Consider the following 57671-nt stretch of genomic DNA (forward strand, 5'->3'; position numbering starts at 1 on the left):
GAACGGCTCGTCGAGGAGCAGCACCGGCCGCTCCAGAACCACCGTGCGCAGCAGCGCGGCCCGCTGCCGCATGCCGCCGCTGAGCTGCGAGGGATACGCCTGCTGGAAGCCGTCGAGGCCGAAGTCGGCGAAGAGCGCACCGGCCCGCGCCCGCGCCTCCTTCTTCCGCACGCCCTGCGCCTCCAGGCCCAGCGCGGTGTTGTCGAGGACCGTCCGCCAGGGGAACAACAGGTCCTTCTGCGGCATGTAGGCGACCTTGCCGGATTCCACCCCGGCCGGCTCGCCCTCCACCAGCACCCGTCCGGAGGTCGGCCGGTCGAGCCCCGACACCAGGTTGAACAGGGTGCTCTTGCCGCTGCCGCTGGGCCCGATGACGGCGGCGAACTCGCCGGGCTGCACGGTGAGTTCGAGATCGCGCAGGACGTCGAGGTCCCCGAACGACTTGCTCACCCGCTCGACACGGAGACCGCTCATGGCCGCCGCTCCTTCCGTTCCCAGGGCAGCACCAGCCGCTGCAGCAGATACGTGGCCCCGAACAGGGCGATGCTCAGCGCGGCCGTCACCGCCACCGCCGCGAAGACGAGGTCGGTCCGGAACGCGCTCTTCTGGGCCTGCATGTAGATGCCGAGCCCCGACTCGGCGCCCGCGTACTCGGCGAACACCGCGCCGACCACGGCGTAGGTGATGCTCACCCGCAGCCCCGCGAAGAAGTACGGCATCGCGCTCGGCACCCGCACCAGCCGGAACGACCGCCACCGCCCGGCGCCGAGCGAGCGCAGCAGCCGCATCGCCTCCCGGTCGGTCGCCGCGAAGCCCGCGGCCAGGTTGGCGGCCAGTGGGAAGAACGTCGTCAGCGTCACCACCAGCATCTTCGGCAGCAGCCCGAAGCCGAACCAGATGATCAGCAGGGGCGCCACGGCGACGATCGGGATCGTCTGCGAGGCGACCAGCAGCGGGTACAGGCCCCGGCGGGCGGCGGCGGAGAAGTCGAGCAGCACGGCCACCAGCCAGGCCGCCGCGAACGACAGCGCGAACCCGAGCAGCGTCTCCTGGAGCGTGGGCAGCGTCTGGTCCCACAGGTCCTGGCGGTTCGCCCAGCCCTGCTCGGCCACCCGGGCGGGGGAGGGCAGCGTGGTCGGGTCGACGCCGGCCGCCGTCACGTACAGCTGCCAGCCGCCCACGACCACGGCGAGCACCAGCAGGGGCGGCCACAACGACCGCAGCACGGACCTCACTTGGCGGCCGGGAGGTAGGCGTCGGTGAAGAACGTCGAGGTGTCCGGCGCCTTCGTGAGCTCCTTGCCGTTCGCGTCGACGAGCAGTCCGGCGCCGTACTCGAAGTCGGCGAAGGCCTTCCAGCGCGCGGCGCTCTGGGTGCCGGTGGTGCCGTCGGCGCCCCTGTAGTACTCCTTGGCCAGCAGCTGCGAACTCTCCTTCACCAGCTCGCTGTTGGTGAGCACGCTCTTGTTGGCGGCGATGAGCAGGTCGGCGGCCCGGTCGGGGTTGTCCGCCGCGTAGCGGTAGCCCTTGTCGACGGCGGCCAGGAACTTCTTCGCCACCGCCGGGTTCTTCTTCAGGAACTGGTCGGAGGACGCGATCAGCGTCGAGTAGATCGCCGGGAAACCGTAGTCGGAGAGCTGGAAGTCCTTCAGCGGCTTCCCGCTGAGCTTCGCCTCCAGCCCCTCCCAGGTCGGCATCGGCATCGCGAAGTCCGCCCTGCCCGCGTACAGCGCGGCGTACGCCGAGGTGTTGAGGGTGACCTGCTTGAAGTCGCCCCTGCCGCCCGCGTTCTTGATCACCTTCTGGAGGAGCGGCTTCTCGTAGGGGGCGCCGAACCCCGCGTACGTCTTGCCGTCCAGGTCCTTGGGCGAGGTGATGTCGGTGCGGTCGGCGCGCACCGAGACGGTCACGTCCGTCTTCTGTGTGACGGCGTAGACGGAGGTGATGTCCTGGCCGGCGGCGCGGGCCGTGGTGACGCCCTCCTGGTAGGAGATGCCGAAGTCGGCCTTGTGGCCGGCGATCAGGGTCTCCGGCGCGGTCGAGCCGTAGGGGATGATCTTCAGGTCGATCCCCGCGTCCTTGAACCAGCCCTTGGCCTGGGCGACGTAGATGCCCGTGTGGTTGGTGTTGGGGGTCCAGTCCAGGGCCAGGGTGACGGTGGTGGTGCCGTCCTTGGCAGCCGCCGTGGAGTCGGCATCGGCCGAGCAGGCGGTGGTGACGGCGAACAGTGTCGTGGCGGCCAGGGCCGACAGCGCGGTGCGGCGGAGCATGCTGGAGGGGTCCTTCGTACGGGGGAGAGGAGTCGGGCGGCGGGGCGGGGCGGTCAGGCCCGACACAGCGCGCTGTCCACCCGCTTGAAGTCGACGGCGAGCCGCCGGGTGAGCAGGGTCATGCGGTCACGTCCAGCAGGCTGTTGGTGAAGGACCGGTGCCAGTCGTGGTCGTGCGCGATGGCACCGTTCTCGGCGAGCCAGTGCGCGTACGGGCCCATCCGGTCCTCGTCGATCACACCCCAGCGCCCCTGCGGGTCGGTCCACGTGGGTGCGATCAGGGCGAGGGAGCGGGCGATGAGCGGGCGGGGGAAGTACGGGATGACCCGCTCCAGCATCTCCAGGGTGGCGTCGGGCTCCCCGGCCGCGGTGGCGTATCCGCGGGCCGTCACGGTCAGGAAGTCCCGTACCAGGGACGGCTGCTCGTCACACAGCCGCTCGCTCGTGCCGAGCAGGTAGCTGTGATAGCGGGGCGCGCCGATCTCGTCGACCGGCCAGGTCAGGCGCCGCCGCTCGGGCAGGTCGCCGCGCAGGGCGTCCCAGGACCAGTAGTTGCCGAAGGTCGCGTCCGCCTCGCCCGCCTCGATGTCGTCCACGGTCAGCTCACGGGCGCCCGCGTCGACCGTGATCACCGTGTCCGGGTCGCCGCCGTCCGCCGCCACCAGATGGCGGACCATGGCCCGCCCGCGCGGGGTCGGGTTGAAGGCGAGCCGGCGGCCGGCCAGGTCGCGGGGGCGGCTGATGCCGGTCGAGGTCGTGGTCTGGATCGCCTCCAGGCCACGGTGGTTGACGGCGGCGACCGCGACCAGCGGCTGCCCGAGCGCCGCCCGGCGGGCGAGCAGCCGGTTCGGCGGGAAGATCCCGAAGTCCACCTCACCCCGGGCCAGGTACTCCAGGGTGTCCCCGCGCCCCGGATCCTGCACCACGAGTTCGACGTCCAGCCCCGCGGCCGCGTACCAGCGACGGGCACGGGCGACGTAGAGACCGGCTGAATTAGGCCATGGATGGAAATAGTCGAGCATGACCCGTATGTGCGGCATGGGGGTACTCCGAAGGCGGTGCGCGCAGGCGCGAGGGGGTGAGCGGGATGCGGGGAAGGCGGCGGTCAGCGGGACCGACGACACCAGGCGCGAGAACAGCGGACGCGACGACAACAGGAGCGGGCAGCGCGGTGGGGCACCGGGGACTGCGGCTCTACTGCTGTGGACACGTGTACTCCTACGCGGGGCGCAAAGCGCTTCTGGTGCGGTCGGCGTCCCCATGGGGACCGTGCCCGCCATCGCGGCACACGGATCCCAGACGCCCTCTCAGCCCGGTCGGGGAGGGGCTCCCGCGTAGATGGCCGAAACCATAACCGCAGCTCCCGTGTGCCGCGCAAGCCGCGTCCGAGATGTGGGACGCCACTGACCATTCAGTGAGACGTCCAGGTCACGGGCGTACGATCGGCCGCCATGACCACCCTGCTCCCCGGCCCCCTGGTCGACGACACCTGGCTCGCGACCCACCTGGACGACCCGCGGCTGGTCGTCCTCGACGCCACCGCGCTGCTGCCCTCCCCGCGCCACGACGGCGACCACCGCTCCGCCTCCGGCCACCCCGGCTGGGCCGAGCGCCATGTCCCCGGATCCCGCCACGCCGACCTCACCGGGGACCTCTCCGACCCCGGCGCGCCCTACCACTTCGCCGTTCCGGCCCCGGACGCGCTGGCCGCGGCGCTGGCCCGGCTGGGCGTGGGGGAGGGGGCCGAGGTCGTCGCCTACGACACCGGCGGTGGTATCTGGGCCGCCCGGCTGTGGTGGATGCTGCGCGCCATCTCGGTACCGGCCGCGGTGCTGGACGGCGGCCTGGCCGCGTGGGAGACGGCGGGGCGGCCGGTGGCCACGGGCGACGCCGTCCCCGAGCCTGCCGCCGTGCCGGTGACGCCGGTGCCGCGGGCCGAACTCTGGTCGGACATCGAGGAGGTGGCGGCGATCAGCAGGGGGGAGCGGCCGGGGGTGCTGGTGTGCGCGCTGCCCTCCGGGGGGTACGCCGGGTCCGTGCCCAGCCGGTACAGCCGACGGGGTCATATTCCGGGGAGCTTCAGCATTCCCGGTCGAGGGCTGCCGCCCGCCGAACTCGACGCGAAGGTACGGGAGTTGGGTGACGCCTCGCCGGTGGTGCTCTACTGCGGTGGGGGGATCTCGGCGGCGGGGGCGGCGCTTGCGCTCACGCTGCTGGGCCGTGAGGACGTGTCCGTGTACGACGGCTCGCTCGAGGAATGGGCCAAGGACCCCTCTCGGCCGCTGGAGTTGGGCGGCTAGCGGGAGGGGTGGCCCCGTGCGCTGCCGGGTGCGGGTGCGGGTGCGGGTGCGGGTGCGGGTGCGGGTGCGGGTGTGCCGTGGCCGGTCGCGCCCACGCGGCGGAGCCGCACATCAGATACAGCCCCGCGCCCCCGGGTGAGTCCACTCACCGGCGCTGCCGCGCGGACGTCTCCCTCCCCCGAAGGTGGCGTCCGCGCGGCTGCTTCCCCCGGCGCCGGACAGTGGTCGTCCGACCTCCGCGTCACGGCCCTGTGCCGGTGTCACCAGCACATGACCGCTGTCTCCCCCGACCCCCACGTGGAATGGAGACGGACGCGGACGAAGTAGCGTCGGCCCTTGACGAGCCGGACCCTGATCCCGGTGTTGTGCGGGGTGCCCCCGTCGTCGTGGCCGGTGAGGTAGCGCGGTTCCCCGTCGCGCTCCTCGAAGACCACCACCACGGAGTCGCTCTCTCCGAAGGTGCCCACGCGGTACACGCGGGTCTCCGGCGGCTCCACGGCGAAGTCCGCCTGCTCGCCCGGGCCGAGGCCGAGCGGCGCCGAGCGGAACGGCAGCAGCGCGGCCGGGCCGTCGGCGGGCGGGTACCAGTGGAGCACGAACTCCTTGTCGGCCGGGGACAGCGAACCCGGCGGGTACAGACCGTTGTGGTACTGCTCCGGCTCCAGGACCAGCCCCGGGCCGAAGGGGAACTGCATCACGGACTGCGGGTCCCACACCGGGCCGTTGGCCTCGGCCGGGTCCAGCTTCCGCAGGATGTTGAAGTCCGTCCGGTCCCGGCTCCAGTGGTTCGGCGGGCCGGCGAGGTCGGTGTAGACCGCCTCGTCGTCCCAGTGGACCCCGGCGAACGGGCTCTGGTGTTCGTGCCGCATCCCGAGCGCGTGCCCGATCTCGTGCAGGGCCGTCCAGCGGCCGCCGGCCTCGGTCAGGTCCCAGCCCAGGTTCATGGTGCGCTCGCCCGCGCCCACCGAGAGCGCGTCCCGGCCGACCGCCGACCAGGAGCCGTCGCCCAGCTGGAAGCCGATCCGCAACTCGGCCTCGCGCCGGTCCGAGACCTCGGCGAACGTCACCCCGATGCCGAGGTCCTGCCACTCCCGGAAGGACTCGCGCACCACGTCCCGCTGTTCCTCGGCACCGGCCCACGGCACCCGGCGGGTCTCCCCGGTCCCCGGGACCGGGATCACCGAGGCGTCGTTGTCGGCGTCGAAGAAGTAGTAGTGCAGGACGGTGCCGTTGACCCACATCCGCCGCCCGCCGATCAGCGCGCCGAGCCGCTCGGTGGCCAGCCCCGGGGCGAACGCCGGGACCGACTGCCGCGGAAGCGAGCAGTAGCGTCGGGTCATGCGCCCAGACTGCCCTTCCCCCCGGCCGGCCGCCTGAGTCGGGAGCTACTCAAGTCCCCCTGTATCAGGGCTGAGTAACGCGACTCATACTCACGTGACGAGTTACGAACAGGATGCGCGGACCCTCGAACCGCCCTGGCCGTTCACCGGCCGGGAGGACGAGCTGGAGCTGGTCAGGCGGTCGCTGGGGATCGGCCGGCAGGGTGTCGTGGTGACCGGGCCGGCCGGCGGCGGCAAGACCCGGCTGATCACGGAGGCCGTGCGGGGCACCGACTGCGTCCGCGTGACCGGCACCCCACAGACCTCCGCCCTCCCCTTCGCGGCGTTCGCGCACCTGCTCCCCGGCCGGCTCTCACTGCCCGCGGCGATCCGGCATCTCCTGGGGGTACGGCTCCTCGTCGTCGACGACGCCCACCTCCTCGACGAGGCCTCGGCCGCCCTCGTCCACCAGCTCGCCGTGCACGGCCGCACCCGGCTCGTGGTGGCCGCCGCCGACCCGGCGCCCGTTCCCGGCGCGGTCTCCCGGCTGTGGACCGGCGAACTCCTCACCCGTCTCGCCCTGGAGCCGCTGCCGTACGACGAGACCGCCCAACTGCTCGCCGGCGGCACTCTGGAGCCGCTCACCGTGCGCCGGCTGCACCGGGTGTGCCGGGGCGATCTGCGGCTGCTGCGGGACCTGCTCGGCGCGCTGCGCGAGTCCGGTGCGCTGACCCGGGTGCCGGACACCGCCGAGTGGGCGTGGCGCGGCCCGCTGCCGCTCACCGTGACCGTGCGGGACCGGATCAGGCTCCTCCTGGACCGGCCGGACCCCGGTGAGCGCGACACCCTCGAACGCCTCGCCTTCGCCGAGCCCTTGCCGCCGCATCTCGACGAAGGCCTCGACCTAGGCATCCTCGAACGGCTGGAGAGCGAGGGCCTGATCCATGTCGACGACCGGGGCGCGGTCCGCCTCGCCCACCCGCTGCACGGCCCCGCGCTGCGCGCCCTCGCGGGCCGGCTCCGGGCCCGCCGCCTGGCCCGCACCCCGAGCCAGTGCGAACCCGCCCTGAAGGACGAGCAGGAACAACTCGCGGAACGTGTCGACCACTTGGACGTACGGGAGGTGGCGGCCCCGGTGGGGGAGTGGCTGGCCGCGGGAGGCCTGCCCGTACCGGCCGGGTACGCGGCCGTGCGTGCCCGGTACTCGCGGCTTCGGGGGGAGCTGCGAGAGGCGGCGGCGTGGGCGAGGGAGGGACTGCGGACGGCGCCGGGGGACGCCTCCTGCCGTACCGAACTCGCCCGTGCCGCCGCCGAGTCGGGAGAAGCTGCCGTAGTGCGCGGGGACGGGGGTCTCGCGCACTACGGCGCAGTACGGCGGGGGGAGCCGACGGCGGTCGCCGGGCGGCTGGACGGCGTCCTCGCCCGGCACGCGGAGGCCCTCGCGCGGGGCGACGGGACCGCCCTGGACCGGGCCGGCGAGGCGCTGGCCGAACGCGGTCTGCTGCTGTTCGCGGCGGAGGCGCACGCCCAGGCGGTCCGCGTGCACCGCGACCCGCGGGCCGCCCGGATGTCCCGCACCCGTGCCGTCGCCCTCGCCCGCCGCTGCCAGGGCGCCCGTACCCCGGCCCTGTCCGGTCTGGTCCTCGGTGAACTCACCGCCCGGCAGCGGCAGATCGTCACGCTCGCCGCGGCCGGTCTCAGCAACCGCCAGATCGCCGAGCGGCTGACCCTGTCCGTACGGACGGTGGGCAACCACCTCTACAGCGCGTACACGCGCCTCGGCGCGAGCGACCGGGCGGCACTGCCGTGGCTGGTGGAGCAGCCCGAGCAGAAGTCGGCGTGATGCTGCAGCGCCCCGCAGGGGCGCGGGGAACTGCGCGACCAGCCACGACGGCGCCGCACCCCGACGCCGGTCCGTCGCGGCGCCCCCGCCGAGCCGCAGCCGACGTGGCTCGGTCCGCTCAGGCCGCCCCGAAGGCCGCGAACGCCCACCCGGTCGCCTGGTGGACCGCGTCGCCCGGCAGGGCGGCCCGGGCGTCGCGGAGTGCTTCCGCCAGCGACAGGCCGGCGCCCAGGCCCTTGTGCAGGGCCAGCATCAGCGGGACCACGGCCGCGTCGTTGACCGGCGCGCTGCTGGCCACCACGCCGGCCGTGCCCAGTGGCAGCAACGCCGTGACCAGGCCGAGGAGTTCGTCGGCGCCGACCGAGGCGAGGCGGGCGGTGTCGCAGCTGGAGAGGATGATCCGGTAGGGGCTGCGGGCCAGGCGCTCGAAGTCGTGGACGATCAGCGGGCCGTCGGCCATGCGCAGCGAGGAGAAGAGCGGGCTGTCGGCGCGGAAGGTGCCGTGCGCCGCGATGTGCGCCAGCGCCGCCCCGTCCAACTCGCGCAGAACCAGCGGAACCTGGGCCTCCGTGTGTTCGAGGATCCGTGCCGTCGCGTACCGGCCCGCCACCTCGGGCACCTCCGCGCCGCCGGTCGCCAGCCCCGGCCCGCGGACCAGCACATGGCGGCCGCCCGGCGGCGGCTCGGTCTCCCGGGCCCGCAGCCAGCTCCCCGCCGACGGTGACACGCTGAGCACCCGCTCCCGCAGCGAGGGCAGCAGGGCCCACGGCACCCGGTGCAGCGCCCCCGGCGGGACGATCACCACCGGCCCCGAGCCGAGCTGGTCCGCCGCCGCGCCCAGCAACAGCTCCTCCAGCCGCCGCCCGGCCGCCTCCACCACCGCGAGCCGCCCCTCCGCCCCCGGATGCGCGAGCCGCCGCAGCCCCGCCTGGACGTGCTCCGCCTCGGCGACCGCCTCCGCCAGCAGGCCGCCCGCGAAGCGCCGCACCCGGCCCTGTCCGCACAGCAGGATGTGCACCCGCCCGTCCAGCACGGCGAGTTCGACCAGACGGGCGTCGCCGAGCCGGTCGAGCAGCCGGGCCGGTTCGAAGCGGTCGCCACCGCCGGGGGCGTCACCGTGGATGTGGTGGGTGCGGGAGCGGATCTCCCTTTCCAGACGGCGCTGTTCGCGTTCCAGGGCGGGCACCGGACGGCCCTGCCTGCGGGCGTCCTCCGCTCGGGACGCGATCTCACGGAACGCGGTGAGCGAGGTGAGCAGGGCCGGGTCGGCGGGCGGCCGGGTCGGGGGAGTGGACAGGACCGTGGCCCGCCAGCGTTCGCTCCACTCCAGGAGCCGGCGCGGTCCGCCGTGCGCCAGGCTCGCCTGCTGGGCCAGCGCGGCCAGCTCCGCGCCCTGTGCGGTGGCCCGGGCCCGCAACTCCGAGGCGCCCAGGGTCATCCGGTGGTCGTCCAGGACGTCCAGGCCGCGCCGGCAGGCCTCCAGCACGCCCCGCCGCGAACCGGCCGCCCGGGCGCGCAGCGCCTGCGCGGCCCAGCCGGTCATCCGGGCCAGCGGCGGTCCGCCGTGCCGGCTGCGCGCGGCCACCGCCAGATGCCGTTCCGCGTCCGCCGTCCAGCCCAGCGCCAGCGCGATCCGCCCCGCGAGCAGCGAGGCCTCCGGCGCGGCCGGCGCCCCGAAGGACGCCAGCTGGTCGGCGACCGCCGCCGCGTCCTGCACCAGCCGTCCCGAAGCGGCCCCGCCCGCCACCCGCGCCTCGATCAGCACCAGCCGGGCGTGCGTCTCCCACCAGCTGCGCCGCTGCCCCGAGAAGAGCCGCACGGCGACGGCGGCACGGGCGATCGCGGTCCCCGCGTCCCCCGCCGAACGCGCCGCCCGGGCGGCGGCCAGCAGCAGCTCGGCCTTGCGGGTGGACTGCCCGCCGAGCCGGTCCAGCGCCGCGATGGCCGCGTCCGCCTCGGCCAGCGCCTCGGGCGCGAGCCCGGCCGCCATCAGCACCTCGCAGCGCCGGATGTACAGCATGAACGTCGGTGTGCCCAGCTCGGCGTACCGCTCCTCGGCCTCGGCGAGCAGCCGCAGCGCCGCCGGGATGTCGCCGGCCCGGAACGCGGCCAGGCCCCGGCTCTCCACCGCGTCCGCCTTGTCGTGCTCCTGGCCCGTCGTCTCCCACAGCAGCTCCGCCGCCGTGAAGTCCGCGTCCGCCCGGTCCACCGCGCCGAGCGCCAGATGCACCGTGGCCCGGAGCGTCAGCGCCCGGGCCGTCCAGATGACGTCGTCGGCCTGCCGCAGCACCGGTATCGCCCGTCGTACGTCCTCCAGGGCCTCCTTGTGCCGGCCCAGCACCCACCAGACGTACGCCCTCCGGTACAGCACCCGGGCCCGGGTGTGCCCGCTGCCCCGCGCGACCCCGCGCTCGAACGCGGCCAGTCCCTCCCGGGTGCGCCCCGCGTGCACCAGCGCGACCCCGAGCGTGGCGAGGACGTCCGCCTCCCGCTCCGCCGAGTCCGCGCGCGCCGCGAAGTCCCGGGCGCGCCGCAGATGGTCGAGGGCGACGCCGAGATCCCCGAAGTCCCGTTGCCAGATGCCGATGACCTGGTGGGCGATGGACGCGTCCAGCGGCGACGGATCGGACCGGAGGACCCGCTCCGCCCGTGCCAGGGCCTCGCCGGGGGCGGCGAACACCATCGGCAGAAGTTCCGTAACCGATTCGCTTCGCGCAGTCACCCCTCGGATGGTAGTGGCCTGGGCATACATGCCCCACTGGTTTGGCGCTGTATCAGGCGGCAGGCGCGAGACTCTGACTGAAGAACGCCGTTTCCGGGGGAGGACGACAGGCCATGGCACCTCAGCGATTCCACGAGCAGTTCGATCAGATCCAACGCTCCATGCCGGACGTTCCGCTGGCGATGGGGCCGGACGACTCCGCCGAGTTCTTCTACGAGAAGGGGGTCGTCCTCGCCCGCGACGGTGAGGAGGCGCGGGCCGTCGAGGACACCGTGCGCGCCCACTTCACCGCCACCACCGGCCTGGTCGCCGACCGGGTCGGCCGGGCGGGCCCGGAGACCAACCGCACCGGAATCACCCGTATCCAGGTCGGCGACCCGAACCACGGCGACCGGACCGGCGACCGTGCGGTCGGCCACGCGCTGCGCGCGCTGCGGGAGGCGGAGGGCCGCGCCGGACGCCGACTGGTCAGCCGCAACCACGTCGTGTCCACCACGGTCAACGCCTGCAACCCCGCCGAGCCGCTCCCCGCGCTGCTCACCCAGACGCCCAACCCGCAGCCGGTGGAAGGCGCCTACGACCCCGACACCGCCGTCGGCGTCCTGGTGATCGACACCGGTCTGGTGCACGACTACCGCGGCTACCCGCTCCTCGACCGTGTCCAGGGCGACCCGCAGCTGACGGAGACGGACGCCGACGGCATCCTCCAGCAGTACGTCGGCCACGGCACGTTCATCGCCGGACTCGTCGCGGCCCTCGCCCCCAACACCGACATCACGGTCACCAACACCCTCAACGACGCGGGCGCCATCCTGGAGTCGGAGTTCGGCGCGAAGCTCTTCGAGGCGGTGGACCGGCACGGGTGGCCGGATGTCATCAGCCTCTCCGCGGGCACCCCGAACGGCAGCACCGACGGACTGCTCGGCGTCGAGAGCTTCATGCAGGCCCTGCTCGACCAGCCCGGCACCCTGCTGGTCGCCGCCGCCGGCAACAACGGCAGCGCCACCCCGTTCTGGCCCGCCGCCTACGCCGGCCTGCCCGGCTACGAGAACGCGGTCCTCTCGGTCGGCGCGCTGCGCAGCGACGGCGAGTACGGCGCCTGCTTCACCAACCACGGCGGCTGGGTCAACGTCTACGCCCCCGGTGAGCAACTCACCAGCTCCCTGGCCGGGTTCGCCGCGCCCGTGCCGTACGTGTACCAGCACACCACCTACGAGGCCTGCCGGTTCGGCTTCACCTACGCCTGCACCTGCCAGTACCCGCGCCACACCGGCGTGTTGACCGACACCGGGACCACCGGCCCCGGCAAACCGGACCAAGTGATGTTCGAAGGGTTCGCACAGTGGAGCGGAACGTCGTTCGCCACCCCCGTCGCCGCCGGCCTGGTCGCCGCCCGGATGACCGCGCACAAGGAGTCCGACCCGCGCGCCGCGCGCACCCGGCTGCTGGAGAGCAGCACGGATTACGCCGAGGTGCGCGGGGCCCATGTGCCGGCGCTCCGCCCGGCGAGCTGGCAGCCGGTCCCGGTCGTACGGCTGGCTCCTGGGGCCTGAGTTCCGGAACACTCCCCTCCACGGCGTACCATGACTTGCCGTACACGAGGGGTGGGGCCGTGGACCGAGCAGAGGTCGGCGCGTTGGTCCAGTCCGCCGTCGACGGCGACGCGGCGGCCTGGAAGGCGCTCGTGGAAGGGCTGAGCCCACTGGTGTGGTCCGTGGTGCGCGCGCATCGGCTCTCCGACGCCGACGGGCACGAGGTGTACCAGACCGTGTGGTTCCGCTTCGCCCAGCACCTGGGCCGGATCCGGGAACCCGACAAGGCGGGCTCCTGGCTGGCCAGCACGGCACGCAACGAGTGTCTGAAGGTGATCCGAGGGCTGACCCGGCTGCTGCCCACCGACGATCCGCAGGTCCTGGACCGGGTCAGCGAGGTCCGTACGCCCGAGCAGTCCCTGATCGACGCGGAGGACCAGGCGGACGAGGCCGAACGGATCCGTCTGCTGTGGCAGGAGTTCGAGGAACTCGGCGACCGGTGCAGGCAGTTGCTGCGGGTCCTGATGACCTCGCCGCCGCCCAGCTATGTCGAGGTGTCCGTGGCGCTGGGCATCGCGGTGGGCAGCATCGGCCCGCTGCGCCAGCGCTGTCTGCGCCGGCTGCGGGCCCGGCTCGACGCGAGGGGTGCGGTATGAGCGACGACGGTTTCCCGGTGGAGGAGGACCTCGACGGCACCGAGTTCGACGCGGACCTCCTGGAGGAGGAGCTGCGTCAGGCGGCCGCCGTCCTCGACCCGCTCCCGGCCGGGCTGCTCCAACTGGCCATGGACGCCTATGCGCTGCACGACCTGGAGGCCCGGGTCGCCGAGCTGACCTTCGACTCCCTGGTCGACGCCATCCCGGTCAGAGGGACCGAGGCCCCGCCCCGGATGCTGACCTTCCAGGCGGGCGATCTGACCGTGGACATCGAGGTCACCGACGAGGGACTGCTGGGCCAGGTGCTGCCCCCGCAGTCCGCGCGGATCGAGGTGCTCGGCGGTCCGGCGGCGGCGCGCCCGCTCACGGCCGACGGCATGGGCCGGTTCGCCAGTGACACCCCGCCCGCCGGACCGTTCGCGCTCCGGCTGCGAACCGGCGGGGACGTGATCGTCACGGAGTGGCTGCGGGCCTGAGTCCGGCTCCTTCTCACCAGGTGACGGGCAGGGTCAGCGGCCCCCGGATCATCGTCCTGCGGCGCCACTCCACCTCCTCGGCCGGCACCGCGAGCCGCAGCCCCGGCAGCCGGTCGAGCAGGGTGTCGACCAGCAGTTCGGTCCCCAGCCGGGCGAGGACCGCGCCGGTGCAGTAGTGCGGGCCGTTGCCGAAGGCGAGATGCGGGTTGGGCTCGCGGTCCGGGACGATGCCGTCCGGGTCGGGGAAGACGTCCGGGTCGCGGTTGGCGGCGAGATAGGAGACGTACACCGGATCGCCGGCCGCGATCCGGGTGCCGTCGCCCAGCTCGACGTCCTCCAGGGCGATCCGGGCCAGCCCGACCGTGCTGCGGTGCGGGATCCAGCGCAGCAGCTCGTCAAGGACCGGCCCGCGCTCGACCGCCGGGTCCCGCAGCCGCGCCATCAGCTCCGGGCGAGTGAGCATCAGGTACAGCATCTGACCGCAGTTGTGGGTGACCGCCTCACCGCCGATCTGCAGCGGACCGGCCAGCCCGACGGCCTCCTCCTCACCGATCTCGCCCCGGGCCACCGCACCCCCGAGCAGCGAGTACACGTCGTCGCCGGAACCCCCGGCCCGCGCGCGAACCGTCTCGGCGATCCATCCGTACAGCCCCTGCTTGGCCGCTCCGGCGGCCTCGACCCCGCCCGAGGTGGAGATGATCTGCCGGGTCCAGGCGTGCACCCGCTCCCGGTCGGCGTCCGGCACCCCCATCACCTCGCTGACCACGGTGACCGGGAACGGCTCGAGGACCCGCCCGATCAGGTCGGCGGGCGGCCCTTCCCGCACCACCCCGTCGACCAGTTCGTCGAGGATCTCCTGTGCCCGGGGCCGCAGCCGCCTCATCGCGGCGACCGTGAAGGCACCGGCGACCGGCTTGCGCAGCCGGTTGTGGTCGGGCTGGTCGGCCCAGGCCAGCGAACCGGGACGGGGCGCGAAGTGCGGGGCGAGCCGGGTCACCTGGCGCCCGGTGACCTCGGTACGGCTGAACCTCGGGTCGTTGGTGACGGTCCGGACGTCCTCGTACCGGGTGGCGAGCCACGCCCAGCCCTCACCGAACGGCAACCGGATCCGCGTCACCGGCGCCTCCCGCATCAGCGCGGCGAGGACCGGGTCGAACTCGGTCCCCTCCAGGTCGTACGCGGGCCAGTCCCGTACCGGCGGCGCCACCGGGCAGACGGGCGGAGCCGGCTCCGCCATCGGGGGCGGGGCCGGCTCCGTCGTCGTGAGCTCGGCCGGCTCCGTGGTCGTGGGCGCGGTGATCTCCGTGGTCATGCCTCCACGGTCGTACGGCCCCCACCGCGTGTCCTGCGGGAATGCTCCAGCCGGAGGGTCAGCGGCCGACGGAGTCCACCAGCGCGGCAAGTGCGGTGGCGAGCCGCTCGGCACCCGCCCCCGCCGGACCGCCCGGCTCCGTCATGTAGAGGTCCCGCCGGATCTCGATCATCAGGGCGCCGACCCGAGCGTCGGAGCCGTAGAACTCCAGCGGCACATAGGCCCCGCCGAACGGGCTGTCCAGCCCCGTCTCCCCGCACCCCGCGAAGGCCTCGCGCGCCGCCTCCGTCAGCTCGGCGGGGGTGTGGAAGCCGTCCGTGCCCAGGCACACCGGCGGCCGCGGCCCCGTCCCGTGCAGCTCGTAGGGCAGCGCCCGGCTCGGATAGGAGTGCACGTCGATCACCACGGCCCGTCCGGTCGCCGCCAGCCGCCCGGCGACCGCTTCCGTCATCGCCCGGGCGTACGGGCGGAAGTACCGCTCGACCAACGGCCCGGGATCGAACGGCTCGTCCCGCAGCACACCCCGGTGCGTGGTCCGCGTGTACACGGCCCCCATCCCGACGGCGAGCATCTCCTCCCGCTCGTCCGGGAACCGCTCCGGATCCACCACCAGCCGGGACAGCCGGTTGACGAACCGCCAGGGAGTCACCCCGGCCAGCCCGGCCGCCGTCTCCGCGAGTTCGGCGGTGTGCGCGTCCGTGATGTGGTCCAGCTCCCGCTCCAGCGCGGCATCGTCGAGCACGATGTCCGCGCGCACCCCGGCCGGGACCGCCCGCGCGGAGTGCGGCACGTGCAGGATCACGGGCGACGCGGCGGCGCCGGGCAGCAGTTGGTACGACGGCTCGGACACGGGCGGCTCCCGGGGCGTGGTCGGTGACGGGGTGCGGGACCACGGTGTCACACCGACGACGGGCCGAGCAGCTCCCGGATCAGGCCGCCCACCTGTCCGGTCTCGATCAGGAAGCCGTCGTGCCCGTACGGCGACTCGACCAGCCGGAGCCCGTCGGCACCGGGGATCAGCGCGGCCAGCTCGGCCTGCTGGGCCGGGGGATAGAGACGGTCGGAGTCCACGCCCGCCACCAGGGTGCGGGCCGTGACCCGGCCGAGGGCGGCGCGCAGCCCGCCCCGGTCGCGGCCGGCGTCATGAGCGTTCATCGCCTCCGACAGGACGACGTAACTCCCCGCGTCGAAGCGCCGGGTCAACTTGCCGGCGTGGTGGTCGAGGTACGACTCGACCTGATAGCGCCCGCCGTCGAAGGGGTTCTCGGCGCCCTGTGGCGCGCGGCCGAAGCGGACCGCGAGTTCGGGCTCGCTGCGGTAGGTGACATGGGCGATCCGGCGGGCCAGCCCCAGGCCGGTGTGCGGGGCGCGGCCGGTGCCGTGGTAGTCGCCGCCCTGCCAGCCGGGGTCGGCGCGGATGGCGGTGAGCTGGGCGTTCGCCCAGGCGATCTGCTCCGCGCTGGCCGCCGCCGTGGTGGCGAGCAGCAGCAGCGCGCCGACCCGCTCCGGGTACGACACCGCCCACTCCAGGGCCCGCATCCCGCCCATCGAACCACCCGCCACCAGCGCCCAGCGCTCGATCCCCAGGGCGTCGGCCAGCCCGGCCTCGGCGGCGACCTGGTCCCGCTGGGTCAGGAAGGGGAACGCACCGCCCCAGGGACCGCGCCCGTCGGCGCGCGGGGAGGACGGTCCCGTACTGCCCCGGCAGCCGCCCAGGACGTTCGGGGCGACGACGAACCAGCGGTCGGTGTCCAGCGCCAGGCCCGGCCCGACCACGCCCTCCCACCAGCCCGGGGTCGGGTGCCCCGGCCCGGCGGGCCCGGTGACATGACTGTCACCGGTGAGCGCGTGCAGCACGAGCACCGCGTTGCCGGCGTCGGGTGCCAGCCGGCCCCAGGTCTCGAACGCCAGCCGTACCCCCGGCAGTTCGCCGCCCGCCTCCAGGAGCAGCGGCTTCTCCGCCGCGTACCACTGCCGGCGGCCCGGCGGGTCACCCTCCCGCCAGGCCACCGCGGCCGGCGGGAGGGGCGCCCCTGGAGGCGGTGCGGCGTTCAGGACGCGGCGCCCTTCGCGGCGCGGAAACCGGCCTCCAGGTCGGCCTTGAGATCGGCGAGGTTCTCGATGCCGACGGACAGCCGCACCAGGCCCGGCGTGGTCCCGGTCGCCGCCAGCTGCTCCTCGTCCAGCTGGCTGTGGGTGGTGGACGCCGGATGGATGATCAGGCTGCGGACGTCACCGATGTTGGCGAGGTGGCTGAACAGCTCGACGGCGTCCACGAACCGCTTGCCCGCCTCGATCCCGTCCCGGAGCTCGAAGGAGACGATCGCGCCCGCGCCGCGGGGCAGATACCGCTGCCCCGCCTCGTACCAGCGGCTGGAGGGCAGGCCCGGATAGTGCACGGCGGCGACCTCGTCGCGCTGCTCCAGCCACTCGGCAAGGGCCAGGGCGTTGGCCGAGTGCCGCTCCAGCCGCAGGCTCAGCGTCTCCACGCCCTGCAGCAGCAGGAACGCCGAGTGCGGGGAGAGCGCCGGGCCGAGGTCGCGCAGCAGCTGCACCCGCAGCTTGATCGCGTACGCGCCCGGGCCGAGCGCCGGCCAGTACCGCAGGCCGTGGTAGCTGGGGTCGGGCGCGGTGAAGTCGGGGAAGCGGTCGGAATGCGCACCGAAGTCGAAGCTGCCGCCGTCGACGACGACGCCCGCGATGGCCGTGCCGTGGCCGCCGAGGAACTTGGTCGCCGAGTGCACCACGATGTCCGCGCCGTGTTCGAGGGGCCGCAGCAGATAGGGAGTCGGAACCGTGTTGTCCACGATCAGCGGGACGCCCGCCGCGTGCGCCACGTCCGCGACCGCCCGCACGTCGAGCACGTTGCCACGCGGGTTGCCCAGCGTCTCCGCGAACAGCGCCTTGGTGTTCGGGCGGACGGCCGCCCGCCAGGCCGCCGGGTCGTCCGGGTCGTCCACGAAGGACACCTCGATGCCGAACTTCGGCAGCGTGTGCCGGAACAGGTTGTAGGTGCCGCCGTACAGGGACGTGCTCGACACGATGTGGTCGCCGGCCGCCGCAAGCGTCAGGATCGCCAGGGTCTCGGCGGCCTGCCCGGACGACAGCGCCACCGCCGCGACCCCGCCCTCCAGGGCCGCGATCCGCTGCTCGAAGACGTCCTGGGTGGGGTTGTGGATGCGGGTGTAGATGTTGCCGGGCTCGGCCAGGGCGAACAGGTCGGCGGCGTGCTGGGTGTCGCGGAACACGAACGACGTCGTCTGGTAGATCGGCGTCGCCCGGGCCCCGGTCGTCGGGTCCGGGACGGCTCCCGCGTGGATCTGCCGGGTCTCGAACGACCAGGCCGAGGTGTCCGGCCCGGCGGGCGGCTCCTCGGGTGTGTGACCGGCGGTGACGGAGTCGATGGGCTGGCTCATGGTGCTGCTCCTCGTGCGGGAAGGCAGGACGGCGTGCGCGTGCGGGCACGCGCCTGCAGAACGGGGCAGAGCGGGGGAAGGGCCGGAGCGGAGCGTCAGCTCTCGGCGCGACACCCTGTGGTGGTGACACGCACATGATCGACATGGCGTCGGGTCACAAGCACCGTCATGTGCCGAGCGAACCACAGCGGGTCACGGCGGGCCAGCCGCCTGCCGCACCCGACATGCAGACTTCACGAACGACATACGCACGTCACGAGGGGCGGACATGGCTCCGCCCCGGCGGGCGGGCTGCCTGCCGGGGCGGAGACGTCAGTCAGGGACCCTCAGCGGGGCCGGGCCGGGGGGCCGGCTCAGAGGGACGCGAGCGCCGCGTTCCAGGTGGCCGACGGGCGCATGACCGCGTCCGCCTTGGCCTTCTCGGGCTGGTAGTAGCCGCCGATGTCGGCCGGGGAGCCCTGGACGGCGAGCAGCTCGTCGACGATCTGCTGCTCGTTCGCCGTCAGCGTCTCGGCGAGCGGCGCGAACGCCTTGGCGAGCTCGGCGTCGTCCGTCTGCCGGGCCAGCTCCTGCGCCCAGTACAGGGACAGGTAGAAGTGGCTGCCGCGGTTGTCGATGCCGCCGACGCGACGGGTCGGGGACTTGTCCTCGTTGAGGAAGGTCGCCGTGGCGCGGTCGAGGGTGTCGGCGAGCACCTTGGCGCGGGCGTTGCCGGTGGCCGTGGCGTACTGCTCGAAGGACGGGACGAGGGCGAAGAACTCACCGAGGGAGTCCCAGCGCAGGTAGTTCTCCTTGACCAGCTGCTGGACGTGCTTCGGCGCGCTGCCGCCGGCGCCCGTCTCGAACAGGCCGCCGCCCGCCATCAGCGGGACGACCGACAGCATCTTGGCGCTGGTGCCCAGCTCCAGGATCGGGAAGAGGTCGGTCAGGTAGTCACGGAGCACGTTGCCGGTGACGGAGATGGTGTTCTCGCCGCGGCGGATGCGCTCCACCGACAGCTTGGTGGCCTCGACCGGCGCCAGGATCCTGATGTCCAGGCCCTCGGTGTCGTGCTCCGGCAGGTACTGGTTGACCTTGGCGATCAGCTGCGCGTCGTGCGCACGGCCCTCGTCCAGCCAGAAGACGGCCGGGTCGCCGGTGGCGCGGGCGCGGGTGACGGCCAGCTTCACCCAGTCCTTGATCGGCGCGTCCTTGGTCTGGCAGGCGCGGAAGATGTCACCGGCGGCGACCGGCTGCTCGATCACGACGTTGCCGGCCGCGTCGACCAGGCGGACCGTGCCGGCGGTGGCGATCTCGAAGGTCTTGTCGTGGGAGCCGTACTCCTCGGCCTTCTGCGCCATCAGGCCCACGTTCGGGACCGAGCCCATGGTGGACGGGTCGAAGGCGCCGTTGGCCCGGCAGTCCTCGATCACGGCCTGGTAGACGCCGGCGTAGGAGGAGTCCGGGATGACCGCGAGGGTGTCGGCCTCCTGGCCGTCCGGGCCCCACATGTGGCCGGAGGTGCGGATCATGGCCGGCATCGAGGCGTCGATGATGACGTCGGAGGGCACGTGCAGGTTGGTGATGCCCTTGTCGGAGTCGACCATCGCCAGGGCCGGGCCCTCGGCGATCTCGGCGTCGAAGGAGGCCTTGATCTCGGCGCCCTCGGGCAGGTTGTCCAGGCCCTTGAGGATGCCGCCGAGGCCGTCGTTGGCGCTGAGGCCGGCCGCCTTGAGGGTCTGGCCGTACTTCGCGAACGTCTTCGGGAAGAAGACGCGCACCACGTGACCGAAGATGATCGGGTCGGAGACCTTCATCATCGTGGCCTTGAGGTGCACGGAGAACAGGACGCCCTCCTGCTTGGCGCGGGCGATCTGCGCGGCCAGGAAGTCGTTGAGCTGGGCGACGTGCAGCACCGAGGCGTCGACGACCTCGCCCGCCAGGACCGGTACCGAGTCCTTGAGCACGGTGGTGGTGCCGTCCTCGGCGACCAGCTCGATCTTCAGGGCGCCGGCCTCGGAGATCACCACGGACTTCTCGGTGGAGCGGAAGTCGTTCTCGCCCATGGTGGTCACGTTGGTCCTGGACTCGGAGGACCAGGCACCCATGCGGTGCGGGTGGGTCTTGGCGTAGTTCTTCACCGAGGCGGGGGCGCGGCGGTCCGAGTTGCCCTCACGCAGGACCGGGTTCACGGCGGAACCCTTGATCTTGTCGTAGCGGGCGCGGATCTCGCGCTCCTCGTCGGTCTTCGGGTCGTCCGGGTAGGCCGGCAGCGCGTAGCCCTTGCCCTGGAGCTCGGCGACGGCGGCCTTCAGCTGCGGGATCGACGCCGAGATGTTCGGCAGCTTGACGATGTTGGCCTCGGGCGTCTTGGCCAGGTCGCCCAGCTCGGCCAGGGCGTCCGGGATGCGCTGGTCCTCGTTCAGGTACTCCGGGAAGTGGGCGATGATGCGCCCGGCCAGCGAGATGTCGCGGATGTCCACGGCGACACCGGCCTGCGAGGCATACGCCTGGATCACCGGCAGGAACGAGTGCGTCGCCAGGGCCGGGGCCTCGTCTGTGTAGGTGTAGATGATGGTCGAGTCAGTCACCGGGTGCTCCGCTCCACGTCTGCAACATTGCTCGACATCAAGATATCTCGTGAACGACCCGGGCTCGACAGGGGTCCGCGACTCGGAAGATCCGTTTGTCATACGACAGGCAACCGGATCGGTCGGAACGGCGGTCATGACAAGTGATCGACCACTGGTCGACGGCCGGACTGGCCAGGCCGACCGCCCGAGCGACAGCGGACCATGAGATATCGCACCAGATTGACTGCTCCCCGCCCTGGAGGGAGGGGATTCCCGGCTCAGGCCGCCTCCTGGAGCGGCGCTCCAGGAGGTCTTACGCCCTCGATACCAGCCGGGGTCAGACCAGCCCGGACGAGCATCACGTGCGCGGAGTTCTTGTCCCTGGGGGAGACGGCTCCGCACGCGGTGCAGGTGTAGGTACGTTCCGACAGCGGGAGTGCGTGCTTGGTTCTCGCTCCGCAGCGTCCGCAGTCCATGGTGGTGTGCGCGGGATGCACCAGATGGACATCCCGGCGGTGTTTGCGGGCCATCTCCAGCAGGGCCTGTTTCGTCGCCCCGATGGCGGCGTCCGCGGCCTTGCGCGCCATGGTGGTCTTGGCGAGGAACTTCGGCCGGAAGTCTTCCACCGCGATCGCGTCATGGTCGCGCACGACCTTCTTCGCCCACTTCCGAGCTGCGTCCTGCCGCTGCCGGGCGATCTTCTGGTAGGTCTTTGCCCGCCACTTCTTTGCATCCCGGTAACCCTTCGATGCAGTCTGGCCTTTCTTCGGCTTGCGGCGGGCCATCATCCGGTCGTACCGCGACAGCTTTCCCTGGGCTCTCTTGCCGTGCTCGGCGTTGGGAAGGTCGTGGGCATCACTGGTGGTGGTAGCGGTCTCCTTCACGCCCCAGTCCACCCCGAGCGCCCGACCGGTGGCGGGGAGCGACTGGACTTGGGCGGGGACGACGAACGAGGCGTACCAGTGGCCGATACTGTCCCGGTACACCCGCACCGAGGAGGGTTCGGCGGGCAGCTTGCGCGACCACACCACGGTCAGGACGATGCCGCCTGCCAAGTACAGTTGTTGATTCTTGAGGCGGAAGCCGCGCCGGGTGTAGTTCAGCGTAGGGTCGGCTTCCTGCTTCTTCTTGTGCCTTGGCATCCCCGCCTGCTGTTTGGCGGGCAGACGGTCCTTGACGTCCTTCAGGGCCTTCGCGCGGGCCTTGCTGAAGTCGCGGATCAGTTGCTGCTGCGGCACGCTGGAGCCTTCCGCCAGCCACGGTGTCATGGAACGGGATTCGGTCAGCATCCGGTCCAGTCGGGCCGGTCCGCACTTCTCCTTGCCTCGGTGGGCCTTCTTCGAGCGGGCGACGCACTCGTTCCACACCCATCGGCACCGGTTCCACTCGGCAAGCAGCGCCGCAGTGGCTGTCGACGACACGCGCAACCGGTAGGTGTACCGGACGTGCACGGGTCCGTCGGCTGGTGGCGGTGTCGTCATGACGTCGAACGTAGTCCTGGGATTCGCCGCTCTCTGCGAATCTCGGAAGACCCACACGAACGAGTGATCGGGTGAGGTATCTGACGATCAGTGCTCTCCCAACTCCCACCATGCGTACCGCTGTCAGAGAGGGCATGCTGAAGGTGGCGCCGACGGCCGTCTGAGTCGGTGGCGACGTCAGGTGAGCCGGGCGGAGCCGACCTGGTCCCGACGCCGCTGACTTGGCGGCGCGCACGAGCCCTTGACCTGTGACGATGCCCTCGCTGGCGGGCTCTGGAAGACTGCAAAGCCACCGGCAGTGGACCTAGTCCGGTTTGGCCATCGCGTCTTCGGGGCTCCGCTGCTGCGGGATCACCACGGCCCCCTGCTGGAGCGCCACCGTGCGGGTCGGGGCGGGGATGCGGATGCCCTCCTCGCGGTAGCGGCGGTGCAGGCGCTTGATGAACTCGTGCTTGATCCGGAACTGGTCGCTGAACTCGCCGACGCCCAGGATCACCGTGAACCCGATCCGCGAGTCGCCGAAGGTGTGGAAGCGGATGGCCGGTTCGTGCTCCGGGACCGCGCCGGTGATCTCGGTCATGATCTCGGCGATGACCTCGTGCGTGACCCGCTCGACCTGGTCCAGGTCGCTGTCGTAGCTCACGCCCACCTGCACCAGGATCGTCAACTGCTGCTCGGGACGCGTGTAGTTGGTCATGTTCGTCTTCGCCAGCTGGCCGTTGGGGATGACCACCAGGTTGTTGGAGAGCTGACGGACGGTCGTCTGCCGCCAGTTGATGTCCACGACGTAGCCCTCCTCGCCGCTGCTCAGCTGGATGTAGTCGCCCGGCTGCACGGTCTTGGAGGCGAGGATGTGGATGCCCGCGAAGAGGTTGGCCAGGGTGTCCTGGAGTGCGAGCGCGACCGCGAGACCGCCCACGCCCAGGGCGGTGAGCAGGGGCGCTATGGAGATGCCCAGCGTCTGGAGCACCACCAGGAAGCCGATCGCCAGGACCAGCACCCGGGTGATGTTCACGAAGATCGTGGCCGAACCGGCGACCCCGGAGCGGGACTGGGTGACCGACTGCACCAGTCCGGCGATCACCCGCGCCGCCGAGACCGTCACCGCGAAGATGAGGAGCACCTTCAGGCACTGGTTCGTGTGGTGCTGGACCGTTCTCGTCAGCGGCAGCACCGCCGCGGCGGCCGCCGCGCCGCCCGAGAGCGCCGACCACGGGACCACCGTGCGCAGCGCGTCCACGATGACGTCGTCACCGCTCCAGCGGGTCCGCTTCGCGTGCCTGGCCAGCCAGCGCAGCATGCCGCGCGACAGAAAGGCCAGCAACAGCCCGGCCGCCAGGGCGATGCCTGCCAGGACCAGGTCATCGACGGTGAGCGCTCGGTTCACCGGTTACCTCCCATTCGATTGTGCAACCGCTCATCCTGCCGTATCCACGGAGCCGAATCCGCACAGAGGTTCGTACCGCGGCCTCCGTCGGCCAGGACCGCGCTGAATCCCTACGGCTCGAACTCTCGCCACACCGTGCCTGGTTGACGCGGCCCGCCGCACGGCGGCAGGCTGTCGCGCAGTGATCGCCAGGGAGGCTCGATGACAGGTCCGGTGCTCGCGGTCGACCAGGGCACGTCCGGTACCAAGGCCCTGGTGATCTGCCCCGAACGGGGCGTCATCGGCACCGGATTCGTCGCCACCAGACCCCGGCACCCGCCCGGCGGCCTGGCGGAGGCGGACCCCGAGGAGCTCTACGACTCGGTGCTCGTCGCCGGCCGCCGAGCGCTCGCCGAGGCCGGCGAACCGGTCACCGCGCTGGGCCTGGCAGGCCAGGGCGAGACCGTCCTGGCCTGGGATCCGGGCACCGGGCGCCCGCTCACCACCGCGATCCTCCGGCAGGACCGCCGGGCCGAGTCCGTCTGCGCCGAACTCTCCGAACACGCCGACGAGTTACGGGAACTCACCGGACTGCCCCTCGACCCCGGCTTCGCCGCGCCCAAGATGGCCTGGATCCGCCGCCATCTCACCGCCGGGGGAGTCGTCACCACCACCGACGCCTGGCTGGTCCACCGGCTCACCGGCGCCCATGTCACCGACGCCGCCACCGCCGGCCGCACCCAACTCCTCGATCTGGACCGGGTGCAGTGGTCACCGCGCGCCCTCGACCTCTACGGACTGTCCGCCGAACGCCTCCCCGAGATCGTCGACAACTGTCAACTCGTGGGCACGACGCATGAGTTCGGGCGCGAGATCCCGCTCACCGGACTCGCCGTGGACCAGCAGGCGGCCCTCCTCGCCCAGCGGATCACCGGCCCCGGCGGCGCCAAGTGCACCTACGGAACCGGGGCGTTCCTGCTCGCTCACACCGGCGACACCCCTCGGCACAGCGCCTCAGGACTGGTCGGCTGTGTCGCCTGGCGCCTTGCCGGCGAGACCGGTTACTGCCTGGAGGGCCAGGTGCACTCGGCCGCCTCCGCCGTCCGCTGGCTCACCGACCTCGGCGTGATCTCCGGCGCCGCCGACCTCGACCGGGTCGGCGGCGGCGTCCCCGACGCCGGCGGGGTCACCTTCGTCCCCGCGCTGGCCGGACTCGCCGCTCCCTGGTGGCGCGGCGACCTGCGCGGCTCGCTCACCGGGCTCGGCCTCGACACCGGCCCCGGGCATCTGGTGCGCGCCCTGTGCGAGGGCCTCGCCGCCCAGGTGGCGGGACTCGCCGAAGCGGCCGAGTCCGACCTCAACACCCCGCTGACCGCGCTGCGCGTCGACGGTGGACTCACCCGCTCGGCACTGCTCATGCAGACCCAGGCCGACCTGCTGCAACGCCCGGTCGAGGTGTCCACGCTGCCGGACGCCACCGCCCTCGGGGTGGGTGCCCTGGCCTACCTGGGCACCGACCCCACCGACTTCCTGCCGGACGGGGGACCGTCCGCCGTCTACGAGCCGCGCATCTCGGCGGGGGAAGCCGCCGACCGCCTGGGCACCTTCCGCGCGGCCGTCGCCGCGTTGCTCCCCCGCGCCGGAGCCGGAGCCGGAGCACCCGGGTGACCGTCACCGCCGAAGGCCGCCGCGAGCGGATGGTCAGCCGTCCGTGAAGGACCCGTGCCGGCCCGCTCCCGCAGTGAAGCGCGCCGCTCCGGCCAGTCCTTCCGCCAGCACGGCCATGCCGTGGCGGATCTCACCGAGCATCGCCGTCGGTTCGTCCAGCCCCTCCTGGTCCAGCACCGACGCCCTGTCACTGCGCAGGCACGCCTGCGGGAAACCGGCGACGGACGCGGCCAGTTCCTCGGCCGCCTCCCGGGACCGGCCGGTGGGGACGACCCGGTTGGCCAGGCCCATCTCGTAGGCCTCGGCGGCCGGGACCGCACGGCCGGTCAGGATCAGGTCCATGGCCCGGCCGGTGCCGATCAGCCGGGGGAGCCGTACCGTGCCGCCGTCGATCAGCGGCACGCCCCAGCGGCGGCAGAAGACGCCGAACACCGCGTCCTCCTCGGCGACCCGCAGATCGCACCACAGGGCCAGCTCCAGGCCCCCCGCCACGGCGTGCCCGGCGATCGCCGCGATCACCGGCTTGGACAGCCGCAGCCGGGTCGGGCCCATCGGGCCGTCCCCGTCCTCCGCCACCCGGTTGCCGCGTTCGCCGCCCACCGCCTTCAGGTCCGCGCCCGCGCAGAAGGTGCCGCCCTCACCCCACAGCACCGCCACCCGGGCCGCGTCGTCCGCCTCGAACTCTCGGAAGGCGGCGACCAGTTCGGCCGCCGTCGGCCCGTCCACCGCGTTGCGCGCCTCGGGCCGGGAGAGGACGACCGTGGTGACAGGACCCTTGCGTTCCAGGCGGACCGGCATGCGTTTCCTTCCGTCGGAAGGCCATCCGGGGTCAGATGACCTTCAGTCGCACCAGCGCTCCCAGTGTCAGTGCTCCCGGCAGCAACGGCACCCACACGGTGATGATCCGGTAGGCGAGGACGACGGCGGTGGCGACGGCCACCGGGCCGCCCGCGGCCACCAGCGCCACGATCAGCGCCGCCTCCACGGAACCCAGACCGCCCGGCGTGGGGATCAGCGCGACGGCGACCGTGGCCGCCAGGTACGCCAGCGCCATGTGCGCGGGCGGCACCGGCAGGCCGAGTGCCTGCCCGACCGCCACCAGACCGGCCGCCTGGAGGGCGGGGAAGGCGAGCGAGCCGCCCCACAGCGCCAGCGCCCGGGACGGACGCGTGTGCACCGAGCGCGCCTCGCTCAGGGCGGAGCGCACGAAGCGGAACACCGGCTCGCGCACCCGTCGTACGAGAAACAGCGCGGCCAGTGCCACGGCGACCAGCGCGCCGACGACGGCCAGGATCGGGCCGACCGTCCCGTGCGGGAGCAGGCTGCCGAGATGCAGCGCGTCCGGGAAGGCGACGAAGAACACGGCCATCAGGCCGACCCGGGCCACCGACTCGGCGAGCAGATACAGGGCGAGCGCGGCCGAGGAGGTGGCGAGCGGCACCCCGCACACGGTCATGAACCGCAGGTTGACCGCGCCGGAGCCCAGGCCCGTCGGCAGCAGGTGGTTGGCCGAGCCGGCCGCGAGCTGGGTCGCGAGGAGCCGCCAGCGGGGCAGTTGCTGGACCACCGCGCCCTGCCGGGTGAAGGCCGCGGCCACCCAGGTCAGACAGGTGGCGGCGCCCGCCGCCAGCAGCCAGGGCCAGGAGGCGTCACGGAGGTGGGCGAAGCCCTCGACGAGGACCGGCCAGTGCTGCACCGCGATGACCGCCACGAGCAGGAGCGGAACCAGGGTGAGGATGTGCCGCCAGGGGACACGGCGGGCGAGCCGGGGGAGACGGCCCGCACGGAAGCCGGGGATTCTTTCCGCTGTCACACCGGGAGAGGTTTTCCGCGCCGCGCCAACGGCGGGTGGCGGAAGAGGAGACACCGGATGACGGACGGGAAGCGGGTGAGGGGGGAGGGTCGTCCGGGCATGCGCGTGGGCTTTCGCATTGGTCTTCGCGCCGGTCTGCGCACCGGTCTTCGCACCGGTCTGCGCACCGGTCTTCGCACCGGTTTTCGCAAGGCCGGGCGGGGCCTTCGGGAGGCTCATCGGGTCCTTCGTACGGGGGGACAGCGAGCGGACATTGACCTCAACGATGCTTGAGGTCCTACGTTCTCTCCCATGAGTATGGAGACCACCGCCTGGACGCAACTGCACAGCGTGATGACCGCCGAGCAGGAGCGCCGCCCGTTCGACCGGGCCACGTTGCGCCGTATCGCCGCCTTCGCCCGCCCGCACCGGGGCGGCATAGTCCGTTTCGTCCTGCTCGGGGTGGTCACCGCCCTGCTCGCCGTCGCGACCCCGGTGCTGGCCGGCCATGTCGTCGACGCGATCGTGTCGGGGCACGACACCGGCACGGTCGTACGGCTGTCGCTGCTGATCGCGGGCGTCGCGGTCGCGGAGGCGGCGCTCGGGGTGCTCGGGCGGCGGCTCTCGGCGACGCTCGGGGAGGGACTCATCCTCGACCTGCGAACGGCTGTGTTCGATCATGTGCAGCGCATGCCCGTCGCGTTCTTCACACGTACTCGTACGGGAGCGCTGGTCAGTCGTCTCAACAACGACGTGATCGGCGCCCAGCGCGCCTTCGCCAACACCCTCTCCGGCGTGGTCAGCAACCTGGTCACGCTGGTGCTCACCCTCGCGGTCATGCTCACCCTGTCCTGGCAGATCACCCTGCTCGCCCTGGTGCTGCTGCCGCTGTTCGTGGTGCCCGCCCGCCGGATGGGCGGCCGGATGGCCCGGATGCAGCGCGAGGCCGCCGCGCTCAACGCGGCCATGGGCACCCGGATGACCGAGCGCTTCTCCGCGCCCGGCGCCACCCTGATCAAGCTCTTCGGACGACCCGAGGAGGAGTCGGCGGAGTTCACGGCGCGTGCCGCCCGGGTCCGGGACATCGGGGTGCGCACCGCCACCGCCCAGTCGGTGTTCATGACCGCCCTCACCCTGGTCTCCTCGCTGGCGCTCGCCCTGGTCTACGGCCTCGGCGGCTGGTTCGCGCTGCGCGGCACCCTGGAGCCGGGCGCCGTCGTCTCCCTCGCCCTCCTCCTGACCCGGCTCTACGCCCCGCTCACCTCCCTCGCCGGCGCCCGCGTCGAGGTGATGAGCGCGCTGGTCAGCTTCGAGCGGGTCTTCGAAGTCCTCGACCTGAAGCCCCTGATCGAGGAGAAACCCGACGCCCGCGAGGTGCCCGAGGGCCCGGTGGCCGTCGAGTTCGAGGACGTCCGCTTCGCCTACCCGGCCGCCGACCAGGTCTCCCTCGCCTCACTCGAAGAGGTCGCGACCCTGGACGGCCGCGGCGGCGCCGAGGTCCTGCACGGCATCTCCTTCCGCGCCGAACCCGGGCAGACCGTCGCCCTGGTCGGCTCCTCCGGCGCCGGCAAGTCCACCATCGCCCAGCTGCTGCCGCGCCTGTACGACGTCGACGCGGGCGCCGTGCGCATCGGCGGCACCGACGTCCGCGACCTGACCGCGGGCTCCCTGCGGGCCACCCTCGGCATGGTCACCCAGGACGGCCACCTCTTCCACGACAGCGTCCGCGCCAACCTGCTGCTCGCCCGGCCGGCGGCCACCGACGAGGAGTTGTGGGACGCCCTCGGCCGAGCCCGTCTCGGCGAGGTCGTACGGTCGCTGCCCGACGGCCTGGACACGGTGGTCGGCGAGCGCGGCTACCGGCTCTCCGGCGGCGAGCGGCAGCGCATGACCATCGCCCGGCTGCTGCTGGCCCGGCAGCGCGTGGTCATCCTCGACGAGGCCACGGCCCACCTGGACAACACCTCGGAGGCGGCCGTCCAGGAGGCCCTCACCGAGGCGCTGGAGGGGCGCACGGCCGTGGTCATCGCCCACCGGCTGTCCACGATCCGGGCCGCCGACCAGATCCTGGTGGTCGAGGCCGGCCACATCGTGGAGCGCGGCACCCACGAGGAACTCCTGGTGGCGGACGGGCGCTACGCCGAACTGCACCGCACCCAGTTCGCGGCGGCGCCGACGCCCTGAAGGCGGAGTTCACGTCGCCGTCACATTTTCCTGTGATTCCGGGAAGGGAGCGCTCCCGCACTTGACGACACTGGTCCGGACCTTTAGCTTCACGCCTTAAACAAAGCCTCACGGATGTGCTCAACGCCCGGTGACAACACGGTTGTTGGGCACAAACCGTGCTGGATCCCCCCGCGTGAAAGGCCAACCCCCCGCAATGGCCAGACCTCTCCCCACGGCTGCCGCCCTAGCCGCCCTGACCCTCTCAGCAGGCCTGTTCGCCGCCTCCCCCGCACAGGCCGCCACCGGCACCATCACCGGCCTCGGCGGCAAGTGCCTCGACGTCGCGGGCGCCAGCTCCGCCGACGGCACGGCCGTCCAGCTCTACGACTGCAACGGCACCGCGGCCCAGCAGTGGACCGTCGGCAGCGACGGCACCATACGCGCCCTCGGCAAGTGTCTCGACGTGACCGGCAACTCGACCGCGGACGGCGCCAAGGCCCAGCTGTGGAGCTGTTCCGGCGGCGCCAACCAGAAGTGGACGGTGACCGCCGCCCACGACATCGTCAACCCGCAGGCGAACAAGTGCCTGGACGCCACCGGCAACTCCTCGGCGAACGGCACCCGCGCCCAGATCTGGACGTGCGGCGGCACCGCCAACCAGAAGTGGACCGCGCCCGCGGCGGACGGCGGCACCACCCCGTCCTCGCCGATGGCCGTGGCGCCCTACCTCTACAACGGCTGGGGCGACCCGCCGAGCCCGACCACGATCACCAACGCGACCGGCGTGAAGTACTACACGCTCGCGTTCGTCCTCAGCAACGGCTACTGCAACCCGCAGTGGGACGGCAGCCGGGCGCTGACCGGCGGTGTCGACCAGCAGACCGTCAACACCGTGCGCGCCAACGGCGGTGACATCATCCCGTCGTTCGGCGGCTACAGCGGCAACAAGCTGGAGAGCTCCTGCTCCAGCGCGGGCGAGCTGGCGGCGGCGTACCAGAAGGTCATCAACGCCTACGGCGGTCTCAAGGCGATCGACATCGACCTGGAGGCCGACGCCTACAGCAACGGGACCGTGCAGCAGCGGGTCGTGGACGCGCTGAAGACGGTGAAGGCCAACAACTCCGGTCTGAAGGTGTACATCACCATCGGCACCGGCCAGAGCGGCCCCGACACCAGCCTGATCAACCGGGCCGCGTCCTCCGGGCTGACCGTCGACGCCTGGGCCATCATGCCGTTCGACTTCGGCGGCGCGGGCCAGAACATGGGCAACCTCACCACCCAGGCGGCCGAGGGACTCAAGAACGCGCTGAAGAACGCGTACGGCTACAGCGACGACACCGCCTACCGGGACATGGGCATCTCGTCCATGAACGGCATCACCGACAACAGCGAGACCGTGACGGTCGCCGACTTCCGGACCATCCTCGCCTACGCGCAGCAGCACCACCTGGCCCGGCTCACCTTCTGGTCCGCCAACCGCGACCGGCCCTGCACCGGCGGCTCCGCCGACAGCTGCTCGGGCGTGAGCCAGTCCAACTGGGACTACACGCGCGTCTTCGCCGGCTACACCGGCTGACCCCCCACCCCTCGGACTAGGAGATCCAGTGCTTCGCCTTTCCTGGCGCCGCAGACCGACGAGCGCCGCAGTGCTGGCCGTTCTCGGAGCGTCCCTGCTGACCGCCGCCCCGTCCGCGCAGGCGGCCGCCACCGCCCTGCCCACCGGCTTCGCCACCCTCACCAACGCCGCCAGTGGCAAGTGCCTGGACGCCAGGTCGGCCGCCACCGCGAACGGCACCGCCGTCCAGCAGTACACCTGCAACAACACCACCGCCCAGCAGTGGAGTCTCACCGCCACCAGCGACGGCTACGTCCGGATCAACAACGGCAACAACACCAGCCAGGTGGTCGACGTCACCGACGTCTCCACCGCCGACAACGCCCTGACCCAGCTGTGGGCCTACGGCGGCGGGGCCAACCAGCAGTGGCTGCCGGTCGACGAGGGCGGCGGCGCCTACCACTTCGTCAACCGCAACAGCGGCAAGTGCCTCGACGACCCGGCCGCCTCGACCGCGGACAGCGTGCAGCTGGTCCAGTACACCTGCAACAACACGGCGGCCCAGCGCTTCCAGGTGACCGCCGTGACGCCGCCGTCCACCGGCGACCCCGACCTCGGCCCGAACGTGGTCGTCTTCGACCCGTCGATGTCGGCGTCGACCATCCAGAGCCGCCTCAACTCGATCTTCCAGCAGCAGGAGACGAACCAGTTCGGCTCCCAGCGCTACGCCGTGATGTTCAAGCCGGGCACCTACAGCGCGGACGTCAACGTCGGCTTCTACACCCAGGTCCTCGGCCTCGGCCTGACCCCGGACGCGGTCAACATCAACGGCGCGGTGCACGCCGAGGCCGACTGGTTCCAGGGCAACGCCACCCAGAACTTCTGGCGGGGCGCGGAGAACCTCTCGGTCACCCCGACCGGCGGCTCCGACCGCTGGGCGGTCTCGCAGGCCTCCGCCTACCGCCGGATGCATCTGCGCGGCAACCTCGCCCTGGACGACGGCGGCTGGTCCAGTGGCGGTCTGATCGCCGACAGCAAGATCGACGGGCAGGTCAACTCCGGCAGCCAGCAGCAGTGGCTGACCCGCAACTCGCAGCTCGGCAGCTGGACCGGCTCCAACTGGAACATGGTCTTCGTCGGCAGCACGGGCGTGCCGAACACCACCTTCCCGAGTCCGCCGGACACCACGGTCGCGCAGAGCCCGGTGACCCGTGAGAAGCCGTTCCTGTACGTCGACGGCTCCGGCAACTACCAGGTGTTCGTGCCGTCGGCGCGGTCCAACTCCTCGGGTACCAGCTGGAGTTCGGGTTCGGCAGCCGGTTCGTCGCTCTCGCTGGACAGCTTCTACGTCGTGAAGCCGGGCGCCACCGCCTCCCAGATCAACGCGGCCCTGGCGGCGGGCAAGAACCTCCTGGTCACCCCGGGTGTCTACCACCTCGACCAGACGCTCCAGGTCAACCGGGCCGACACGGTCGTCCTCGGCCTCGGCCTCGCCACCTTCGTCCCGGACAACGGCGTCACCGCCATGAAGGTCGCGGACGTCGACGGCGTCCAGATCGCGGGCCTGCTCTTCGACGCCGGCACCACCAACTCCTCCACCCTGGTGGAGGTCGGTCCGAGCGGCTCCTCGGCCTCGCACGCGGCCGACCCGACCTCCCTGCACGACGTGTACTTCCGGGTCGGCGGCGCGGGCGTCGGCAAGGCCACCACCAGCCTGGTCGTCAACAGCGACAACGTGATCGGCGACCACATGTGGATCTGGCGCGCCGACCACGGCAGCGGAGTCGGCTGGACCAGCAACACCGCCGACACCGGCCTGGTCGTCAACGGTGACAACGTGACGATGTACGGCCTGTTCGTCGAGCACTTCCAGAAGTACCAGACCGTCTGGAACGGCAACGGCGGCCGGACGTACTTCTACCAGAACGAGATGCCGTACGACCCGCCCAACCAGGCGGCCTGGATGAACGGCTCGACCCAGGGCTACGCGGCCTACAAGGTCGCCGACTCGGTCACCAGCCACCAGGTGTACGGCCTCGGCAGCTACTGCTACTTCAACGTCAACCCGGGCGTGGTCGCGGCGCACGCCGTCGAGGCGCCGAACAACTCGGGCGTCCGCTTCACCAGCATGGTGACGGTCTCCCTGGGCGGCACCGGCACCATCAGCCACGTCATCAACAACACGGGAGGACCGTCCAACTCCTCGAACAACGTGGCGAACCTCGCCTCCTACCCGTGACCGGCGCTCCCTGAGCGGAACACGGGTGCCCCGGCGGACCTCCGCCGGGGCACCCGTGTGTCTCAGGACGCAGCGTTGTGCCGGGGCTCTGCCGTCCGCGCCGGCGGCTGGTCCTTCGGCTCCGGACGGTCCTGGCGGTCCTGGTCGGGCCGGTGGCTGCCGCGCAGGGCGGAGGCCACGGCGGAGACCAGGGCCATGCCCGCGGCCACGCCGAACACGATGGCCAGGCCGTGGTGGAACGGACCGGAGACCAGCTGCGGGAAGAAGGTGTGGCCGGTCAGGACGGACCGCTGGGCGCTGGTCACATGGTCCAGCACGCCCTCGGCGGAGAGCAGGTGCTCGATCGGGTTGTTGCCGAGGAACGTCGCGAACAGCGTGCTCACCGGCGGCAGTGAGGCGGCGTGCGCGGCGGACGCGGCCGGCACGCCGTGCGCCATGAGCCCGCTCTTCAGCGTGCCCGGGAGCGAGGAGGCGAGGCCGGAGACCATCAGCGAGAAGAAGACGCCGATGGACAGCGCCGTACCGGAGTTCTGGAAGGTCGAGCGCATGCCCGAGGCGACCCCCCGGTACTCGGCCGGGACACTGCCCATGATCGAGGATGTGTTCGGCGCCGAGAACATGCCCTGGCCCAGCCCGTTGAGCAGCAGCAGCGCCGCGAACAGCCCGTAGTCGAAGTCGACGGGCAGCGCGAGCAGGCCGAGGAAGGACAGCATGACGACCACCAGGCCGGCGGTGGAGAAGAACCGGGCGCCGAACCGGTCCGACAGATAGCCGGAGACCGGGCCCGCGACGAGGAAACCGAGCGTGAGCGGGAGCATGAAGATGCCGGCCCACAGCGGGGTGTCCTCGAAGTCGTAGCCGTGCAGCGGCAGCCAGATGCCCTGCAGCCAGATGATGAGCATGAACTGCAGGCCACCGCGCGCGATCGAGGTCAGCAGGGCGGCCACGTTGCCCGCCGCGAAGGCCCTGTTCTTGAAGAGCGCCAGGTTGAACATGGGCTCGGCGACCCGCGTCTCGACGACACAGAAGGCCAGCAGCAGACCGACGCCACCGATCAGGCCGGTCAGCACCCACGGGTTCCCCCAGCCGGTGGCACTGCCGCCGTACGGCTGGATCCCGTACGTGATCCCGGCCAGCAGGATCCCGGCGCCCGCGGCGAAGGTGATGTTGCCCAGCCAGTCGATCCGGCCGGGCCGGCCCGTCGAGGTCTCGCGCAGACTCAGGTACGACCAGATCGTGCCGGTGATGCTGACCGGGACGCTCACCCAGAACACGGCACGCCAGTCGACGACGGCGAGCAGACCGCCCGCGAGCAGACCGAGGAACTGGCCCGCCAGCGCGGTGATCTGGTTGATGCCGAGCGCCATGCCGCGCTGCCGGGTGGGGAAGGCGTCGGTGAGGATGGCGGCCGAGTTGGCGGTGAGCATCGACCCGCCGAAGGCCTGCACGATCCGCCACAGGATCAGCCACATCGCGCCCGCCCCCGCACGGAACGGATCGAGCGACAGCGCGACCGAGGCACAGGCGAAGATCAGGAACCCGAGGTTGTAGATCTTCACCCGCCCGAACATGTCGCCGAGCCGGCCGAGCACGACCACCAGGACCGCGGAGACCAGCAGGTAGCCCAGGATCATCCAGAGCAGATAGCCGATGTTGCCGGGCGCGAGCGGGTCGAGGCCGATGCCGCGGAAGATCGCCGGCAGCGAGATGATCACGATCGACGCGTCCATCGTGGCGATCAGCACACCGAGTGTGGTGTTGGAGAGCGCGACCCACTTGTAGCCGGGCCCGGGAGGGGTGTCCTTGTGGCGGGCCGAGCGCAGGGAGCCGGTCCGGTCCCGCCCGCTCACAGCTGTTCCGCCAGCCGGGCGAGGAGCGGCACGGCCGCCCCGAGGGTCGCGCGCTCCTCGGCGGAGAACGTGTCGAGGACGTCGGCGAGCCGCTGCACCGATTCGGAGCGCCGCTCGGCGAGCATGGCCCGCCCCTCGTCGGTGACGGCCGCGATGCTCCGCCGCCCGTCCGCGGCGTCGGGGGTACGGCGGACCAGGCCGCGCTGTTCGAGCTGGGCGAGGGTGGTCGCCATGGCCTGCGGCCGCACCCGCTCCGTCTCGGCGAGGGACGTGGGGGACTCGGGGCCGTCGGCGGCGAGCCGCGCGAGCACCGAGACGCCCGACAGGGATACGTCCCCCACCGCGTGGGCTTGGCGCAGCCGCCGCGTCATACGGCCCACCGCGAGCCGGAGCTCCGCGGCGAGCAGCGAGGGGTCGCTCGGATCACGTGTACCGCCGGCGTCGGAGGCTATGTCTGTCTTCACATGTACTAATACTAGGTTTATCAGTCTGGACTGCTCAACCAGCCATAAGTAAATATGTCCGGCCGTGTGCGACGGGGCAGGGGCGGGGGTGAGGGTGGGCTCAGCTGCAGGTGAGCCGGCCTGCCGTGGCCTTGGCCGTGAGGATCCGGTGCACGGAGGCGGCGACCTTGGCGCGGAAGGAGGCGTCCGTCGCCATCCGGGCCTGCACGCCCTGCACCATCGCCGGCACGGTCGACGCCTTGACCGTGAGGATCATGTCGCCGCCTGCGGTCAGGAAGTTCACCGCCCGCTGGGCCGGGGTGTAGGCGCGCACCGCGACCGCCTGGCCGATGTCGTCGGAGATGACGACTCCCTTGAAGCCGAACTTGGTGCGCAGCAGCGAGTTGATGACGGTCGGGGAGAACACGGCCAGGTGCTTCGAGTCGATCTTGGTGTACTTCGCCGAGGAGACCATCATGAACGGCGTGCCGGCCGCGATCCCGCTGCGGAACGGCTGGAGGCTCGAACTCGAGGCGGTGGTCACCGAGTCGACGACGTTCGCGGTGGTGTCGGTGTTCCCGATGACCTGGCCGAGTCCGGGGAAGTGCTTGAAGGTGGTCATGACCCCGGCCGCGCGGAAGCCCGATGCGAAGGCGCCGGTGTGCGAGGTCACGACGGCGGGGGTGTGGCCGTACTCGCGGTAGAAGTGGCCGATGGGAGCGTTGCGGGTGCCGAGACTGGCGGGCACCACGTCGGCGACCGGCGCGAGATTGAGGTCTAGCCCCGCCGCCTTGAGCTGCTTGGCCCAGGTCTCGGCACGGGAGCGCAGGGTCGTCGTGCTCCAGCTGCCCTGGGTCAGGGCGTTGGGCATGACGGAGAAGCCGGGGCCGCTGAGCACCTGGACCTGGCCGCCCTCCTGGTCGGTGGACACGATCAGCCCGACCCGGTGGCCGGCGACCGTGTCCGCCTGCGCACGCACCCCGTCGACGACCTTCTTCGTCGCCGTGGTGCCGGCGGTGCTGCGCCCGGTCAGCATGACGGACCCGACATGGTACGTGCGCAGGGTGCGCAGGTCCGTGGTGCTGGGGCGGGCGGCGGCGACCCCGCCCATGAACAGCTGGCCGACCCGCTGCGCCTGGGTCATTCCCGTGTAGACCTTGTCGGCGCAGGCGGTGGGGGACACGCGGTGGGCTTCCTCCCCGGCGGCCGGCGCGCTGCACGCGCCGATGGCGGCCAAGGTGGTGACGAGCCCGACGGCGGTACGCCGGGCAGCGGAGCCGCGGCCCGCGGGCCGGCGGACGGGTGTCGCCATGGTGCGCTCCTGACTCGTGGAGGTGCAGGCCACGGGGGATAGGCGGGCCGCCGCACGGCATCGGCGCCCTGCGTGGCTCGAAGCCGCCCCAGCGCCTCACGTTACGCCGAACGGGTGCGGTGCGCGCTGTGGCCGACCCGATGACCGACGACCGTACCGCCGGGACCGTCGCACCGGCCTGCGGCGATCACTCGGACAACGTCAGCCGGGCGATGATGCGCTTGCCCACGGGTTCCCGTCGGGCCTCGAAGTCCCGCACCACCGCCAGCACGATCTCCAGACCGTGCTGGCCCACCCGTCCGGCGTCGGCCGCCCGGGCCAGCGGAAGGGTCGGATCGGTGTCCCACACCTCGATCTCCACCAGGCCGCCGGCGGCACTCAGGCGCAGCAGTACCGGTCCGGGCGCGTACTTCAGTGCGTTGGTGACGAGCTCGCTGACCACCAGTTGCGCCAGCTCCCGGGTGCGGGCCGGCACCGGCAGTCCCGACGCGGACTCGGCCCGTGTCAGGAAGTCCGATGTCTGGTTCCGTGCGTCGGCGATACAGCCGTCGGCGCCGTCCAAGGCGATGGTGACATCGGCAGGTGCGGCATCCGCCATCCGGGAACACTCCTCAGGCGGGACAGACTTCCTGCCGACGATCGGCGATACCCCGTTCATGGGCGCGCGTCTACCCGGCGATCAGCCGTGTTACTCCCGTGCCGCCCGGATTCGGATGCCCCGTCCCGTGCATCGCACCGCGCATCCCTGGGCACGTTGGCTGCAGAAAGGTGACGCGGCCCGGACCGAGGGTGCGGAGGACACAGGTGGCAGACGAACAAAAAGCGATGGATCGCGGCGAGTTGTCCATCACCCGGACCGACGTCGACGGCATCACCGTGCTCGGCCTGTGCGGCGAGATCGACTACGAGAGTGCGGGTGCCCTGACCCGGGCCATGCCTCCGGTGGATCCCACCGCCGGCTGTCGGGTCGTCGTCGATCTGAGCGGGGTCACGTTCATGGATTCCAGCGGGATCAACGCCCTGATCGCCGCCCACCAGGTGACTCGGGCCGCGCGGGGATGGCTGCGTCTGGCGGGGGTCCGGGACTCCGTGCTGCGCACCGTGCAGCTGGTGGGACTCGACACCCTCGCCACCTGCCACCCCACCGTGCGGGACGCCATCGCCGCGTGAGACGAGGCGGGCGTCCCGCCCGGCCCGCCTTCGGCAAATCGTCCCGAGTACCCCGGACCGGCTTCGGCATGCCCTCCTTCCCTCCCCATTTCCCGGTGCGCCGCGATATTCGCACCCGGCTTTGGTTGTCGGCCGACAACTGAGTTAATCTGCGACCGATTTCCCATCGGACGAGGCCGCCGAACGCGGAATCGCCGCTGGTGGGCGGAGCTCTACGGCTCCGGCGAGGTTCCGGGTCCTCGGGGTGGGGACCCTGGGGAGCGGAACGAGGGTGTGCATGAGCGGCATGTCGGTGGACGCCCAGGTCCAAGGGCCGGGCGAGCAGGAGCTGCGGCAGCTGCTGGCCGGTCTGACGGCGGTACGGGACGGCGACTTCGGCACCCGGCTGCCCTCCGACGGACAGGGACTGCTCGGCGACATCGCCACGGTCTTCAACGGCATGGTCGACCAGCTGTCCCTGTTCACCTCGGAAGTGACGCGGGTGGCACGCGAGGTGGGCACCGAGGGCACGCTGGGCGGCCAGGCGCAGGTCCCCGGGGTCTCCGGCACCTGGGCGGATCTGACCGACTCGGTCAACGCCATGGCGGGCAATCTGACCACGCAGGTCCGTGACATCGCCCAGGTGGCCACGGCGGTGGCCAGAGGCGATCTGTCCCAGAAGATCGACGTGCCCGCGCGTGGGGAGATCCTCCAGCTGAAGGAGACCGTCAACACGATGGTCGACCAGCTGTCCGCCTTCGCCGACGAGGTCACCCGGGTGGCGCGCGAGGTGGGCAGCGAGGGCCGGCTGGGCGGTCAGGCGCAGGTGCCCGGAGTCGGCGGCGTCTGGCGTGACCTCACGGATTCGGTCAACTTCATGGCCGGGAACCTCACCTCCCAGGTCCGCAACGTCGCCCAGGTGACGACCGCGGTGGCGCAGGGCGACCTCTCGCAGAAGATCACCGTCGATGCCCGGGGCGAGATCCTGGAGCTGAAGAACACCATCAACACGATGGTCGACCAGCTCTCCGCCTTCGCCGACGAGGTCACCCGCGTCGCCCGTGAGGTCGGCACCGACGGCCGGCTCGGCGGGCAGGCGGACGTCAAGGGGGTCAAGGGCACCTGGCGCGACCTGACGGACTCCGTGAACTTCATGGGAGGCAACCTCACCGCGCAGGTCCGCAACGTCGCCCAGGTGGCCACCGCGGTGGCGCAGGGCGACCTCTCGCAGAAGATCACCGTCGATGCCCGGGGCGAGATCCTGGAGCTGAAGAACACCATCAACACGATGGTCGACCAGCTCTCCGCCTTCGCCGACGAGGTCACCCGCGTCGCCCGCGAGGTCGGCACCGAGGGCAACCTCGGCGGCCAGGCGATCGTGCCGGGCGTGTCGGGGACGTGGAAGGACCTCACCGACAACGTCAACGTGATGGCGTCCAACCTGACCGGGCAGGTCCGGTCGATCGCCCAGGTCGCCACGGCCGTCGCGCGCGGCGACCTCTCGCAGAAGATCACCGTGGAGGCCAAGGGCGAGGTCGCCGCCCTGGCGGACGTCATCAACACCATGGTCGACACCCTGTCGGCGTTCGCCGACGAGGTCACCCGGGTGGCGCGCGAGGTGGGCACCGAGGGGCGTCTCGGCGGTCAGGCCCATGTGCCGAACGTGGCCGGGACCTGGAAGGACCTGACGGACAACGTCAACTCCATGGCCAACAACCTCACCGGCCAGGTGCGCAACATCGCCCTGGTGACGACCGCGGTGGCGGGCGGCGACCTGTCGAAGAAGATCGACGTGGACGCCCGGGGCGAGATCCTGGAGCTGAAGACCACCATCAACACGATGGTCGACCAGCTGTCGTCGTTCGCCGCCGAGGTCACCCGCGTCGCCCGGGAGGTCGGCAGCGAGGGCCGGCTGGGCGGCCAGGCCGAGGTGGAGGGTGTCGAGGGCACCTGGAAGCGGCTGACGGAGAACGTCAACGAACTGGCCGGGAACCTCACCCGGCAGGTACGGGCGATCGCCGAGGTCACGAGTGCCGTCGCGGAGGGCGATCTGACCCGCTCCATCACCGTGGTGGCGTCGGGCGAGGTCGCCGACCTCAAGGACAACATCAACTCCATGGTGGAGTCCCTGCGCGAGACCACCCGGGCCAACCAGGAACAGGACTGGCTCAAGACCAACCTCGCCCGTATCTCCGGCCTGATGCAGGGTCACCGCGACCTGCCCGTGGTCGCCGAGCTGATCATGGACGAGCTCACTCCGCTGGTGTCGGCCCAGTACGGCGCCTTCTACCTGGCGGAGGACACCGAACGCGGCCATGAACTGCGCCTGGTGGGTTCGTACGGCTATCCGGACGACACCGAGCGGCCCACCCGCATCCCGGTCGGACGTTCCCTGGTCGGGCAGGCCGCGCGCAACCGGCGGGTCATCATCGTCGAGGAGCTGCCGGAAGGTTATGTCACCATCTCCTCCGGGCTCGGACAGGCCGTGCCCAGCGCCCTGGTCGTGCTGCCCATCGTGGTCGAGGAGCAGGTCCTCGGCGTCATCGAACTGGCCTCGCTGACCCGCTTCACCCAGATCCACCAGGACTTCCTCACCCAGCTGGTGCCGACCATCGGCGTCAACCTCAACACCATCGTGGCCAACGCCCGCACCGACGAGCTGCTGGGGGAGTCCCAGCGGCTCACCTCCGAACTGCAGGCCCGGTCGGAGGAGTTGCAGGTGCAGCAGGACGAACTGCAGCGCTCCAACGCCGAGCTGGAGGAGAAGGCGTCCCTGCTGGCCTCGCAGAACCGTGACATCGAGGCGAAGAACCTGCAGATCGAGCAGGCGCGGCAGGAACTGGAGACCCGTGCGCAGCAGCTGGCGCTGGCCTCCAAGTACAAGTCGGAGTTCCTGGCCAACATGAGCCACGAGCTGCGCACCCCGCTCAACAGCCTGCTGATCCTGGCCCAGTTGCTGGCGCAGAACCCCTCGCGCAACCTCACCCCGAAGCAGGTCGAGTACGCGGGCATCATCCACTCGGCGGGCTCGGACCTGCTGCAGCTGATCAACGACATCCTCGACCTCTCCAAGGTGGAGGCCGGCAAGATGGACGTGACTCCCGAGCGGGTCCCGCTGCGCCAGCTCCTGGAGTACGTCGAGGCGACCTTCCGGCCGATGACCACCCAGAAGAGCCTCGAGTTCACGGTGGCCACCGCGACCGGCACGCCCGCCGACCTGCTCACCGACGACTCCCGGCTGCGGCAGATCCTGCGCAACCTGCTGTCCAACGCGGTGAAGTTCACCGAACAGGGCGGCGTCGAGCTGCGGATCGAGCCGGCCGCCGACCGGGAGGTGCCGCCGGGTGTGCTGCGCGGCGGTCCGGTGGTGGCCTTCCGGGTCGTCGACACCGGCATCGGCATCCCCCACCAGCAGCTGGAGACGATCTTCGGCGCCTTCCAGCAGGCCGACGGGACCACCAGCCGCAAGTACGGCGGCACCGGTCTCGGCCTGTCCATCACCCGGGAGATCGCCCACCTGCTCGGCGGCGCCGTCACCGTCGACAGCACCCCCGGCCAGGGCAGTACGTTCACGCTGTACCTGCCCGTCGCGCGCGCCGACTTCGAGGAGCTGCTGGAGACCGGCGGCCGGCCGGTGGAGCAGCCCCGCGCCGTCGCCGCGTCCGAGACGGCACCGGCGCCCCGGCTGCTGCCCGCTCCCGTGCCCGTCCCCGAGCACCGCAGGCGCCGGCTCCTGGTGATCGAGGAGCGCCCGCGCGGTCTGCTCGCCCTGGTCGCCGAGCGGGCCGTGGCCGACCTCGCGCACGACCCCGGCGACCCGCACGGGGCGATCGACCTCATCACCGCCGTGGGGGCGCAGGAGGCGGCGAGCACACTGGCGGCCGAGCCCTGCCACTGCGTCGTCCTGGAACTGGGCATGCCCGGCAAGGAGGGCGCGGACTTCCTGGAGGCCATGCGCGGCGACTCGGCGCTGGCCAGCGTGCCCGTCCTGGTGCACACCGGGCACCGGGTGGATCTGGCCCAGGAGCAGGCGCTGCGTGCCCTCGCGGGCGGCCGGCCGCTGGACTTCCTGTCCAGTCTGGACGAGCTGCGCGAGCGCATCACCCTGCACCTGTCCGCCGAACAGCCCGGTGACGTGCTGTCGCTGGTGCGCGCCGAGGAGCCGCACCGCCCGGCCGCGCAGGTGGTCGACGACTCCTTCCTCGGCCGGACGGTCCTGGTGGTCGACGACGACGCGCGCAACCTGTTCGCCCTCAGCGGCGTACTGGAACTGCACGGCTTCCAGGTCCTGCACGCCGACAACGGCCGCAAGGGCATCGAGATGCTCCTCGCCCACCCGGACGTCTGCCTGGTGCTGATGGACGTGATGATGCCGGAGATGGACGGCTACTCCGCCACCGCGGAGATCCGCGCCATGTCCCAGTACGCGGAGCTGCCCATCATCGCCGTCACCGCGAAGGCCATGCCGGGCGACCAGGAGAAGAGCCTCGCCTCGGGGGCCAACGACTACATCACCAAGCCCGTCGACACGAACGACCTCATCGCCCGCGTCCGTCGCTGGCTGGCCGTGTGACAACGCGCCACCGCCACGCCGTCCACCAGCAGGCCGCGTAACGCCCCGGGGCGTTACCAGCCGAGAAACAGGCCCACCGTGAGTGATCTCCGTCCATCGCCCGAACCTCCCGAACCGCCCGGTTACGAAGACCTGGCGGGCGACCCGCGCATGCCGGAAGGCATCGGCCCGGTGGGCGTCGAGCCGCCCGGTGTCGTCGTGAGCACGCGGGGAGACGCCACCGGTGAGCTCGACGAGCCCAGCCGGTCGTCCCCCCTCGGCAGACTGGCGGCGACCGTGGAGCGGCTGCGCCGCGAGGTGCGGGCGGCGCATGCCGAGGCCGACGGGCGGGCCCTGATCGAGCTGGCCAAGGGCATCCTGGTCGAACGGCTGAGCTGTGGCCCGGCGCAGGCGGCCCGGCAGCTGGCCGAACTCGCCGAGCAGGCGGGGGTGACACCCCTGGAGTTCGCGGTCGACGTCATCAACCAGGCCGCACGGGACCGGATGTCGGAGGTGACCGCCGCCTTCTTCGCGGCCACCGCCGTCCGGACCGAGGCGGTCGACCCCGCGGACAGCCACTCCTCCGCCGTACGGCTGCGGGCCGCCGAGAGCGGTGCGCTGGCCGCCCAGGACACCCAGGCCGTGGCCGAGTCCCTGCTGGAACACGCGCTGGCCCCCCTGGGCGCGGAGGCGGTCGCGATCTGGGCACTGGGCGCCGACGGCTCGCTCACCCTGGCGGGCAACGCCGGATTCTCCGCCGCCGAGGCCGGGCGCTGGCGGCATGTACCGCCGGGCGTGGCGACGGTCGGCCGCCGCGGCCTCGCCGAACGCTCGGGGCACTGGATCCGCAGCCTGGCCGAGACCGGGCTGCCCTCCATCGGCCAGCACCACCATCCCGACGGCGGCCGGGTCGCCGTGGCGGCCGGCACCGGCGGACGTATCCACGGCGTCCTGGAGATCGTCTGGCCCGCGCCGCTGGACGGCACGCCTCCCGGGCCGGTCGTGCGCCAGATCGAGGCCCTGGCCGAGCTGTGCGCGCACACCCTGGACGCCGGATCCCCGGACCGGGCCCACGGCGACCCGGGCCGGCCCGTCCTGCCGGGCGTCACCGAGCTGATGGACCTGGCAGACGGACTCCACGACCCGGCCCTGGTGCTCATTCCGTACCTGGATGGCGACGGCGACCTCGTCGACTTCCGCATCCACCACGTCAACGGCCGCTTCCTGGACCCCGGCGGCAGGCCGCGGGCCGTCATCAACGGCGCCCTGCTGCTGGAGACCTATCCGATGGCCGCCGGGCACAGCGAGCTCTTCGAGCGGATCGAGCGCGTCTACGCCACCGGCGAGCCCTACCGCGCCCGCCGCATGCGGCTCACCGCCCTGGTGGACGACGTCCCGCTGGCGGCGGTCGCCGACATCAACGTCAGCCGGCACGGCGGCTGCGTCCTGCTCATCTGGCGCATCGAGGACGAGACCGCCCGCCTGGCCAGCCTGCTCCAGCACGCGCAGCGGCTGGGCCGTATCGGGGGCTTCGAGGAGAACCTCCTCACCGGCGAGATCACCTGGAGCGGCCAGCTGTACCACCTCTACGGCAAGCCCGCCTCCGGCGCCCCGGTGCCGCTGGAGGACCTGCCCGCCCATGCCCACCCCGACGACGCCGTCACCATCGGCCGCTTCCTGCGCACCCTGCTGCACCACCGCCGGCCCGCGTCCACGGCCTTCCGCCTGCAGCGCCCCGACGGCGTCACCCGCCATATCCGGGTGGCGGCCGAACCGGTCCTCGACTCCGGCGGGCAGCTGTACGTCGTACGCGGCGCCTACCAGGACATCTCCGCACACCACTGGACCGAGGTCGCTCTCGCCGCGACCCGCGACCAGCTCGCCCACACCGAGCAGCAGGCCAGCGAACGCAACCGGCTCACCCTCCAGCTCCAGCACGCCATCATGCCGCCCGCACAGGCCCCGCTGGCGGTCCCCGGGCTGGACCTGGCCGTGCGCTACCGGCCCGCGGAGACCCAGCACCTGGTCGGCGGCGACTGGTACGACGCGGTCGCGCTGCCGTCCGGGCTGGTGCTGGTGTGCGTGGGCGATGTCGCCGGGCACGGCATCGAGGCGGCCACCAGCATGGTCGTCCTGCGCAACGCGCTGCGCGGGCTCGCCGTGACCGGCGCCGGACCCGGGCAGCTGCTGTCCTGGCTGAACATGGTGACCCACCATCTGACCGGTTCCGTCACGGCCACCGCGGTGTGCGGTCTCTACGACCCCGACCGCCACACCCTGCGCTGGGCGCGGGCCGGTCATCTGCCGCCGGTGCTGGTCCGTGGCGGTGAGGCGGAGCCGCTGCCCCTGGTCCAGGGGCTGCTGCTGGGTGCCGTGCCGGAGGCCGGGTACCAGGAGCACGAGGTCCAACTCGCCGTCGACGACACGCTGTTGATGTACACGGACGGCCTGATCGAGCGCCGTGACCGGTCCGTGGAGGAGTCCCTGGCGCAGATGCTGACGACCGCGCGCATGGTTCCGCCGACCCTGGAGCAGCAGTTGGACCGCCTGCTGACCCACAGCAGGTCCGACACCGACGACGACACCTGCCTCGTGGGCATCCGCGTGGCGCCGAGCTGACGGCCCGCCGCCGGGACGGGGGCCCCGGCGCTGCCGGCGACGGGGGAGCGGTGCACCGTGGACGCACGGCGTGCCCTCGCGGCGGTCCGGCCGGTCGGCGGCGTCAACCGTGCGATCAGGGGTACCCGTCCCCACGGAGGTGTCAGATGTTCGAAGCAGGCGATATCCGGGAGTGGCGCGGTCACGACGTGGTCGACACCCTCGGGCACAAGGTCGGAGTCCTGGAATCGGTCTACGTCGACACGGCGACCGACCAGCCCTGCTACGCCACCGTGACGGTCGGCCTGCCCACTCGTCGGCGCCTGGTCTTCGTCCCGCTCGCGAACGCGACCGTCGGTCCGGGCTATCTGAAGGTCGCCTACGACAAGGACACGGTCAAGAAGGCCCCCGCGATCGACACGGACGGCGAGCTGCCGGCCGCGCAGGAGCCTTCCGTCTTCGCGCACTACGCACTCGACTACACCCCTGGCGCCGGCGGCGAGCGCCGACTGGCCCGCCGCTGACCCGGCGAAGCCGACGGTCGATAGGAGAGCCGATGAGCCTGTTCCTGTTTCTGATCCTCGTGGCCCTCGTCCTGGGCATCATCGGGTTCACCGCTCACGGGCTGTTCTACCTGCTGATCATCGGTGCGGTGGTGCTTCTCGCCGACCTCGTCTACGCCGCGGTCAGGCTCCGGCACGCGGCACGGAACCGCGTGGCCCGCTGACCGTCACCTGCCGGTCTCGGTGATGGTGAACAGCCGGAAGGCGCCGGTGATCGTCAGGAGTCGGCTCACGGCCGGCCGCAGGGGGCCGATCAGCACCAGGTCGCGCCCGCTGGCCTGATGGCGCAGACGGGCCTCGATGAGGGCGTTGAGAAGCATGCTGTCGGCGAAGGTGACCTGCCTCAGGTCAACCGCCGTCACGGGCATCGCCGCGCGATCGGCAGCCGCCCAGGCCTGTTCGAAACCCTCGGCGTCGGCGTAGTCGACATCGCCGCGCACGGTGATCACGAAGGTCTGCTCGTCGCGGTCGATATGCGCTCTCAGTTCGGGAGCCGCGGGCATCGCGCCATCCTTGTGTCAACGTTCAGTCTCGGGATTTACGAGACATATCGCACAGTTATCGCGGATCGCATCGGAACAGGGGTAGTCGGACAGGATAAGCGCGACATCAGGAACTGTTGTCGTTTGACAATAATAGCCATGAGGCAACAGAGTAGCCGAGTCGGACGTGCACGGGGAAGGACCTGGAATGTTCCGGTGGACGGGGGCCGCGCCCCCGGCGCCGGTCGCCATCGCCATGGAGCGGTGGCGGCACCGGTGCCGTACGGGTTGTTCAGGCGGTCCGGCTGTCGGACTCGGGGGCCTCGTCGGGTATCTGCGTCGCCGCGGTGGCGCAGAACGCCTCAAGCCCCTCCAGCAGGGCGACACGCTTGGCGGCGGGCATGTCCGCCAGCACCTTCTGGAGCTCGCTCTCCCGGCGGGCACGCAGATCGGCCAGGAAGGAGCGGCCCCGGCCGCTGAGATGCAGCCGTACCTCGCGCCGGTCCTCCGCGCCCACCATGCGCTCGATGAATCCCGCGGCCTGTAGCCGGTCGCACAGCCGGCTCGTGGACGGAGGAGTGGAGGCGAGGGACTCGGCGAGAGTGCGCAGATTGATGCCGTCGTGGTGCTCGAGGATGTGCAGCACCCGCAACTGGGAGGCAGAGGTAGGCGCGGTCGAGGCACGGCCCCACACAACTTCCAGCAGCTCAACGGCCTTGGTGGTCACGCGTGCGACCTCATCGGGCTCTGGGCGGCGGCGGAAGGCAGTCACGATCACACTCTCGCAGGCACTGGGGCACCTTTCAGCCTACTAGGAGCCCCAGCCCACACGGACCCCCCTCGGAACGACCGACGCGGCTCTCGCGAAGCCCCGCCCACTCGGCCGGGCCCGCACGTTGCCGGAGAAAGAATGGTGCATTCCTCATCGTGAACAGATTCCAGACCGCTGAGCGTGCATTGCGCACAGCGGCTCCCCACGGGTTGCTCGACGCCGTCCGCGCCGTGCTGACCGAGCAGTACGGCGCGGAGGCCGTCGAGCTCTTCATGGCCGACTACGGCCTGACAGCACTGCAGCCGGTGTCGGTGCGGCCGCACAACCTGGTGCCGGTGCCGGTGCACGGCAGCCCGGCCGGGCGGGCCTTCGGTTCGCAGGAGCCCTACTGCGAAGAGGGCCAGGACCGGCGGATGCGCGTCCACCTGCCGGTCAGCGTGCGCGGCGACCGGCTCGGCGTGCTGTCCGTGACGCTGCCCGCCGGCGAGGCGGCACGCGGGTGCGTGTCCGAACTGGCCGAGATCGCCGACGTCCTGGCCCACGAGGTGCTCGTGGCCGAGCGCGACACGGACCTGTATCTCCAGGCCCGGCGCAAGGACCGGCTCACCCTGGCGGCCGAGATGCAGTGGCAGTTGCTGCCCGGTCGCTCCTGCACCCGGCCCGAGTACGACCTGGGCGGCCAGCTGGAGCCCGCCTACGCCGTCTTCGGCGACAACTTCGACTGGTCCGCCACCGCCGACCGTCTGATGCTGTACGTCACGAACGGCATGGGCGAGGGCATAGAGGCGGCTCTGCTGACCAGCCTCGCCATCAACGCCCTGCGCAACGCGCGCCGCGCCGGAATCTCCATCGCCGACCAGGCCGCCCTGGCCGACCAGGCCGTCTACGCCCACTACCGGGGCCACCGCTATCTGTCCGTCCTCATGTTCGACTTCGACCTGGACACCGGGCGGGTGAGTGTCGTGGACGCGGGCTCCCCGCAGCTCCTGCGGCTGCGCGGCGGGACCGTGGAACGTGTCCCCTTCGAGGCGCAACTGCCCCTGGGCATGTTCGAGGAGACGGACTACGTGGCGCAGGAGTTCGAGGTCGAGCCCGGAGACCGGCTCGTCTTCGTCAGCGACGGTGTCCACGCGGTGTACTCCCCGAAGGGCGAGGCGTACGGGGACCGGGCGCTGGCCCGGGCCATCCACTCCACCCGGCTGCTGCCCGCCGCCGAGGTACCCCGCGCCATCCTGCGCGAACTGGCGGGCCACCGGGGTGAGGCCGTCGTGGCCGAGGACGACGCCCTGGCCGTCTGTCTGGACTGGCGCGGGCGCCCCCGCCCGGCGTGACCCGGGAGGCGGGTCCCCGCCCGCCCCTGTGCCGCGCGAACGCCCGGCGGGACCGGCCGGCGACGAAGGGCCCGCTGCGCCGACGCGCCCCGACCGCACGGCGGGCGTCGTGCGCCGACGCGCCCCGACCGCACGGCAAACGCCGTGTGCCGACGCGCCCCGACCGCACGGCGGACGCCCTCCGTCCGCGGTCCCGGCCGGTACGGCCGCCGGTCCGTCCAGGCCGGCACCGCCGCCGGGGCCGACGCGCCGGGGCCGGTCAGGGGGCGCTGTCGTGTTGATCGTGCGCTGCGCGGTCCTGGGCGGCGGCCAGAAAGCCCTGGAGCCCTTGCCGGAGAGCCTCCCGCGCGGCCGGCTCCATGGACTCCAGCACGACGGCCAGGGCGCGAGCTCTGTGCGAGGCCATGTCGTCCAGTACCTGGTGGCCTTGCCGTGTCAGGAGCAGTCGTACCTCACGCCGTTTACGCGGATGCAGCACGCGCTCCAGCAGACCGGCCGCTTCCAGCCGGCCGCACAGCCGGCTGGCGGTCGGCAGCCCGATCTCCATGCCCACCGCCAGGGCGGTGAGGTTGAGGCCCGGCTCCTCCTCCAGGATCCGCAGTGCCCGCAGCTGGTGCGGCGACAGGCGCAGGTCCGTACTCCGCGCGGCGTCCGCCCACAGGCGGGTCAGACAGTCCACGGCCTCGGCCAGCGCCGAGGCGAGGGGGAGGGGACCGTCGCGCGGTCCGCCTGATCGTTCGTCCCTGGAGCCACTGAGACCAGTCACGGAGGCATCGCTTTCCGAATCCCGCTGCCATTGCGGGAATCACCTATGCAAACGCCGTACCCGAAGAACCGCCGGGCAAGCACCCTCCGGCCGGCCCGGTCCGGTCATCGCCCCAGCGCCGTGCGGGTATTGGGCAGGCCCGCGCATGCCGCAGGGGGTACCGGGCCGCCTCAGGCCAGTCTGCTCCACGTGAGTTCGGCCGTGCGGTCGGCGCCCCACAAGCGGGTGGGGGTGGCGACACGGAGGGTGAGGAGCGGGCCGTCGAAGCTCACCTGCCGGACCTGGGACCGTCCGATCCAGTTCGGGAAGAGGCTGGTCGTGACGTGGTGCTCGACGGTGGCCGGACCGACGACCTCGAACGGGCCGCCGTAGGCGAGGTAGCCGGCCGCCGCCCGGACCAGCTCGTCGGCGGCCGCGTCCTCAAGGCGTGCCGACCGCAGGGGCGGCCGGTCGCCGCGGCCCAGCTGGGCGGACATGTATCCCTGGGGGGTGTAGACGATCAGGCCGTACGGCGTGGGGCCGAGCGGGCTGATGACCTCCCCGTCGGTACTCGTGGCGGTGTACGACACGAGTCGCCAGGCGCCGAGCAGCCTCTCGCGGACCTCCTCACGCGCCGCGCGTTCGTTCTCCGCCGCCGTTCGGCCGGATCTGGACATGGCAGGGTCGCCTTTCGTTCCGGGGGAACGGACGGGCTCCGTCCGGGGAGGGCGGACGGAGCCCGTCCGGGTGGTCAGTGCCGGCCGGGTTCGCCGTCGACGAGCCGCCAGACGTGCAGCGGGTTCGCCTCGCGCAGCGGCTCCGGCAGGAGGTCGTCCGGGAAGTTCTGGTAGGTCACCGGACGGACGAACCGCTCGACCGCCCCCATGCCCACCGAGGTGAACCGGCTGTCGGAGGTCGCCGGGAACGGGCCGCCGTGGGTGGCGGCGTGGGAGACCTCCTGCGGGATCGAGAAGGCGTTGAACACGATGCGGCCGGTGCGCCGCTCCAGGATCGGCAGGAGCCGTTGGGCCGCCGCGCGGTCGGCGGTATCGGCGTGCAGGGTCGCCGAGAGCTGTCCACGGAAGGCGCGGGCCACCTCGAACAGCTGCTCCGCACCGGTCAGCCTCACCAACAGGACCGCCGGGCCGAAGACCTCCTCGCGCAGGGCGGGTTCGGCCAGCAGCTGCTCACCGGTGACCTCGTAGAGCAGGGATTGGCCCTCCCCGGCGCGGACCGGGTCCGTTCCGGTGCCGATCAGGGTGGCGCCGCCGTCCTCCATGCGCCGCGCGTTGCGGGTGTAGGAGTCGTGGATGCCGGGCGTGAGCATGGTCCGTGCGGCCGCCTTCCGCACCTCGGCGGTCGCGGCGTCCCGCAGTTCCCGGAAGCCGGGTCCGTCGACGGCGAGGAGGACGGCCGGCTTCAGGCAGGCCTGCCCGACGTTGTACATGGCGCGCTGCACCAGGCCCGCGCCGATCTCCGCGCCGCGGGCCGCCAGTGCCGCGGGCAGGACGAAGGTCGGGTTGACGCTGGTCATCTCGGTGAACACGGGGATGGGGTCGGGACGCCGCTGGGCCCGGCGGTAGAGGGCCATGCCGCCGCCCTCGGAGCCGGTGAAAGTGACCGCCCGGACCAGCGGATGGTCGACCAGCGCCTCGCCGATCTCGTTGCCGGCGCCGCGGACCAGGGAGAAGACCCCTTCGTGCAGTCCCGCCCCGGCGACCGCCTGCTGTATGACCCGGCCCTGGATCTCGGAGGCACCGGGGTGCGCGTTGTGGGCCTTGACGACGACGGGGCAGCCGGCGGCGAGCGCGGAGGCGGTGTCGCCGCCCACCACGGAGTAGGAGATCGGGAAGTTGCTGGCGCCGAAGATCACCACCGGTCCCAGGGCCACCTTCTGCAGCCGGTGGTCCATGCGCGGCGCGGGCCGGCGGTCCGGCAGCGCGGTGTCGACGGCCGCCTGGAGAAAGCGGCCCGCGCGGACGACGTCGGCGAACCTGCGGAACACGCCGGCGGTCCGCGCCGCCTCGCCTTCCAGCTGGGCGGCCGGCAGGCCGGTCTCCAGCGCGGTACGGGCGGCGAGCTCGTCCTTGACCGCCTCCAGCCCGTCCGCGACGAGGTCGAGGAACGCGGCCCGCTCGGCGAGTGAGGTGTGGCTGTAGCTGTCGAAGGCGTCGTCCGCGAGGCGGACCGCGCGGTCGACCTCGGCCGCGCCGCCGAAGGCGAACTCCGGCTCGACGAACTCCCCGGTGACGGGGTCGAGCGCCTTCATGGTTCCGGCGGTGGCGGGCACCCGGGCGGCGCCGATCAGCAGGTCTCCGGTCAGGGTCATGCGTGCGCTCCCTCGAACGCGGCGGTGAGTTCGTCCGCGGTGGTGATGGCGTGGGCGTAGGTGGGGCCGTTGAGCTCGTGCGCGGCGTGCATCATCGCGGGCTCGAAGGCGGCGGTGGCGTCGCGCACCAGCGTCACGTGATAGCCGAGCTCCATGGCGAACCGGCCGGTGGACTCGATGCAGGTGTTCGCCAGGAGTCCGACCAGCACGACGTGGGTGATGCCGTGCTGCTTGAGCTGGAAGTCCAGGTCGGTGTTGGCGAACCCGCTCTGCGCCCAGTGCTCCGCGATCACGACGTCGCCGGGGCGCGGCTGGAAGTCGGGGTGGAACTCCCCGCCCCAGGTGCCACGGGCGAAGCTGTGCCGCTCCATGATGCTGAGCTGGGTGGGGTTGGGGTGCGCCCACGTCTCGTAGTCGCCCGGCTCCCAGCGCCGGTGCGGGACGAACACCACACGTACGCCCGCCGCCCGGGCGGAGCCGACCACGGAGCGCAGGTGGTCCAGCAGGCCGATCTCGTGCGCCATGGACTCCAGGCGCGGCCAGATCTGGCCGCCTTCGGAGAGGAAGTCGTTGTAGGGGTCGATCAGTAGAACAGCCGTGCGACGTGGGTCATAGGTCTGGGACATGGTTCCAGCTCCAATCTGGCTGATGGTTGACATCCAGATTCAGGATTACGTCCGTCATCCTGAATGTCAAACGAATGCCCCCGGCACGTCTGTGAGGGCGCGGGTGTATGATGACCGTCATCCAGTTGCGCGAGGGCGCACCGCGTCGATCCAGGAGAGGTGGGGTCGGTATGGGCCACTCGCAGGCGGAGAAGGCGGCGAGCCGCGAACGGGTCCTCCGGATCGCCTCGCGCAAGGTCCGTACCGACGGCGTCGGCCGCCTCGGCATCGCGGACCTCATGAAGGAGGCCGGACTCACGCACGGCGGCTTCTACAAGCACTTCGCGTCACGTGACGACCTGGTCACCCAGGCCGCAGCCGCGGCCCTGTCCGAGGGCTCGGCGAAGATGGAGCGGGCCGCGCGGAAGAACGACCAGGACGCACGGGCCGGCCTCCTCGACGCGTATCTCGGGAAGCAGCACCGCGACACACCGGCCACCGGCTGCGCCCTGGTCCCGCTCGGCGCTGCGGCGGGACGCGACGGCACCGAGGGCGACCTCCACCTCAAGGACGCCTACGAGCGGCAGGTCCGCGCGTATCTGGACCTGATCGCGGGCCTGGACGACGACGCCACGGACGACGCCAGGGCCGAGGCCGTGCTCACGCTCAGCGCCATGGTCGGCGCCGTGCTCATGTCCCGGGCCGTGGCCGACGAGGACCTCTCCGACGAACTTCTGGAAACGGTCAACGACCAGCTCAAGCGGCGCGCCGGCACCCTGCCTCCGACCGCCTGACGCGTCCGCGGGTCAGCTCCCGTGACGAAGGACCGTGCCGGAGCGACGGGGCGGGAACACGGTGGCAGCGCCCGGCGGTCGCTGCTCCGTAGGCGGAGCGACCGCTTCGACCAGTGCTGCGGCGCGCGGTGCGGAGCCCGAGCACCTGGCCGGCTGGAGCTCCGGGCATCACGCCGAGACCCGACGCCACCAGGACACGTACGGCTACGGCGAGGTGGGCAGGTTCGGGGAGCGGAGCACGAGCAGGGTGATCTCGCTGGGGGCGAAGACGCGGAACGGCGGGCCCCAGAAGCCGGTGCCGCGGCTGGTGTAGAGGAGAGTGCGGCGGCCGTGGTGGCTGAGGCCGGCGAGCGCGGGCTGGTCGATGCGGACCAGGTGGTGGAAGGGCCAGATCTGGCCACCGTGGGTGTGGCCGGAGAGCTGGAGGTCGACGCCCTCGGCCGCCGCCCGGTCGACGAACTTGGGCTGGTGTGCCAGGAGCAGGACGGGCAGGTCGGGGTCGGCGCCGGCCAGAGCTCCGGCGAGATGGGCGCGGTGGCCTGCCAGGCCGGAGGACTCGGCGGTGACGTCGTCCACGCCGGCGACCACGAGGGTGTCGCCGCCGCGTTCGAGCAGCAGATGGCGGTTGCGGAGCGGCTCCCAGCCCAGCTCGTCCATCAGGTCGACCCAGCCCTGGGCCTCGCTGTAGTACTCGTGGTTGCCGGTGACGTACACCCGGGCCCGGGTGGCCCGCACGGTACCGAGTGGGACGGCCTGGTCGCGGCGGCGTTCGGCCGTGCCGTCCGCGATGTCGCCGGTGTGGCAGACCAGGTCGGCTTCCAGGGCGTTCACCGTCTCGCAGACCCGGGCCGACCAGCGAGCGCGATCGAGCGGGCCGTAGTGGGTGTCGGTGATGAGGACGACGCGCAGGCCGTCCAACCCGGCGCCCAGTCGCGGGAGTCGCACGTCGAGCCGGCGTACGCGCGGTACGCGGCGGGCCTCGGCGTACCCCCAGGCGAGCAGCACGGCGGAGACGCCGAGGACGGCCCAGGTGACGATTCGGGCCCGGTCCTGGCTCTCGCCGACGCCGGCCACGGTCAAGGCGAGCCGCAACAGGACGCCGATCAGCACGGACCAGGTGAACAGAACCCAGCTGGTGCCCAGCAGGGTGTCACCGATGATCGCCGCCCGGTCCTGCTGGCGCCGGCCGTGGCCGCGCACCATCGCGAGCGGCATACCGACGAGGCCGAGGGCGAACAGGGCGGTGCCGACCGGCGTGACCGGCAGCGGCCAGTGCTGGCCGCCGTACAGGAGCACCCAGCAGGGCACGGCCCACAGCAGGACGGGGGCGATCAGGGGGAGGTAGCGCATCAGGCGGAGCAGTGGGTTCTGCCGCGGTGCTTGCGCTTCACCCTCGGCGGGCCGGGTGTTGCTGGTGTCGGTCACGCTTCCCCTCCCTGACCGGGCTGCCGTCTCGCGCACTGTATCCGGTCGCCGTCGGGCCGACCGGACCGGCGGTCACGGGCGCGACTCCCTGGGGCGAAGGGTTCTCTGCGGGACGGCAGGACTCCGCCGCGGACACCTCCCTTGGCACGAGCCGCCATCAGCTCGACTCGGCCATGACCAGATGCAACCGTCGCGGGCCTGCCACTCGCGCATGCCGTCGACCTCGTGACTGACGAAGAACAGACCCCTGACCCGGTCGTCGTCCTCATCGGAGGCCGGAATCCGCGCCGACCCCTGATGCTGACGAGGACAGACCCATGACGATTGCTCTCCTACGCTCCAGGCGTCCTCGGGCGGACAAGGACGTGGCTACTGATCGTCGCGAACGGATTCCGCGACCTTTGAGCACACACCCGAAATGGTCATTTCCTCCTGCCCCACCTGGATGGAGTCGACGGAGTTCAGTAGATACTCGACTCTACCTGGAGAATGCACACACAATTCCCCGGCGACCCTGTCCAGGCCGTAGAAGACGATCCACTGCACATCCGACCCTGGAAATTGTTGTGATTCGACATCGCGAAACCAGCGATTGATCGCCTTCTGATCGGACAGAACCAGCTCGTACCGATGCCCGCCGGGGTACGGAGTTCGCTGCAACAGGCGTTGCGTGGCGGAGATCGGCAATTCAGCGCCGTCTACCACGAGTCTGACGGAGTCTTCGTTCATCGCAGCCTCACGAAATTAGCTCCAGGGATCGACGACTTGAACGTCGAGACACTGTCCGGCGCATACAGCGAGAGCTCGATATTGGTTTCCTCCTGAAAATCCGCGCGAATCTTGCCCAGCGTATCGCGAACCCAGCGTCCGTTACGGCCTTGAAGCACTGCCGGGTCGACCGAAACGAGCATGTCGAGGTCGGACTCGGCCGTAGGGCCACGGCCTCGGAAGGTGCTGCCCGCGCGGGATCCGAATACCTCGACCCCGTCCACCACCGGCCTGTCTCCCACCCGTAGTCCGTCCAGCCGGGCCATGACCCGGGAGAAGGCGGCTTCCGGAACCCCGATGAGGCCTGCCGCCTCGCCGCCGGCCGCGCCGGCCTCGGCCTCCTCACCTGCGGCGCCGGCAGCGGCGCCTTCACCGGAAGCGCCGGTCCCGGCCAGGAGCAGCGGCAGCATGTCGCAGAGCGTGCCCGCCGCGCAGGGGTTCTCGGGGATGTGACTGACGTCCGCCCAGGTGTGGTAGAAGTGCGAAAGTTCCAGGCATCCGCCCTGGGTCATGTCCTGGCTGCATCTCCCGCGGAAGTAGAGCTCGACATTGACCGCATAGGTGTACAGCGGGTTGTAGTCCCCTTCGTTCGCCATCTGCGCCACGCTGGGGTACTTCGGCTGGAACATCTGGACGGTCTTCAGGGGCGGGATCGGAATAGGGGTGGGACCGGTCCCCTGGCACCCGTCGCAGTAATGCTCGTTGTTGACGTCGGGGTTGCACCAGTGCGTGTCGCAGTAGTGGCTGGAACCCTTGTAATTGCTGGATTCCGGGTCGTTCTCCGAGTGGTAGTCGCCGTACGTACCGTTGCTGCCGGAGCAGTAGCTGGACGGATAGCAGGATTCGAGGCCGGTGGGGTCGCTGCCGGCGATGGGGTTGCCGGCGGCGTAGGCGTATCCGCCGAGTTGCTGTGGGCTGTTGGCTTCGAAGACGGGGTCGAGGCTGATGAAGCTGCCGAGCGTCGGGTCGTACTTGCGGGCGCCGATGTCGGTGTAGCCGGTGGAGGTGTCCTGGGGCTTGCCCAGGTAGGAGTGGGTGGGGTCGGGCCAGGTGGTGGTGTTGGTGCTGGAGCGGGGTTGGCCGTAGGGGGTGTACTGCTGACGGGCGACCTGCTGGGTGGTGGCGTCCATCGCCAGGGAGGCGGTGCCGTGCGGGTCGTTGAAGAGGTACTTCGTGCCTCCGCCCGCGAGGCTGGAGTGGACCGCCACAGGGGCACCCGAGCCGCCGTGGCTGTAGGTGCGGACGGCGCCGAGCAGCACGTTGGGGGTCACGCCGGTGTTGACGACGATCTCGGTGTCGCCGGCGAAGAGGGTGGTCTGGCCGGGGTCGCGGCGGATGAGCTGGTTGCCGTCGGCGTCGTAGAGGTACTTGGTGGTGGTGGGGCTGGTGCCGCCGGTGTCGACCTCGGCCAGGCGGCCTTCGTCGTCCCAGTTCAGGGTCTGGCCCGGTCCGGTGGTGGGGGTGCGGGTGTGGAGGTTGCCGGTCTCGTCGTAGCCGAACCTGGTCGGGTTGGTGCCGCCGGTGGTGGCGGTCAGGGTGTGCGGCTGGACACCGCTGGAGTTGCAGCCGGTGGTGCAGCCGTCGACGTAGGTCGTGGTGCTGGTGGTGCCCGATCCGCCGATGGCGTGGTCGACGCTCTGCTTGCGGTCGCCGACCGCGTCGTAGCTGAAGGACTGCCAGTACGAGCCGGCCGTGGTGGACAGGGTGCTGCTCGTCGGCGGGTTGGCCGCGCAGTTGTCCTTGGCGGTCCAGGCGTCGGTCAGCCGGTCCAGCGTGTCGTAGCTGTAGCACTGCTGGTCGGTGACGGTGTTGCCGGTCTCCGACTGCTGGTCGGTGGTGGAGGTGGGGTTGCCGACGGCGTCGTAGGTGTACTTCGTGTCGTCCACTGTCGGGCCGGGGGCCTGAGTCCGCTCCACGAGACGGTCGGTCGGCCGCCGGGTCTGGTCGTCGTAGCTGTACGTCGCCCAGGCGGGGTTCGTCGACGGGCCGAGAGTGACCCGGGACAGCTCACCGTAGTTGGTGTAGACGGTCGCGCCGACGTAGGTGTTGATGCTGCTGGCCGTGGTCGTCGGGTTGCCCAGTGCGTCCCGGCCGTAGGTGATGGTCTCGCTGTTCAGGCCCTGGGTGCGCGGGTCGGTCTGGGTCTTCAGCAGCTGGTCGTTGGCGGTGTACGTGTAGGTCGTGCTGTACGTCGACGGCAGCGGGGCCTCCGACGCGGGCAGCGTGATCTTCGTGCCGGTCGGCTTACCGAGGCTGGTGTAGCCGGTGGTGGCCACCGTGTACCCGTCGGTCGTGCCCTGGACGTAGCGGGTCGAGGAGGTCGGCAGGCCGATCCGGAGGGTGTCGTAGGTCCAGGAGGCGAACTCGAAGTTCGACTTGGCCTTGTCGGTGGCCGTGAGCTTGCGGCCCAGCAGGTCGTAGGTGTAGTCGAGTTCGACCTGCTTGGCGTCCGTGGTGGACGTCAGGTTGCCCGCGTCGTCGTAGCCGTAGCTGCTGCCGCCCGCGTCCGGGTCGGTCTGGGACTTCTTGTGGCCCAGCAGGTCGTAGCCGAAGTTCCACACGGCCTTGTCGGGACCGGTGACGCGGGTCTGCTGTCCGGCGCCGTTGTAACCGTAGGTGGTGGCTGAGGGGGTACCGCCGGTGGCGGTGAAGCCTGCGGCCGCGGACCCGCTCATCGACGGCGCGGTGGTGTACTGGTCGAGCTCGGTGGTCTGGCCGCGCGCGTTGACGACCGTGTTGGTGGCGACCCCGCCCTTGGGCGGCAGGACGATGGTCCTGTCCCCGGTGTAGGCGGTGGTCGTCGTCCAGGCCTTGGCCCCGTCGTGTTCCTCGGTGACCAGTCCGGCCCGGCCCTGTCCGTCGTAGTCCGTGACGGTGGTGTCGGGGATGGAGACCTGGGAGACCGATATCAGGCTGCTGCCGGGGCTGCCGGCCACGTTGTAGGCGTTGTTGGTGGCGACCGTCCAGCCGTGCGAGTCGTACTGGGTGTCCGAGACCGTGGCCGTGCTGTTCTCTGCCGTCGCCTGTGCCTGCAGCGGGCGCAGCATCGCGTCGTACAGCGTTTCGCTGGTCGCGTAACTACCGCTGTCCAGCAGCGTGTTGGAGGTGACGACCGGAGGGGCCGACTGGGACAGGGCGTAGGTGTAGGTCGTGTTCGCCGGTGCGCCGCCGGCCTTGCTCTGGTTGGGCAGCCATACACCGGTCATGCGGCCGAGCGCGTCATAGGTGAGCGAGGTGAGCAGGCCGGCCGCGTCCGTCTTGGATGTGGGCAGGTCCCGTGCCGGGTCCAG

44 protein-coding genes (2 of these 44 cut by a window edge) are annotated in these 57671 nt (G+C 71.7%); 16 read left to right on the forward strand and 28 right to left on the reverse strand.

Annotated elements, in window-relative coordinates; genetic code table 11:
• From ACWDGI_RS11745 to ACWDGI_RS11760, 4 genes are all read right to left on the reverse strand, one after another.
• Nucleotides 1–474, reverse strand: partial view of an ABC transporter ATP-binding protein gene (locus tag ACWDGI_RS11745; RefSeq protein ID WP_450757857.1) — the 5' portion only. 288 nt of this gene lie to the left of the window's left edge; the window shows 474 of its 762 coding nt (coding positions 1–474); the start codon lies at nucleotides 472–474; its stop codon lies beyond the left edge, outside the window.
• Complete coding sequence (locus ACWDGI_RS11750) at nucleotides 471–1226, reverse strand: ABC transporter permease (RefSeq protein WP_450757859.1); 756 nt, start codon at nucleotides 1224–1226, stop codon at nucleotides 471–473. Before ACWDGI_RS11750 ends, ACWDGI_RS11745 begins: the two co-directional genes overlap by 4 nt.
• A gap of 5 nt (nucleotides 1227–1231) precedes the next feature.
• Nucleotides 1232–2269 (reverse strand): ABC transporter substrate-binding protein, encoded by a 1038-nt coding sequence (locus ACWDGI_RS11755; RefSeq protein ID WP_450757861.1) that lies wholly within the window; start codon nucleotides 2267–2269, stop codon nucleotides 1232–1234.
• 118 nt (nucleotides 2270–2387) lie between these two features.
• Nucleotides 2388–3308 carry an ABC transporter substrate-binding protein gene (locus tag ACWDGI_RS11760; protein WP_450757863.1) on the reverse strand — a complete coding sequence of 307 codons (921 nt, stop codon included), beginning with the start codon at nucleotides 3306–3308 and terminating at the stop codon, nucleotides 2388–2390.
• 411 nt (nucleotides 3309–3719) lie between these two features.
• On the opposite strand from ACWDGI_RS11760, the gene ACWDGI_RS11765 reads away from it, so the two are divergent.
• Entirely contained in the window at nucleotides 3720–4568 is an 849-nt protein-coding gene (locus ACWDGI_RS11765; RefSeq protein ID WP_450757865.1) for a sulfurtransferase, read from the forward strand.
• 260 nt (nucleotides 4569–4828) lie between these two features.
• Here ACWDGI_RS11765 and absR1 read toward each other — a convergent pair whose 3' ends face one another.
• The gene (absR1, locus tag ACWDGI_RS11770) at nucleotides 4829–5908 is read right to left on the reverse strand and encodes a beta-glucuronidase AbsR1 (RefSeq protein ID WP_450757867.1); all 1080 of its coding nucleotides are present in this window, start codon (nucleotides 5906–5908) and stop codon (nucleotides 4829–4831) included.
• Nucleotides 5909–6002: 94 nt separating this feature from the next.
• On the opposite strand from absR1, the gene ACWDGI_RS11775 reads away from it, so the two are divergent.
• Complete coding sequence (locus ACWDGI_RS11775) at nucleotides 6003–7730, forward strand: LuxR family transcriptional regulator AbsR2 (protein ID WP_450757869.1); 1728 nt, start codon at nucleotides 6003–6005, stop codon at nucleotides 7728–7730.
• Between the two features lie 118 nt (nucleotides 7731–7848).
• On the opposite strand, the gene ACWDGI_RS11780 is transcribed toward ACWDGI_RS11775, so the two are convergent.
• Nucleotides 7849–10413, reverse strand: a complete 2565-nt coding sequence (locus ACWDGI_RS11780) for a CHAT domain-containing protein (RefSeq protein ID WP_450758472.1) — start codon at nucleotides 10411–10413, stop codon at nucleotides 7849–7851.
• A 152-nt stretch (nucleotides 10414–10565) separates the two neighbouring features.
• On the opposite strand from ACWDGI_RS11780, the gene ACWDGI_RS11785 reads away from it, so the two are divergent.
• From ACWDGI_RS11785 to ACWDGI_RS11795, 3 genes are read left to right on the forward strand one after another with little or no spacing between them, the layout of a single operon-like run.
• A complete protein-coding gene (locus ACWDGI_RS11785) occupies nucleotides 10566–12005 on the forward strand; it encodes a S8/S53 family peptidase (RefSeq protein ID WP_450757871.1) in 1440 nt (479 codons plus the stop codon).
• A gap of 35 nt (nucleotides 12006–12040) precedes the next feature.
• A complete protein-coding gene (locus tag ACWDGI_RS11790) occupies nucleotides 12041–12640 on the forward strand; it encodes an RNA polymerase sigma factor (protein ID WP_450757873.1) in 600 nt (199 codons plus the stop codon).
• A complete protein-coding gene (locus tag ACWDGI_RS11795) occupies nucleotides 12637–13116 on the forward strand; it encodes a hypothetical protein (RefSeq protein ID WP_450757875.1) in 480 nt (159 codons plus the stop codon). Before ACWDGI_RS11790 ends, ACWDGI_RS11795 begins: the two co-directional genes overlap by 4 nt.
• Before the next feature lie 13 nt (nucleotides 13117–13129).
• On the opposite strand, the gene ACWDGI_RS11800 is transcribed toward ACWDGI_RS11795, so the two are convergent.
• The 7 genes from ACWDGI_RS11800 to ACWDGI_RS11830 form a co-directional block, all read right to left on the reverse strand.
• Nucleotides 13130–14353, reverse strand: a complete 1224-nt coding sequence (locus tag ACWDGI_RS11800) for a cytochrome P450 (protein WP_450758474.1) — start codon at nucleotides 14351–14353, stop codon at nucleotides 13130–13132.
• 133 nt (nucleotides 14354–14486) lie between these two features.
• Nucleotides 14487–15278: an N-formylglutamate amidohydrolase gene (locus ACWDGI_RS11805; protein WP_450757877.1), complete on the reverse strand. Its 792-nt coding sequence runs from the start codon at nucleotides 15276–15278 to the stop codon at nucleotides 14487–14489.
• Nucleotides 15279–15325: 47 nt separating this feature from the next.
• Nucleotides 15326–16438, reverse strand: coding sequence for a homoserine O-acetyltransferase MetX (gene metX / locus ACWDGI_RS11810; RefSeq protein WP_450757879.1), 1113 nt, complete (start codon nucleotides 16436–16438; stop codon nucleotides 15326–15328).
• Nucleotides 16439–16479: 41 nt separating this feature from the next.
• A complete protein-coding gene (locus ACWDGI_RS11815) occupies nucleotides 16480–17844 on the reverse strand; it encodes a bifunctional o-acetylhomoserine/o-acetylserine sulfhydrylase (RefSeq protein ID WP_450757881.1) in 1365 nt (454 codons plus the stop codon).
• Nucleotides 17845–18197: 353 nt separating this feature from the next.
• Nucleotides 18198–20414: an NADP-dependent isocitrate dehydrogenase gene (locus ACWDGI_RS11820; protein ID WP_450757883.1), complete on the reverse strand. Its 2217-nt coding sequence runs from the start codon at nucleotides 20412–20414 to the stop codon at nucleotides 18198–18200.
• A 260-nt stretch (nucleotides 20415–20674) separates the two neighbouring features.
• Nucleotides 20675–21877 carry an RNA-guided endonuclease InsQ/TnpB family protein gene (locus ACWDGI_RS11825; RefSeq protein ID WP_450757885.1) on the reverse strand — a complete coding sequence of 401 codons (1203 nt, stop codon included), beginning with the start codon at nucleotides 21875–21877 and terminating at the stop codon, nucleotides 20675–20677.
• A gap of 304 nt (nucleotides 21878–22181) precedes the next feature.
• Nucleotides 22182–23264: a mechanosensitive ion channel family protein gene (locus tag ACWDGI_RS11830; RefSeq protein WP_450757887.1), complete on the reverse strand. Its 1083-nt coding sequence runs from the start codon at nucleotides 23262–23264 to the stop codon at nucleotides 22182–22184.
• Nucleotides 23265–23465: 201 nt separating this feature from the next.
• Here ACWDGI_RS11830 and ACWDGI_RS11835 point away from each other — a divergent pair, with 201 nt between their 5' ends.
• Entirely contained in the window at nucleotides 23466–24911 is a 1446-nt protein-coding gene (locus ACWDGI_RS11835; RefSeq protein ID WP_450757889.1) for an FGGY family carbohydrate kinase, read from the forward strand.
• Nucleotides 24912–24944: 33 nt separating this feature from the next.
• On the opposite strand, the gene ACWDGI_RS11840 is transcribed toward ACWDGI_RS11835, so the two are convergent.
• On the reverse strand, nucleotides 24945–25709 hold the full coding sequence (locus ACWDGI_RS11840) for a crotonase/enoyl-CoA hydratase family protein (protein WP_450757891.1): 765 nt from the start codon (nucleotides 25707–25709) through the stop codon (nucleotides 24945–24947).
• Between the two features lie 31 nt (nucleotides 25710–25740).
• Complete coding sequence (locus tag ACWDGI_RS11845; protein WP_450757893.1) at nucleotides 25741–26724, reverse strand: lysylphosphatidylglycerol synthase transmembrane domain-containing protein; 984 nt, start codon at nucleotides 26722–26724, stop codon at nucleotides 25741–25743.
• Nucleotides 26725–27021: 297 nt separating this feature from the next.
• On the opposite strand from ACWDGI_RS11845, the gene ACWDGI_RS11850 reads away from it, so the two are divergent.
• The 3 genes from ACWDGI_RS11850 to ACWDGI_RS11860 all read left to right on the forward strand — a co-directional run bounded on the left by ACWDGI_RS11850 (nucleotide 27022) and on the right by ACWDGI_RS11860 (nucleotide 32663).
• Nucleotides 27022–28887 carry an ABC transporter ATP-binding protein gene (locus tag ACWDGI_RS11850; RefSeq protein WP_450758476.1) on the forward strand — a complete coding sequence of 622 codons (1866 nt, stop codon included), beginning with the start codon at nucleotides 27022–27024 and terminating at the stop codon, nucleotides 28885–28887.
• Nucleotides 28888–29083: 196 nt separating this feature from the next.
• Nucleotides 29084–30445 (forward strand): ricin-type beta-trefoil lectin domain protein, encoded by a 1362-nt coding sequence (locus tag ACWDGI_RS11855; RefSeq protein WP_450757895.1) that lies wholly within the window; start codon nucleotides 29084–29086, stop codon nucleotides 30443–30445.
• A gap of 28 nt (nucleotides 30446–30473) precedes the next feature.
• Nucleotides 30474–32663 (forward strand): RICIN domain-containing protein, encoded by a 2190-nt coding sequence (locus ACWDGI_RS11860; protein ID WP_450757897.1) that lies wholly within the window; start codon nucleotides 30474–30476, stop codon nucleotides 32661–32663.
• Nucleotides 32664–32725: 62 nt separating this feature from the next.
• Here the strand turns inward: ACWDGI_RS11860 and ACWDGI_RS11865 are convergent, their stop codons facing one another.
• From ACWDGI_RS11865 to ACWDGI_RS11880, 4 genes are all read right to left on the reverse strand, one after another.
• Nucleotides 32726–34393 (reverse strand): MFS transporter, encoded by a 1668-nt coding sequence (locus tag ACWDGI_RS11865; protein WP_450758478.1) that lies wholly within the window; start codon nucleotides 34391–34393, stop codon nucleotides 32726–32728.
• Nucleotides 34394–34509: 116 nt separating this feature from the next.
• Nucleotides 34510–34977 carry a MarR family winged helix-turn-helix transcriptional regulator gene (locus tag ACWDGI_RS11870; protein WP_450757898.1) on the reverse strand — a complete coding sequence of 156 codons (468 nt, stop codon included), beginning with the start codon at nucleotides 34975–34977 and terminating at the stop codon, nucleotides 34510–34512.
• 100 nt (nucleotides 34978–35077) lie between these two features.
• The gene (locus tag ACWDGI_RS11875) at nucleotides 35078–36268 is read right to left on the reverse strand and encodes a glycoside hydrolase family 3 N-terminal domain-containing protein (protein WP_450757900.1); all 1191 of its coding nucleotides are present in this window, start codon (nucleotides 36266–36268) and stop codon (nucleotides 35078–35080) included.
• 187 nt (nucleotides 36269–36455) lie between these two features.
• The gene (locus ACWDGI_RS11880; RefSeq protein ID WP_450757902.1) at nucleotides 36456–36866 is read right to left on the reverse strand and encodes an ATP-binding protein; all 411 of its coding nucleotides are present in this window, start codon (nucleotides 36864–36866) and stop codon (nucleotides 36456–36458) included.
• A gap of 206 nt (nucleotides 36867–37072) precedes the next feature.
• On the opposite strand from ACWDGI_RS11880, the gene ACWDGI_RS11885 reads away from it, so the two are divergent.
• The 5 genes from ACWDGI_RS11885 (at nucleotide 37073) to ACWDGI_RS11905 (ending at nucleotide 45294) form a co-directional block, all read left to right on the forward strand.
• Nucleotides 37073–37438 carry an STAS domain-containing protein gene (locus ACWDGI_RS11885; RefSeq protein WP_450757904.1) on the forward strand — a complete coding sequence of 122 codons (366 nt, stop codon included), beginning with the start codon at nucleotides 37073–37075 and terminating at the stop codon, nucleotides 37436–37438.
• A gap of 277 nt (nucleotides 37439–37715) precedes the next feature.
• Nucleotides 37716–41990 carry a HAMP domain-containing protein gene (locus ACWDGI_RS11890; RefSeq protein WP_450757906.1) on the forward strand — a complete coding sequence of 1425 codons (4275 nt, stop codon included), beginning with the start codon at nucleotides 37716–37718 and terminating at the stop codon, nucleotides 41988–41990.
• A 150-nt stretch (nucleotides 41991–42140) separates the two neighbouring features.
• Nucleotides 42141–44588, forward strand: a complete 2448-nt coding sequence (locus tag ACWDGI_RS11895) for a SpoIIE family protein phosphatase (RefSeq protein ID WP_450758480.1) — start codon at nucleotides 42141–42143, stop codon at nucleotides 44586–44588.
• 146 nt (nucleotides 44589–44734) lie between these two features.
• Nucleotides 44735–45091 carry a PRC-barrel domain-containing protein gene (locus tag ACWDGI_RS11900; RefSeq protein WP_450757908.1) on the forward strand — a complete coding sequence of 119 codons (357 nt, stop codon included), beginning with the start codon at nucleotides 44735–44737 and terminating at the stop codon, nucleotides 45089–45091.
• 32 nt (nucleotides 45092–45123) lie between these two features.
• Nucleotides 45124–45294 carry a hypothetical protein gene (locus ACWDGI_RS11905; RefSeq protein WP_450757910.1) on the forward strand — a complete coding sequence of 57 codons (171 nt, stop codon included), beginning with the start codon at nucleotides 45124–45126 and terminating at the stop codon, nucleotides 45292–45294.
• A gap of 3 nt (nucleotides 45295–45297) precedes the next feature.
• On the opposite strand, the gene ACWDGI_RS11910 is transcribed toward ACWDGI_RS11905, so the two are convergent.
• Both ACWDGI_RS11910 and ACWDGI_RS11915 read right to left on the reverse strand, forming a co-directional pair.
• Nucleotides 45298–45633 (reverse strand): STAS domain-containing protein, encoded by a 336-nt coding sequence (locus tag ACWDGI_RS11910; protein ID WP_450757912.1) that lies wholly within the window; start codon nucleotides 45631–45633, stop codon nucleotides 45298–45300.
• A gap of 271 nt (nucleotides 45634–45904) precedes the next feature.
• On the reverse strand, nucleotides 45905–46339 hold the full coding sequence (locus ACWDGI_RS11915; RefSeq protein ID WP_351703529.1) for a MarR family transcriptional regulator: 435 nt from the start codon (nucleotides 46337–46339) through the stop codon (nucleotides 45905–45907).
• A gap of 200 nt (nucleotides 46340–46539) precedes the next feature.
• Here ACWDGI_RS11915 and ACWDGI_RS11920 point away from each other — a divergent pair, with 200 nt between their 5' ends.
• On the forward strand, nucleotides 46540–47715 hold the full coding sequence (locus tag ACWDGI_RS11920; protein ID WP_450757915.1) for a PP2C family protein-serine/threonine phosphatase: 1176 nt from the start codon (nucleotides 46540–46542) through the stop codon (nucleotides 47713–47715).
• Between the two features lie 259 nt (nucleotides 47716–47974).
• On the opposite strand, the gene ACWDGI_RS11925 is transcribed toward ACWDGI_RS11920, so the two are convergent.
• The 4 genes from ACWDGI_RS11925 to ACWDGI_RS11940 all read right to left on the reverse strand — a co-directional run bounded on the left by ACWDGI_RS11925 (nucleotide 47975) and on the right by ACWDGI_RS11940 (nucleotide 51415).
• Nucleotides 47975–48481: a MarR family winged helix-turn-helix transcriptional regulator gene (locus ACWDGI_RS11925; RefSeq protein ID WP_450757917.1), complete on the reverse strand. Its 507-nt coding sequence runs from the start codon at nucleotides 48479–48481 to the stop codon at nucleotides 47975–47977.
• 170 nt (nucleotides 48482–48651) lie between these two features.
• The gene (locus ACWDGI_RS11930; RefSeq protein ID WP_450757919.1) at nucleotides 48652–49137 is read right to left on the reverse strand and encodes a lipocalin-like domain-containing protein; all 486 of its coding nucleotides are present in this window, start codon (nucleotides 49135–49137) and stop codon (nucleotides 48652–48654) included.
• A gap of 74 nt (nucleotides 49138–49211) precedes the next feature.
• Complete coding sequence (locus ACWDGI_RS11935) at nucleotides 49212–50789, reverse strand: aldehyde dehydrogenase (NADP(+)) (protein ID WP_450757921.1); 1578 nt, start codon at nucleotides 50787–50789, stop codon at nucleotides 49212–49214.
• On the reverse strand, nucleotides 50786–51415 hold the full coding sequence (locus tag ACWDGI_RS11940; protein WP_450757923.1) for an isochorismatase family cysteine hydrolase: 630 nt from the start codon (nucleotides 51413–51415) through the stop codon (nucleotides 50786–50788). Before ACWDGI_RS11940 ends, ACWDGI_RS11935 begins: the two co-directional genes overlap by 4 nt.
• A 170-nt stretch (nucleotides 51416–51585) precedes the next feature.
• On the opposite strand from ACWDGI_RS11940, the gene ACWDGI_RS11945 reads away from it, so the two are divergent.
• Nucleotides 51586–52188: a TetR/AcrR family transcriptional regulator gene (locus ACWDGI_RS11945; RefSeq protein ID WP_450757925.1), complete on the forward strand. Its 603-nt coding sequence runs from the start codon at nucleotides 51586–51588 to the stop codon at nucleotides 52186–52188.
• Between the two features lie 204 nt (nucleotides 52189–52392).
• On the opposite strand, the gene ACWDGI_RS11950 is transcribed toward ACWDGI_RS11945, so the two are convergent.
• The 3 genes from ACWDGI_RS11950 to ACWDGI_RS11960 all read right to left on the reverse strand — a co-directional run.
• Complete coding sequence (locus ACWDGI_RS11950; protein WP_450757927.1) at nucleotides 52393–53613, reverse strand: metallophosphoesterase; 1221 nt, start codon at nucleotides 53611–53613, stop codon at nucleotides 52393–52395.
• Nucleotides 53614–53982: 369 nt separating this feature from the next.
• Nucleotides 53983–54342 (reverse strand): hypothetical protein, encoded by a 360-nt coding sequence (locus tag ACWDGI_RS11955; RefSeq protein ID WP_450757929.1) that lies wholly within the window; start codon nucleotides 54340–54342, stop codon nucleotides 53983–53985.
• A protein-coding gene (locus ACWDGI_RS11960; RefSeq protein WP_450757931.1) for an RHS repeat-associated core domain-containing protein crosses the window boundary here: on the reverse strand, nucleotides 54339–57671 show its 3' portion. It continues 3144 nt past the right edge of the window; 3333 of the gene's 6477 nt are visible here — the last part of the coding sequence; its start codon lies beyond the right edge, outside the window; the stop codon is at nucleotides 54339–54341. The genes ACWDGI_RS11955 and ACWDGI_RS11960 overlap by 4 nt, the downstream gene beginning before the upstream one ends.

The sequence above is a fragment of the Streptomyces sp. NPDC001220 genome (genome assembly GCF_053597895.1).

Excerpts from the sequence above, each read along its gene's own strand:
- ACWDGI_RS11755 (WP_450757861.1), bottom strand. The coding sequence starts at position 2,269 with ATGCTCCGCCGCACCGCGCTGTCGGCCCTGGCCGCCACGACACTGTTC.
- ACWDGI_RS11760 (WP_450757863.1), bottom strand. The coding sequence starts at position 3,308 with ATGCCGCACATACGGGTCATGCTCGACTATTTCCATCCATGGCCTAAT.
- ACWDGI_RS11765 (WP_450757865.1), top strand. The coding sequence starts at position 3,720 with ATGACCACCCTGCTCCCCGGCCCCCTGGTCGACGACACCTGGCTCGCG.
- absR1 (WP_450757867.1), bottom strand. The coding sequence starts at position 5,908 with ATGACCCGACGCTACTGCTCGCTTCCGCGGCAGTCGGTCCCGGCGTTC.
- ACWDGI_RS11780 (WP_450758472.1), bottom strand. The coding sequence starts at position 10,413 with ATGGTGTTCGCCGCCCCCGGCGAGGCCCTGGCACGGGCGGAGCGGGTC.
- ACWDGI_RS11785 (WP_450757871.1), top strand. The coding sequence starts at position 10,566 with ATGGCACCTCAGCGATTCCACGAGCAGTTCGATCAGATCCAACGCTCC.
- ACWDGI_RS11795 (WP_450757875.1), top strand. The coding sequence starts at position 12,637 with ATGAGCGACGACGGTTTCCCGGTGGAGGAGGACCTCGACGGCACCGAG.
- ACWDGI_RS11800 (WP_450758474.1), bottom strand. The coding sequence starts at position 14,353 with ATGGCGGAGCCGGCTCCGCCCGTCTGCCCGGTGGCGCCGCCGGTACGG.
- ACWDGI_RS11815 (WP_450757881.1), bottom strand. The coding sequence starts at position 17,844 with ATGAGCCAGCCCATCGACTCCGTCACCGCCGGTCACACACCCGAGGAG.
- ACWDGI_RS11825 (WP_450757885.1), bottom strand. The coding sequence starts at position 21,877 with ATGACGACACCGCCACCAGCCGACGGACCCGTGCACGTCCGGTACACC.
- ACWDGI_RS11835 (WP_450757889.1), top strand. The coding sequence starts at position 23,466 with ATGACAGGTCCGGTGCTCGCGGTCGACCAGGGCACGTCCGGTACCAAG.
- ACWDGI_RS11840 (WP_450757891.1), bottom strand. The coding sequence starts at position 25,709 with ATGCCGGTCCGCCTGGAACGCAAGGGTCCTGTCACCACGGTCGTCCTC.
- ACWDGI_RS11850 (WP_450758476.1), top strand. The coding sequence starts at position 27,022 with ATGGAGACCACCGCCTGGACGCAACTGCACAGCGTGATGACCGCCGAG.
- ACWDGI_RS11855 (WP_450757895.1), top strand. The coding sequence starts at position 29,084 with ATGGCCAGACCTCTCCCCACGGCTGCCGCCCTAGCCGCCCTGACCCTC.
- ACWDGI_RS11865 (WP_450758478.1), bottom strand. The coding sequence starts at position 34,393 with ATGGACGCGTCGATCGTGATCATCTCGCTGCCGGCGATCTTCCGCGGC.
- ACWDGI_RS11875 (WP_450757900.1), bottom strand. The coding sequence starts at position 36,268 with ATGGCGACACCCGTCCGCCGGCCCGCGGGCCGCGGCTCCGCTGCCCGG.
- ACWDGI_RS11880 (WP_450757902.1), bottom strand. The coding sequence starts at position 36,866 with ATGGCGGATGCCGCACCTGCCGATGTCACCATCGCCTTGGACGGCGCC.
- ACWDGI_RS11890 (WP_450757906.1), top strand. The coding sequence starts at position 37,716 with ATGAGCGGCATGTCGGTGGACGCCCAGGTCCAAGGGCCGGGCGAGCAG.
- ACWDGI_RS11895 (WP_450758480.1), top strand. The coding sequence starts at position 42,141 with ATGCCGGAAGGCATCGGCCCGGTGGGCGTCGAGCCGCCCGGTGTCGTC.
- ACWDGI_RS11900 (WP_450757908.1), top strand. The coding sequence starts at position 44,735 with ATGTTCGAAGCAGGCGATATCCGGGAGTGGCGCGGTCACGACGTGGTC.
- ACWDGI_RS11905 (WP_450757910.1), top strand. The coding sequence starts at position 45,124 with ATGAGCCTGTTCCTGTTTCTGATCCTCGTGGCCCTCGTCCTGGGCATC.
- ACWDGI_RS11910 (WP_450757912.1), bottom strand. The coding sequence starts at position 45,633 with ATGCCCGCGGCTCCCGAACTGAGAGCGCATATCGACCGCGACGAGCAG.
- ACWDGI_RS11930 (WP_450757919.1), bottom strand. The coding sequence starts at position 49,137 with ATGTCCAGATCCGGCCGAACGGCGGCGGAGAACGAACGCGCGGCGCGT.
- ACWDGI_RS11935 (WP_450757921.1), bottom strand. The coding sequence starts at position 50,789 with ATGACCCTGACCGGAGACCTGCTGATCGGCGCCGCCCGGGTGCCCGCC.
- ACWDGI_RS11940 (WP_450757923.1), bottom strand. The coding sequence starts at position 51,415 with ATGTCCCAGACCTATGACCCACGTCGCACGGCTGTTCTACTGATCGAC.
- ACWDGI_RS11945 (WP_450757925.1), top strand. The coding sequence starts at position 51,586 with ATGGGCCACTCGCAGGCGGAGAAGGCGGCGAGCCGCGAACGGGTCCTC.
- ACWDGI_RS11955 (WP_450757929.1), bottom strand. The coding sequence starts at position 54,342 with ATGAACGAAGACTCCGTCAGACTCGTGGTAGACGGCGCTGAATTGCCG.